At 70.9% G+C, this 57,671-nt stretch carries 43 protein-coding genes and 2 pseudogenes (1 of these 45 running past the window's edge); 18 read left to right on the forward strand and 27 right to left on the reverse strand.

Features of this window, described 5'->3' with window-relative positions; all coding sequences use genetic code 11:
* The 8 genes and pseudogenes from MB828_RS13735 to MB828_RS13770 all read left to right on the forward strand — a co-directional run.
* Positions 1-1,481: pseudogene (locus MB828_RS13735) on the forward strand (nitrate- and nitrite sensing domain-containing protein); the annotation flags it as partial.
* Positions 1,482-1,490: 9 nt separating this feature from the next.
* Positions 1,491-1,904, forward strand: a complete 414-nt coding sequence (locus tag MB828_RS13740) for a roadblock/LC7 domain-containing protein (protein WP_003973453.1) — start codon at positions 1,491-1,493, stop codon at positions 1,902-1,904.
* A gap of 110 nt (positions 1,905-2,014) precedes the next feature.
* Positions 2,015-2,413 (forward strand): DUF742 domain-containing protein, encoded by a 399-nt coding sequence (locus tag MB828_RS13745; RefSeq protein ID WP_019058642.1) that lies wholly within the window; start codon positions 2,015-2,017, stop codon positions 2,411-2,413.
* Positions 2,394-2,969, forward strand: a complete 576-nt coding sequence (locus MB828_RS13750; RefSeq protein ID WP_055520027.1) for a GTP-binding protein — start codon at positions 2,394-2,396, stop codon at positions 2,967-2,969. Before MB828_RS13745 ends, MB828_RS13750 begins: the two co-directional genes overlap by 20 nt.
* 392 nt (positions 2,970-3,361) lie before the next feature.
* The gene (locus MB828_RS13755; protein ID WP_301648389.1) at positions 3,362-6,631 is read left to right on the forward strand and encodes a sensor histidine kinase; all 3,270 of its coding nucleotides are present in this window, start codon (positions 3,362-3,364) and stop codon (positions 6,629-6,631) included.
* Between the two features lie 10 nt (positions 6,632-6,641).
* Positions 6,642-7,055 carry a roadblock/LC7 domain-containing protein gene (locus MB828_RS13760; protein WP_005479603.1) on the forward strand — a complete coding sequence of 138 codons (414 nt, stop codon included), beginning with the start codon at positions 6,642-6,644 and terminating at the stop codon, positions 7,053-7,055.
* A 96-nt stretch (positions 7,056-7,151) separates the two neighbouring features.
* Positions 7,152-7,721, forward strand: coding sequence for a DUF742 domain-containing protein (locus MB828_RS13765; protein ID WP_133027259.1), 570 nt, complete (start codon positions 7,152-7,154; stop codon positions 7,719-7,721).
* Positions 7,702-8,283, forward strand: coding sequence for a GTP-binding protein (locus tag MB828_RS13770; protein WP_046729246.1), 582 nt, complete (start codon positions 7,702-7,704; stop codon positions 8,281-8,283). Before MB828_RS13765 ends, MB828_RS13770 begins: the two co-directional genes overlap by 20 nt.
* Before the next feature lie 330 nt (positions 8,284-8,613).
* On the opposite strand, the gene MB828_RS13775 is transcribed toward MB828_RS13770, so the two are convergent.
* Together MB828_RS13775 and MB828_RS13780 are read right to left on the reverse strand one after the other, a co-directional pair.
* Positions 8,614-8,814: an acyl-CoA carboxylase subunit epsilon gene (locus MB828_RS13775; RefSeq protein WP_046729245.1), complete on the reverse strand. Its 201-nt coding sequence runs from the start codon at positions 8,812-8,814 to the stop codon at positions 8,614-8,616.
* A 35-nt stretch (positions 8,815-8,849) separates the two neighbouring features.
* Positions 8,850-10,445 carry an acyl-CoA carboxylase subunit beta gene (locus MB828_RS13780; protein ID WP_046729244.1) on the reverse strand — a complete coding sequence of 532 codons (1,596 nt, stop codon included), beginning with the start codon at positions 10,443-10,445 and terminating at the stop codon, positions 8,850-8,852.
* Between the two features lie 444 nt (positions 10,446-10,889).
* On the opposite strand from MB828_RS13780, the gene MB828_RS13785 reads away from it, so the two are divergent.
* The gene (locus MB828_RS13785) at positions 10,890-11,486 is read left to right on the forward strand and encodes a YceI family protein (protein WP_133027258.1); all 597 of its coding nucleotides are present in this window, start codon (positions 10,890-10,892) and stop codon (positions 11,484-11,486) included.
* Positions 11,487-11,651: 165 nt separating this feature from the next.
* On the opposite strand, the gene MB828_RS13790 is transcribed toward MB828_RS13785, so the two are convergent.
* On the reverse strand, positions 11,652-12,335 hold the full coding sequence (locus MB828_RS13790; RefSeq protein WP_301648390.1) for a DUF899 family protein: 684 nt from the start codon (positions 12,333-12,335) through the stop codon (positions 11,652-11,654).
* A 166-nt stretch (positions 12,336-12,501) separates the two neighbouring features.
* Between MB828_RS13790 and MB828_RS13795 the strand changes: the two genes are divergently transcribed.
* Both MB828_RS13795 and MB828_RS13800 read left to right on the forward strand, forming a co-directional pair.
* Positions 12,502-13,098, forward strand: a complete 597-nt coding sequence (locus tag MB828_RS13795; protein ID WP_301648391.1) for a YdeI/OmpD-associated family protein — start codon at positions 12,502-12,504, stop codon at positions 13,096-13,098.
* A 22-nt stretch (positions 13,099-13,120) separates the two neighbouring features.
* Positions 13,121-13,237: a DUF397 domain-containing protein gene (locus MB828_RS13800; protein WP_301648392.1), complete on the forward strand. Its 117-nt coding sequence runs from the start codon at positions 13,121-13,123 to the stop codon at positions 13,235-13,237.
* Between the two features lie 294 nt (positions 13,238-13,531).
* Here MB828_RS13800 and MB828_RS13810 read toward each other — a convergent pair whose 3' ends face one another.
* On the reverse strand, positions 13,532-14,605 hold the full coding sequence (locus tag MB828_RS13810) for an FUSC family protein (protein ID WP_301648394.1): 1,074 nt from the start codon (positions 14,603-14,605) through the stop codon (positions 13,532-13,534).
* A 61-nt stretch (positions 14,606-14,666) separates the two neighbouring features.
* Between MB828_RS13810 and MB828_RS13815 the strand changes: the two genes are divergently transcribed.
* Positions 14,667-15,113, forward strand: a complete 447-nt coding sequence (locus MB828_RS13815; protein WP_301648395.1) for a MarR family winged helix-turn-helix transcriptional regulator — start codon at positions 14,667-14,669, stop codon at positions 15,111-15,113.
* A 1-nt stretch (position 15,114) separates the two neighbouring features.
* On the opposite strand, the gene MB828_RS13820 is transcribed toward MB828_RS13815, so the two are convergent.
* Positions 15,115-16,521, reverse strand: a complete 1,407-nt coding sequence (locus MB828_RS13820; protein ID WP_301648396.1) for a hypothetical protein — start codon at positions 16,519-16,521, stop codon at positions 15,115-15,117.
* Between the two features lie 39 nt (positions 16,522-16,560).
* Complete coding sequence (locus MB828_RS13825; protein WP_301648397.1) at positions 16,561-19,572, reverse strand: glycoside hydrolase family 3 protein; 3,012 nt, start codon at positions 19,570-19,572, stop codon at positions 16,561-16,563.
* A 127-nt stretch (positions 19,573-19,699) separates the two neighbouring features.
* Between MB828_RS13825 and MB828_RS13830 the strand changes: the two genes are divergently transcribed.
* Positions 19,700-21,595, forward strand: coding sequence for a lectin (locus tag MB828_RS13830; RefSeq protein ID WP_430381377.1), 1,896 nt, complete (start codon positions 19,700-19,702; stop codon positions 21,593-21,595).
* Between the two features lie 15 nt (positions 21,596-21,610).
* The gene (locus tag MB828_RS13835) at positions 21,611-22,102 is read left to right on the forward strand and encodes a hypothetical protein (protein ID WP_301648399.1); all 492 of its coding nucleotides are present in this window, start codon (positions 21,611-21,613) and stop codon (positions 22,100-22,102) included.
* A gap of 10 nt (positions 22,103-22,112) precedes the next feature.
* Here the strand turns inward: MB828_RS13835 and cimA are convergent, their stop codons facing one another.
* The 10 genes from cimA to MB828_RS13885 all read right to left on the reverse strand — a co-directional run bounded on the left by cimA (position 22,113) and on the right by MB828_RS13885 (position 37,699).
* Positions 22,113-23,723, reverse strand: coding sequence for a citramalate synthase (cimA, locus tag MB828_RS13840; RefSeq protein WP_301648400.1), 1,611 nt, complete (start codon positions 23,721-23,723; stop codon positions 22,113-22,115).
* A gap of 298 nt (positions 23,724-24,021) precedes the next feature.
* On the reverse strand, positions 24,022-24,624 hold the full coding sequence (locus tag MB828_RS13845) for a TetR/AcrR family transcriptional regulator (protein ID WP_133027250.1): 603 nt from the start codon (positions 24,622-24,624) through the stop codon (positions 24,022-24,024).
* 14 nt (positions 24,625-24,638) lie between these two features.
* Positions 24,639-25,676, reverse strand: coding sequence for an agmatine deiminase family protein (locus MB828_RS13850; RefSeq protein ID WP_301648401.1), 1,038 nt, complete (start codon positions 25,674-25,676; stop codon positions 24,639-24,641).
* 24 nt (positions 25,677-25,700) lie between these two features.
* Entirely contained in the window at positions 25,701-27,413 is a 1,713-nt protein-coding gene (locus MB828_RS13855; RefSeq protein ID WP_301648402.1) for an urease subunit alpha, read from the reverse strand.
* Positions 27,410-28,108: an urease subunit gamma gene (gene ureA / locus MB828_RS13860; RefSeq protein ID WP_301648403.1), complete on the reverse strand. Its 699-nt coding sequence runs from the start codon at positions 28,106-28,108 to the stop codon at positions 27,410-27,412. The genes MB828_RS13855 and ureA overlap by 4 nt, the downstream gene beginning before the upstream one ends.
* A 172-nt stretch (positions 28,109-28,280) precedes the next feature.
* On the reverse strand, positions 28,281-29,582 hold the full coding sequence (locus MB828_RS13865) for a KamA family radical SAM protein (protein WP_301648404.1): 1,302 nt from the start codon (positions 29,580-29,582) through the stop codon (positions 28,281-28,283).
* Positions 29,583-29,598: 16 nt separating this feature from the next.
* Entirely contained in the window at positions 29,599-30,672 is a 1,074-nt protein-coding gene (locus MB828_RS13870; RefSeq protein WP_301648405.1) for a hypothetical protein, read from the reverse strand.
* A 67-nt stretch (positions 30,673-30,739) separates the two neighbouring features.
* Complete coding sequence (locus tag MB828_RS13875; protein ID WP_301648406.1) at positions 30,740-35,014, reverse strand: discoidin domain-containing protein; 4,275 nt, start codon at positions 35,012-35,014, stop codon at positions 30,740-30,742.
* 314 nt (positions 35,015-35,328) lie between these two features.
* Positions 35,329-36,417 carry a branched-chain amino acid aminotransferase gene (locus MB828_RS13880; protein ID WP_301648407.1) on the reverse strand — a complete coding sequence of 363 codons (1,089 nt, stop codon included), beginning with the start codon at positions 36,415-36,417 and terminating at the stop codon, positions 35,329-35,331.
* 238 nt (positions 36,418-36,655) lie between these two features.
* Entirely contained in the window at positions 36,656-37,699 is a 1,044-nt protein-coding gene (locus tag MB828_RS13885) for a 3-isopropylmalate dehydrogenase (protein ID WP_301648408.1), read from the reverse strand.
* Positions 37,700-37,832: 133 nt separating this feature from the next.
* Between MB828_RS13885 and MB828_RS13890 the strand changes: the two genes are divergently transcribed.
* Positions 37,833-39,380: a purple acid phosphatase family protein gene (locus MB828_RS13890; protein WP_301648409.1), complete on the forward strand. Its 1,548-nt coding sequence runs from the start codon at positions 37,833-37,835 to the stop codon at positions 39,378-39,380.
* Positions 39,381-39,458: 78 nt separating this feature from the next.
* On the opposite strand, the gene MB828_RS13895 is transcribed toward MB828_RS13890, so the two are convergent.
* Positions 39,459-39,590, reverse strand: a complete 132-nt coding sequence (locus MB828_RS13895; protein ID WP_089098576.1) for a hypothetical protein — start codon at positions 39,588-39,590, stop codon at positions 39,459-39,461.
* Between the two features lie 285 nt (positions 39,591-39,875).
* Entirely contained in the window at positions 39,876-40,571 is a 696-nt protein-coding gene (locus tag MB828_RS13900) for an SDR family NAD(P)-dependent oxidoreductase (RefSeq protein WP_301648410.1), read from the reverse strand.
* Between the two features lie 86 nt (positions 40,572-40,657).
* Between MB828_RS13900 and MB828_RS13905 the strand changes: the two genes are divergently transcribed.
* Positions 40,658-41,569, forward strand: a complete 912-nt coding sequence (locus MB828_RS13905; RefSeq protein WP_301648411.1) for a helix-turn-helix transcriptional regulator — start codon at positions 40,658-40,660, stop codon at positions 41,567-41,569.
* An 8-nt stretch (positions 41,570-41,577) separates the two neighbouring features.
* Here the strand turns inward: MB828_RS13905 and pruA are convergent, their stop codons facing one another.
* Positions 41,578-43,209 carry an L-glutamate gamma-semialdehyde dehydrogenase gene (pruA, locus tag MB828_RS13910; RefSeq protein ID WP_301648412.1) on the reverse strand — a complete coding sequence of 544 codons (1,632 nt, stop codon included), beginning with the start codon at positions 43,207-43,209 and terminating at the stop codon, positions 41,578-41,580.
* Between the two features lie 58 nt (positions 43,210-43,267).
* Positions 43,268-44,194 carry a proline dehydrogenase family protein gene (locus tag MB828_RS13915; RefSeq protein WP_301648413.1) on the reverse strand — a complete coding sequence of 309 codons (927 nt, stop codon included), beginning with the start codon at positions 44,192-44,194 and terminating at the stop codon, positions 43,268-43,270.
* 181 nt (positions 44,195-44,375) lie between these two features.
* Here MB828_RS13915 and MB828_RS13920 point away from each other — a divergent pair, with 181 nt between their 5' ends.
* Positions 44,376-45,635 (forward strand): PucR family transcriptional regulator, encoded by a 1,260-nt coding sequence (locus MB828_RS13920; RefSeq protein ID WP_301648414.1) that lies wholly within the window; start codon positions 44,376-44,378, stop codon positions 45,633-45,635.
* A gap of 25 nt (positions 45,636-45,660) precedes the next feature.
* Here the strand turns inward: MB828_RS13920 and MB828_RS13925 are convergent, their stop codons facing one another.
* Positions 45,661-46,239: a TetR/AcrR family transcriptional regulator gene (locus MB828_RS13925; RefSeq protein WP_133027235.1), complete on the reverse strand. Its 579-nt coding sequence runs from the start codon at positions 46,237-46,239 to the stop codon at positions 45,661-45,663.
* Between the two features lie 97 nt (positions 46,240-46,336).
* On the opposite strand from MB828_RS13925, the gene MB828_RS13930 reads away from it, so the two are divergent.
* Positions 46,337-47,839 carry an MFS transporter gene (locus tag MB828_RS13930; RefSeq protein ID WP_301648415.1) on the forward strand — a complete coding sequence of 501 codons (1,503 nt, stop codon included), beginning with the start codon at positions 46,337-46,339 and terminating at the stop codon, positions 47,837-47,839.
* A gap of 109 nt (positions 47,840-47,948) precedes the next feature.
* Here the strand turns inward: MB828_RS13930 and serA are convergent, their stop codons facing one another.
* The 6 genes and pseudogenes from serA to MB828_RS13960 form a co-directional block, all read right to left on the reverse strand.
* Positions 47,949-49,538: a phosphoglycerate dehydrogenase gene (gene serA, locus MB828_RS13935; protein ID WP_133027233.1), complete on the reverse strand. Its 1,590-nt coding sequence runs from the start codon at positions 49,536-49,538 to the stop codon at positions 47,949-47,951.
* A gap of 230 nt (positions 49,539-49,768) precedes the next feature.
* Positions 49,769-50,767 carry a ketol-acid reductoisomerase gene (ilvC, locus tag MB828_RS13940; RefSeq protein WP_046726930.1) on the reverse strand — a complete coding sequence of 333 codons (999 nt, stop codon included), beginning with the start codon at positions 50,765-50,767 and terminating at the stop codon, positions 49,769-49,771.
* Between the two features lie 120 nt (positions 50,768-50,887).
* Positions 50,888-51,412 (reverse strand): acetolactate synthase small subunit, encoded by a 525-nt coding sequence (gene ilvN, locus MB828_RS13945; RefSeq protein WP_046726929.1) that lies wholly within the window; start codon positions 51,410-51,412, stop codon positions 50,888-50,890.
* Between the two features lie 21 nt (positions 51,413-51,433).
* The gene (locus tag MB828_RS13950) at positions 51,434-53,284 is read right to left on the reverse strand and encodes an acetolactate synthase large subunit (RefSeq protein WP_133027232.1); all 1,851 of its coding nucleotides are present in this window, start codon (positions 53,282-53,284) and stop codon (positions 51,434-51,436) included.
* A gap of 254 nt (positions 53,285-53,538) precedes the next feature.
* Positions 53,539-56,540, reverse strand: a pseudogene (locus MB828_RS13955) (putative bifunctional diguanylate cyclase/phosphodiesterase).
* Positions 56,541-56,960: 420 nt separating this feature from the next.
* Positions 56,961-57,671, reverse strand: partial view of a 2-hydroxyacid dehydrogenase gene (locus tag MB828_RS13960; RefSeq protein ID WP_301648416.1) — the 3' portion only. Its footprint extends 240 nt past the window's final position; only the last 711 of its 951 coding nucleotides appear in the window; the start codon falls outside the window, past its right edge — the gene reads right to left on this strand; the stop codon is at positions 56,961-56,963.

Raw genomic sequence — 57,671 nt, forward strand, 5'->3', positions numbered from 1 at the left:
CGCCGCGCGGCCAGGTCGGCGCGGGCCAGGGTCCCCGGGCCGCGCTGCCCGGCGCGGGCCCGAACGGCGGTCGTCCCGGTGCGCCGGGCGGCCCGCGCGGCCCCCAGGGTCCGCAGCAGGGCGGCCGGCAGAACGGCGGGGCCTTCGGCGGCCAGGACGCGTTCGGCAACCAGCAGGAATCCTTCGGTGGCCAGGACGCCTTCGGCAACCGCGGCCCGGTTCCGCCGCAGCGCACCGCGAACCCCTCCGACCAGGGCCGTCAGCCGCAGCTGCCGCCGCGCGGCGGTCCGCGGGCCGAACTGCCCGGCGGCAACCCGCAGGCGGGCCGGCCCAGCTGGAGCGACGACAACGCCCAGCCGCCGGTCTCCCGTGCCTCGCTGGACGCCCCGCGCGGCCACGACGAGCAGGACCAGGGCCACACCGCGCCGATGCCCCGCGTCGACGACCGGCACGACCTCGGCGCCACCTCGCAGATGCCGGCCATCCCGCAGGGCCCGTCGGCGACCGGTGAGTTCCCGCGCCCGGACTTCAACGTCCCGGGCGGCAACCAGAACACCGGCTCGTACCCCCGCCCCGGGCTGAACGGCCAGCAGGACACCGGTTCCTTCCCGCGTCCGAACGTGAACGGCCAGCAGGACCAAGGGCAGCAGTTCGTCCGCTCCGACGTCTTCGGCACCCCGTCCGCGCAGCCCGGCGGTCCCCAGAACACCGGCCAGTTCGCCGCTCCGCAGGCCTACGACAACGGCTCCACGGGCCAGTTCGCCACCCCGTCCTTCGACGGCGGCGCCACCGGCCAGCACTCGCTGCCCGGCCGCCAGAACGGCTACCCGGGCAACGGCCAGAACGGCAACGGCCAGCACGGCACGGGGCAGTTCGAGCGTCCGGGGACCAACGGCCGCGGTGCGGACTTCGGCGCCGCACAGCGCCCGCCGATGCCGCCCGCGCCGCCGGCCCGCCAGGAGCCGGAGGCGCTGCCGCCGGCCAGCGGCCCCGGTGACGGTCGTACCCCGCTGTACGACACGCTGGAGACCAACTGGTTCCACGGCGGCCAGCAGGACCAGCACCCGCAGAGCAACGGCTCGCACAACGGCACGCCGGCAGGCAACGGCTCCGCGCCGCTCCCGCCCGCGCCCGTACAGCCGCCGGCCCCCGCGGCCGCGGCCCCCCAGCGTTCCGCGACCAGCTCCTGGCGCCCTTCGCCCAACGACGATCTCGTCCGTCAGGCGGAGCGCGTACGGCAGCCGGCCGCGGGCGGTGTCACCACCTCCGGGCTGCCGCGGCGAGTGCCCCGGGCGAACCTCGTACCGGGTACCGCACAGCAGCAGCAACAGCACCAAGCAGGTCCGCAGGTCTCGCGTTCGCCTGATGACGTCCGCGGCCGGCTGACCAATCTCCGTCGGGGTATCGCGCAGGGCAGGCAGGCCGCACCCGGCCAGCAGACCGGCAGCTTCCCGAACCCCACTCACCAGCAGGAGCGTTAGTTGAGTCCGATGAGCCAGGCGGCACAGAACCTGAACTGGTTGATCACCAACTTCGTGGACAACACCCCCGGTGTGTCCCACACCGTCGTCGTGTCCGCCGACGGTCTCCTTCTGGCGATGTCCGAAGGCTTCCCCCGCGACCGTGCCGACCAGCTCGCGGCCGTCGCGTCCGGGCTCACCTCGCTGACCGCCGGGGCCTCCCGGATCTTCGAGGGCGGCAACGTGGCGCAGACGGTCGTCGAGATGGAACGCGGCTTCCTGTTCCTGATGTCCGTCTCCGACGGCTCGTCCCTCGCGGTCCTGGCCCACCCGGAGTGCGACATCGGCCTCGTCGGCTACGAGATGGCACTGCTGGTCGACCGCGCGGGCGCGGTGCTCACGCCCGACCTGCGCGCCGAACTGCAAGGCAGTCTGCTCCACTGACAGCCTGGATCCAACCCACCTCACCAAATCACCGTCCGGCCGCCACAATCCCCCCACCGGCCACGTCCGACGGCACGACTGACCGACTTGCTGTCCCGCCCGGAGGAACGATGACCCCGCCCACCGCCTCTCATGATCCGTACGCGGAGCCGTACGGGGACGAGGGCGACCAGCCGCTGGTACGTCCTTACGCGATGACCGGCGGCCGGACCCGGCCGCGCTACCAGCTCGCCATCGAGGCGCTGATCAGCACGACGGCCGACCCGGCAGCGCTCATGGGGCTGCTCCCGGAGCACCAGCGCATCTGCCACCTGTGCCGTGAGGTGAAGTCGGTGGCCGAGGTGTCGGCTCTGCTCGCCATGCCGCTGGGTGTGGCCCGGATCCTGGTGGCCGACCTCGCCGAGGCCGGCCTGGTCGCCATCCACCAGCCGGGCGGCGACGAGAACAACGGCGGCGCTCCGGACGTGACGCTGCTCGAAAGGGTGCTCAGTGGACTTCGCAAGCTCTGACGGAGGCCGGGCCACCACCTCCGCGAAGATCGTGGTGGCGGGCGGCTTCGGCGTCGGCAAGACCACGTTCGTGGGAGCGGTCTCCGAGATCAACCCGCTGCGCACGGAGGCCGTGATGACGTCCGCCTCGGCGGGCATCGACGACCTGACCCACACCGGGGACAAGACCACCACCACGGTGGCCATGGACTTCGGCCGTATCACGCTCGACCAGGACCTGATCCTGTACCTGTTCGGCACGCCCGGCCAGGACCGGTTCTGGTTCATGTGGGACGACCTGGTGCGGGGCGCCATCGGCGCCGTCGTGCTCGTGGACACCCGCCGGCTCGCGGACTGCTTCCCGGCGGTGGACTACTTCGAGAACAGCGGTCTGCCGTTCGTCATCGCGCTCAACGGCTTCGACGGGCACCAGCCCTACACGCCCGAAGAGGTGCGCGAGGCGCTGCAGATCGGGCCGGACGCGCCGATCATCACGACCGACGCCCGGCACCGGTCGGACGCGAAGAGCGCGCTCATCACGCTGGTCGAGCACGCCCTCATGGCACGGCTGCGGTAGCGGCCGGGTCGTACTCAAATCCGTCGTCATGTACGGCAGTTGTCGTAACAAAACCGGAGCCGGCTGTGGCCTTTGACACGGTCGGCTCCGGTGTTCATAACGTTTCGGCAGAGGAATCCGGTGGTATCGCCACGCGTCGTTGTCACGCGGTACCGCTGCGCTCACAACGGCCCCGCCTTTTGGCGGGGCTCGCTCTTTATGACCGTTTTATCTGGGGCTTACATCAGCGTACTCCGGCGGTTTCCACTGTTTGGAAGAGCGCCGGGCCCCGTGCTGGAATGCCTGAACTGCCCAATAGTCAAAGACGTACTGAGTAGTGGTCTGTGACACACCGGGCTCTGAGAGACTGCGGCACGACGACAGGTGCCCGCCGCCGAGAGGTTGTTGGTCGAGTGAGGCGAAGCAAGAACGGTCCCGAGCCGTCGGCACGGGGCAACTTCACCCCGCCGCCGCGCGCTGCGGCGCCCACCCCTGTGCCAGCCGCGGAACCACCGGCCGCGCCCGCGAAGAGCGGCGGCCGTTTCTCCCCGCGGAACTGGCGTGTGCCGACCAGGCTGAACGCGATCCTGCTCATACCCGTGGCGGTCGGCCTGGTCATGGGCGGCTTCCAGGTGAAGAGCTCCATCGACACCTGGCAGGAGGCCCGGGACGCGGAGAACACCGCGCGCCTGGTCCGCGCCGCCCTCAGCTATGCCGACGCCCTCTACAACGAGCGTGACGTCAGCGCGGCACCGATCCTGCTGAACAAGAACAAGCAGGTCGTCACCCAGGCTCGGGCGCAGACCGACAAGGCCGCGGACGCTTTCGACGCCGCCGCGCAGAACATGCCGAGCAAGCCGGGCCTGGAGCGCCGGCTGAAGCTGTTCCGCGAGGCCGAGCCGAAACTCACCAACCTCCGCACCCTGGGGTACACCACCAAGCTCACCGGTGTGCAGACCGAAGAGGGCTACGTCGAGGTCGCCCACCCCCTGATGGAGTTCGCCAACGAACTCGGTCTGGGCACCGGAAACATCACCTCCTACGGCCGTACCGTCTACGCCATCTCGCTCACCAAGGCGGCGCTGTCGCTGGAGCGGTCGATCGGCATGCAGCTGCTGCTCAAGCCGGGACCGGACGCCGGCAACCTGGCCTCCCAGCGGGTCGCCCTCTCCTCGTACGCCTACCTGGAGGGCATCGCCGTCGAGGAGTACGTCGGCGGTGGCACCGAGGCGGACGCGCAGAAGCTGACCGACCTCACCAAGAAGATCAAGTCCGACGGCGCGGCCCTGGTCCAGCAGGCCAAGGCCAAGGACCCGAACTACGTGGCCCCGCCCTCCGGCGACACCGCGATGGTCACGGCGCTGGCGACGCTGAAGGACACCGACACGTCCACCCGTCAGGCGCTGGCCGCCAAGGGCGTCACCGCCGACAACTGGTGGACGGTCAACACCCTCAAGTACAGCGCCTACCGCACCATCGAGTCGGACATGGCCGACAAGGCGGTGGAGGAGGCCTCCGGCATCGCCGACGACGCCAAGACCTCGGCGTTCATCACCGGTGCCGCGGTCGTGGTCGCCCTGCTCGCCGCGTTCATCCTGGCCGGCATGGTGGCCCGCCAGATGTCCCGCTCGATGCGCCAGCTGCGCAACGCCGCCTTCGGCATCGCCGAGCAGCGGCTGCCGATGCTGGTCGACCAGCTCTCCCGGACCGACCCCGGCCGGGTCGACACCCGGGTGGCGCCGATCCCTATCACCTCGACCGACGAGATCGGCGAAGTCGCCCGCGCCTTCGACCAGGTCCACCGCGAGGCCGTCCGGCTCGCCGCCGAGCAGGCCCTGCTGCGGGGCAACATCAACGCGATCTTCACCAACCTGTCGCGCCGCAACCAGTCGCTGATCGAGGGCCAGCTGACCCTGATCACCGACCTGGAGAACAACGAGGCCGACCCGGACCAGCTGGAGAACCTCTTCCGGCTGGACCACCTCGCGACCCGTATGCGCCGCAACGGCGAGAACCTCCTGGTCCTCGCCGGCGAGGAGCCCGGCCGCCGCTGGGACCAGCCGGTCCCGCTGGTCGACGTGCTGCGCGCCGCCTCCTCCGAGGTGGAGCAGTACGAGCGCATCGAGCTGTCCGGCGTCCCGGAGGCCGAGATCCACGGCCGTGCCGTGACCGACCTCGTGCACCTGCTCGCCGAGCTCCTGGAGAACGCGACGACGTTCTCCTCCCCGCAGACCAAGGTCCGCGTCACCGCGACCCGTCTTCCCGACGGCCGCGTCATGATCGAGATCCACGACAAGGGCATCGGCCTCACCGCCGAGGACTTCGCGGACATCAACCACAAGCTGGCCAACCCGCCGACCGTGGACGCCGCGATCTCCCAGCGCATGGGTCTGTTCGTGGTCGGCCGGCTGTCCGACCGGCACGGCATCCGGGTCCAGCTGCGGCCCTCCGGCGAACAGGCGGGCACCACCTCGCTGGTCATGCTGCCGGACGCGATCACGCACGGCGGTGGCGGCGAACAGCAGCTGGACCGCGATGAGTTCACGGTCTCGCAGATCATCCCGGAGCAGCAGTTCCGGGGGGAGAGCTTCCAGCAGCCGCAGCTCCAGCCGATGCGCACCGCGGCCGAGCTCGGCTTCGACGACAGCCGCTACGTGGACGTCCCCGACGACATCCGCGACCTGGACCCGGTCGGCCGCTCCCTGATGCGTGAGGAGCGCCGTGCGGCCCTGGAGGCCCAGGCGCAGCCCCCGCAGGGCGCACAGCTCCCGGGAGCCCCCCAGGAGACCGCTGAGATCCCGGCGTACACCGACGAGTTCGACAGCGGCCGACACGGTCGACAGGATTACGACAACGGCGGTACGGGCTTCCAGGAGCAGCCCACGGGCTACGACGCGCAGCCGTCGTACCAGGAGCAGCCGCAGGGCACGTACGACGAGCAGTTCTACGCGCCGAACGGCCTGCCGCAGCGGGACCAGTTCTCCACCGAGACGTTCCCGGCCGGCGGCGGCTACCCCGAGCCCACGTATCCGGAGCCGGTCCAGGAGGAGCCCGCGGCCGCGCAGGCCGCCGCCCCCGAGGCCTTCCCGGCCTTCGGTGAGCAGCCCTACCAGGACGACTGGCCGCAGCAGGACAGTTACCAGAACGGCTACCCGGCCCAGTACGCTCCCGAAACGGAGTCGGCGCAGGCCGGTGACGTGGAGTCGCGGAACCGCGTAGGCTTCGACCGTCCGGGCACGGCCCCCACCGCCGGTCACCAGCTGACCGACGCCGGGCTGCCCCGCCGGGGCCCCCTCGGCGGCGGTTCCGCCGGCGGCAGCTCGAACGGCACGGGCCCCGCACGGCACGCTCCGGCACCGGCGGCCCCGGCCGCGGAGCCGAGCACCGACAACAGCTGGCGTTCCCAGAACGACGAACGCTGGCAGCAGGCCTCGCAACTGCGCAAGCCCAAGGCGGGCGGGGTCACCTCCTCCGGCCTGCCGCGGCGGGTACCCAAGGCCAACCTGGTCGAGGGAGCCGCCGAGAGCACCCCCCAAGGAGGCCCACAGGTCTCCCGTGCCCCGGAGGACATCCGGGGCAGGCTGAGCAACCTGCGTCGCGGCGTCGAGCGCGGACGCAACGCAGGCAGTGAAACGAACGGCCAGGGCTTCGGTCCTGACAGCACCTACAACCAGGAGCGTTAGTGTGAGCCCGATGAGCCAGGCGGCACAGAACCTGAACTGGTTGATCACCAACTTCGTGGACAACACCCCGGGGGTGTCCCACACCGTGGTGGTCTCCGCCGACGGACTCCTTCTGGCGATGTCCGAAGGCTTCCCCCGCGACCGTGCCGACCAGCTCGCGGCCGTCGCCTCCGGTCTGACGTCCCTGACGGCAGGCGCCTCCCGGATCTTCGAGGGCGGCAGCGTGAATCAGACGGTTGTGGAGATGGAGCGGGGATTCCTCTTCATCATGTCCGTTTCCGATGGTTCCTCGCTGGCCGTCCTGGCCCACCCGGAGGCCGACATCGGCCTGATTGGGTACGAGATGGCCCTTTTGGTGGACCGCGCGGGCACGGTACTTACCCCGGATCTGCGTGCGGAACTCCAGGGAAGCCTTCTCAACTAATAGTCAGACGGTGCGTTTTGGCGTCCCGGGGCCGTAAGGTTTCGGGACGCGGCTCCACAAGGTTGGGTGCCCGGCACGGTCGGAGGAGGAGAGAAAGTGGCAACACCCCCAGGCGGTTCTAATAACGGCAACTGGTCGTACGGGCCTGCGCAGGGCCAGGGCGACGGTTCCGGGAACCGGTACAACTTCCCCTCCACGCCCAGCCACCGGCAGCCGTACGCGCCGCAGGGCCCCGGCCCCTCGCCGTACGACCAGCCGCCGGCGCCGCGCATCCAGCCGGTGCAGCCGCAGCGCCGCCCCGATTCGGCCCCGGCCTCGGGGTCGAACAACCCCTTGGTGCGTCCGTACGCCATGACCGGTGGCCGGACCCGCCCGCGGTACCAGCTCGCCATCGAGGCGCTGGTGCACACCACCGCGCAGCCGCACCAGATGCAGGGCCAGCTGCCCGAGCATCAGCGGATCTGCAACCTCTGCCGGGAGATCAAGTCGGTGGCCGAAGTCTCGGCCCTGCTGACGATCCCACTCGGCGTGGCCAGGATCCTCGTCGCCGACTTGGCGGAGGCGGGCCTGGTCGCCATCCATCAGCCCGGCGGCGACGAGAACGCCGGCGGCCAGCCAGACGTGACACTGCTCGAAAGGGTGCTCAGTGGACTTCGCAAGCTCTAGCGGCGGTCCTTCCCGCTCCACCACCTCCGCGAAGATCGTGGTGGCGGGCGGCTTCGGCGTGGGCAAGACCACGTTCGTCGGTGCCGTCTCGGAGATCAACCCGCTGCGCACAGAGGCCGTGATGACGTCCGCGTCTGCCGGCATCGACGACCTCACCCACACCGGGGACAAGACGACCACCACGGTCGCCATGGACTTCGGCCGTATCACCCTGGACCAGGACCTGATCCTGTACCTGTTCGGCACGCCCGGCCAGGACCGCTTCTGGTTCATGTGGGACGACCTGGTACGCGGCGCCATCGGCGCGATCGTGCTGGTCGACACCCGCCGTCTCGCCGACTGCTTCCCGGCGGTCGACTACTTCGAGAACTCGGGCCTGCCGTTCGTCATCGCCCTCAACGGCTTCGACGGCAACCAGCCCTACAACCCCGAAGAGGTCCGCGAGGCGCTGCAGATCGGCCCGGACACGCCGATCATCACGACGGACGCGAGGCATCGTGCCGATGCGAAGAGCGCTCTGATCACCCTCGTGGAGCACGCGCTGATGGCTCGGCTGCGGTAGTTCCGGCAACCGGACTGCCACGACCGGTCGTTCGCCGACCGCGGGCGGATCGTGGCTTGTCGCGCAGTTCCTCCCCCAGCCTTCGGCCGGGGGTACCCCCAGCGCCCCTTCGGGGGCGCATACCTGGGCCCCTTCCTGTGAAGGGGCCCGAGCTTTTTGCCGCGGCCGCAGCGCAGGCAACTCTCTTTCCCGCCGCGACGGCGCTGAGCCACGACGGCGGCGTCCGGCGGTGCCGAACCGGCCCGGCGGTCCTTGGCACACACAGGAGAAGGGCCCCTCTTCAGGCAAGAGGGGCCCTTCTCCTACGTACTGTCGGTCAGGCGGCGCAGCCTAGCCGTGCCAGCTGTGCGGGGCGCGGAAGCCGTTCTCGCGCTCCAGGCGGCGCCAGCCGGCCTTGGCGCGGCCTCGGTGGGTCTGCTCGGTGTCGGCGGTCGGCCGGGCGGCCGCGCGGGCCAGGAGAACCGCCGTGATGGCGGCGACTTCCTCCGGGTCGGCGTTGCCCTTCTCGACGCGGATGTCAGGCACGTTCATGGGTGTCAGTCTCCGTGAGAGAGGTTTCCGCAGGATTACTGCGGGGGGTTGCCGTGCTTACGGGACGGCAGGTCGGCGTGCTTGGTGTGCAGCATCGCGAGCGACCTGGCGAGCACCTCGCGCGTCTCGGCCGGGTCGATGACGTCGTCGACCAGGCCGCGCTCGGCCGCGTAGTAGGGGTGCATGAGCTCGGCCTTGTACTCCTTGACCATCTTCTGCCGCATGGCCTCGGGGTCCTCGGCGGAGGCGATCTGCCGGCGGAAGATCACGTTGGCCGCACCCTCGGCGCCCATGACCGCGATCTCGTTCGTCGGCCAGGCGTACGTCAGGTCGGCACCGATCGACTGGGAGTCCATGACGATGTAGGCACCTCCGTACGCCTTGCGCAGGATCAGGGAGATCCGGGGGACGGTCGCGTTGCAGTAGGCGTAGAGCAGTTTGGCGCCGTGCCGGATGATCCCGCCGTGCTCCTGGTCGACGCCGGGGAGGAAGCCCGGTACGTCCAGGAAGGTGACGATCGGAACATTGAAAGCGTCACACATCTGGACAAAGCGCGCAGCTTTTTCGCTCGCCTCGATGTCCAGGACGCCCGCGAGGACCTGCGGCTGGTTGGCGACGATGCCGACGACCTGGCCGTCGATGCGGGCGAGCGCGCAGATGATGTTCCGCGCCCAGCGCTCGTGGACCTCCAGGTACTCGCCGTCGTCAACGATCTCCTCGATGACCTTGGCCATGTCGTACGGCCGGTTGCCGTCGGCCGGCACCAGGTCCAGGAGGACGTCGCTGCGGCGGTCGAGGGGGTCCGTGGACTCGACGCGCGGCGGGTTCTCACGGTTGTTCTGCGGGAGGAGCGACAGGAGGTAGCGGACCTCCGCGATGCAGGTCTCCTCGTCGTCGTAGGCGAAGTGGCAGACGCCGGAGGTCTCCGCGTGGACGTCGGCGCCGCCGAGCCCGTTCTGGGTGATCTCCTCGCCGGTGACGGCCTTGACGACGTCCGGTCCCGTGATGAACATCTGCGAGGTCTCGCGGACCATGAAGACGAAGTCGGTGAGGGCGGGGCTGTAGGCCGCGCCGCCCGCGCACGGGCCGAGCATCACGGAGATCTGCGGGATGACCCCGGAGGCCTTGGTGTTGCGCTGGAAGATGCCGCCGTACCCGGCGAGGGCCGAGACGCCCTCCTGGATACGGGCGCCGGCGCCGTCGTTCAGCGACACCAGCGGAGCACCGGCCGCGATGGCCATGTCCATGATCTTGTGGATCTTGGTGGCGTGGGCCTCGCCCAGCGCGCCGCCGAAGATCCGGAAGTCATGGGCGTAGACGAAGACCGTACGGCCGTCGACCGTGCCCCAGCCGGTGATGACACCGTCGGTGTAGGGCTTCTTGGCCTCCAGGCCGAACCCGACCGCGCGGTGCCGGCGCAGCTGCTCGACCTCCTGGAAGGAACCCGGGTCCAGGAGCAGCTCGATGCGCTCCCGGGCCGTCAGCTTGCCCTTGGCGTGCTGCGCCTCGGTCGCCTTCTCGCTGGGTCCGGCCACGGCCACCGCACGGATCTCGTGCAGCTCGGCGACCCGCCCGCGCGCGTCCGTCGGTTCGCCGGTGGGCTCGCCCGTCGTCTCTTCCAAAACGGTCATGTAGTGACCTTACGAAGGACACCAAGGAATCCGAGACGTCGACTCCGTACAGTCTCCGGCGCGTTTTCCTGGAAGCACTGAACAGAACCAGAACGGCATGCAGCCGTTCCGACTGCTCAGAGGGCCTCACCGTTGTAGGGGTGACACAAAGAGGTCGGCCGAGAGACGCCTCACATTCGCAGGCGGTCCATACCCTCCCCGGAGTGACGGACCACTCCGACAGACCCTAACCGCACTCGCGCCACCCCGTCCCGTCGTGGTGCCGCGCGCCCCATGGAGCACTACGCTGCGTAATGAGCGCGACACTTCGGCGGATGATGTTGAAGGTTGAACGGAATAGGTCTACGGTGGGCTCCGTTGAGTTCGTTGAATGTTCAACATCAACGCCCCGCGTCTTCGGCATCACCGCTTCGGAGCCGCGACCGTCCCCTTAAGGAGCACCCCATGGGCATCTTCGGCCGCAAGAACGACGACACCACCACGGCCGGCACCGGCGCCGACCTGGCCGCGCTGACCGGCGACTACACCATCGACCCGGCGCACAGCACGCTCGGCTTCGTGGCGCGCCACGCGATGGTCACCAACGTCAAGGGCAGCTTCCAGGAGTTCGAGGGCACCCTGCACCTCGACGGTTCGGACCCCGCGAAGTCCACCGCCTCCCTGGACATCCAGATGGCCAGCATCACCACGGGCAGCCCCGACCGTGACGGCCACCTGAAGTCGGCCGACTTCTTCAAGACCGACGAGTTCCCGACGATGACCTTCCGGTCCACCAAGGCGGAGGCCCTGGGCGACGAGGACTACCGCATCACCGGTGACCTCACGATCCTCGGTGTCACCAAGCCGGTCACCATCGACCTGGAGTTCAACGGCGCCGCCAAGGACCCGTTCGGCAACGAGCGTGTCGGTTTCGAGGGCAAGGCCGAGATCAAGCGCTCCGACTGGGGCGTGACCTGGAACGCGGCGCTGGAGACCGGTGGCGTCCTCGTCTCCGACAAGATCAAGCTGAACTTCGACATCTCGGCGATCAAGAGCGCGTGACCCGAGGGCGCGGAACCGCCGGAAGCGCCCGCGGCTTCCGCGCGCGCCCGCCCTCCGCTCGCCACCGCCCGTAGCGCCCGCCCTCCGCTGTCCCGCACGGAGGCCGGGCGCTCGGCCAATGCGGTCATGGCGACACCGTAGGGCGGGCACAGGCCGGAAACCGTCCTAGTAGTCGGTGGTCGGGTACCAGTCCCCGCGCCCTCGCGGTGTCAGGTCGAGCAGGTGCCAGACGGGCGTCAGCAGATCGATGCCGCGCTCCCGGATGTCGTCGGCCATGCGCGGGTGGGCGGAGTAGGCGTGCCGGACCGTGCCGTCGTCCTCGCGGGTGAAGACGGAGACCGTGGAGTCCTGCTCGCCCTCCTCGTCCTCGCTGCCCAGGTCGTACTTGAACGTACTGTCGCCGCAGCTGAGCAGCCGGAGCCGGTGCCAGCCGCGCTCGCGGGCGTACCGCCGGAGGGCGGACGGGTCGGCGGCCGCGGCGATGACGAAGTCCGCGGTGCGGGCCACGTGGTGGGCGATGCCGTTGTAGCCGTCGATCCACATCGTGCACATCGGACAGGGGCTGGTCTGGAGCTTGCCGTACATGAAGTGGTAGACGATCAGCGGGCGTCCGGGAGCGGTGAACAACGCGCCGAGGGGGACCTCCCGCACCGGCGCGTCACCGGCGTCGAGGTCGTCGGGGCCCGCGAGAAACACGTAGTCGTCGACGGCCGGCCCCGGCGGCAGCGCCCTGCGCCGGGCCGCGACCTCCTCGCGGTGCCGCATGAGCTCGATCTCGGCCAGCCGCAGCGCCTCACGGGCCCCGGCATACTCCGCGGACTCCCCGACCAGCCTCGTCTGCCGCACCATCGCGTCCTCCTGGGTGGGGTGGGACCCTCCCGGCCCTTTGAAGTCTAGGAGGGTCACCTGGCTCACTCACCTCGGTGGAGCCGCCAGGCCGACCGGCACGGCCTCTCCCCGGTCGCCCGCGGTCAGTCCGGGCAGCCACGTCGTATCCCGTATCGCGATCGGCCCGGTGTGGTTGGCTGCTGAGGTGACTCAGGACCTGGAGATCGTCGCGTTCGCGTCCGCCGAGGCGTTCGAGGCATGGCTCGGTGAGAACCACGCCGTCTCGCCCGGCATCTGGCTCAAGCTCCGCAAGAAGGGGCCCGGAACCGTCGTCGCGCTGGACTACGCCCAGGCGCTCGACGTGGCACTCTGCTACGGCTGGATCGACGGCCAGAAGGCCAAGGTCGACGAGCAGTGGTGGGCCCAGCGGTTCACGCCGCGCACGCCGCGCAGCAAGTGGTCCAAGATCAACCGGGACAAGGTGGCCGCTCTGATCGAGCAGGGCCGGATGCGGCCGCCGGGGCAGGCCGAGATCGACCGCGCCAAGGCGGACGGCCGATGGGAGGCGGCCTACGACGGTGCGAGGACCGCCACGGTGCCGGACGACCTCGCGGCGGCCCTGACCGCCGCCCCGGGCGCGGCGGCGTTCTTCGAGACACTGGACCGGCAGAACCGCTACGCGATCCTGTACCGGATCCAGGACGCCAAGAAGGCCGAGACCCGGGCACGCCGGATCGAGAAGTTCGTGGCGATGCTGGCGAAGGGCGAGAAGCCGCACCCGTAGCCAGGGCGGCGACTGCGTCGAGGTGGCCGCCGGACTCGCCTGCGTCCACATCCGTGACTCGAAGAACCCCGGTGGCCCGATACTCACCGTCTCCCCCTCCAGTTGGAGTGAGTTCCTTGACCGCGTCCCCCGCGACTGAGCAGATCGACTGGGTCCTCATCACCTCGTACGAGAACGTGCCGGGGCGCCCTCGCCCCTTCGTCGCCCTCTGCGCTTGACTACGTGAACGCGGCGTCGACTGGATGCCGTTCGCGGAAGCGGAACTCCGGTGGGACCTCGCGTGCCGGCGTGAGGCCGACGGGCACTGGCGCGGATGGATCAGCCTGTCGGTCGACGCCCGTGCGCTGTGGCGGCTCGGTCTGCACCCGGATCAGCCGTCGTCCGCCGTCGACGGCCCTTCCCCGCCCGCCTGGTGGCATGCCGCCGGGCTGCGTCACGCCTCCGCGTGTTGCTGAGTCCGCGCCGGGCTGCGCGCGCCGGGTGCGGTGCGTTTCCGGACCGGCAGCAGCCACCAGGCCGAGGCCACCGACAGGACGGCTCCCACCGCGATGCCCTCCAGGCGGACCGGCAGCAGGTGCTGTGCGTTCTGGCCGAAGTAGCCGAGGAGCAGGGAGAGGACGCAGGTCATGCCGGCGGCCCAGTAGGCGTAGTTGAGGGGGCGCAGCCAGAGGGCGACCGCGAGGACCGTGAACATCAGGGCCACGGCCGTGTGGCCCGTGATGCCGGCGGCCGCCACGCCCGCCGCCAGGAGGGTGCCGACGCAGGCGCCGGCCAACCGCTCGATTCCCTTGCGCAGTACGTCAGTTCGGCCGCGGTTCCCGCTCGCGGCGACGTACGCGGTCAGTACGACCCAGGGCCAGTGGTCGTCGAAGAGCAGGTCGCCGAGGGCGAAGGCGACGGCGATTCCGGCCGCCATCTGCAGGGCCATACGGGTGCTGGGGCGGGGGTGGAGGCGGGAGCGGCGCGCGGGCGGAGCGGGGGCCGGGTCGGGACGCCAGGGGCCGAAGCGGTCCGCCAGCCCCTGCACCAGCCACACCGTGCCGCACGCCAGCGCCCCGATCAGCGCCGACCAGCCCCAGGTCACCAGCCCGTCCTGGGCCTCGGGCGGCAGCGCCGGGCCGGGCACGACGAGCAGGGCGACCAGGGGCAGGGCGATCAGTGTGCCGGCCTTGGTGGCGGCGGGACCGTAGCGGCGGATCCAGATGGCCAGGGCCATGCCGGCCGTGTAGACGGCGGCGCCGATCGCGTAGTGGGAGGCGATCAGACGGCCGACGAAGATCGACGCGCCCGCCGTCACCGGCAGCAGTGCCAGCGCGGTGAGCCGGCGCCTGGTGTCCGCGGTGCGCTGGCTGCCGGCGAGGGTCAGGGTCAGGGCGCAGGCGAGGACGAGCACGTCGGTGTGCAGCCCCACTGCGCCCTCCAACAGCAGGGCCGCGGACCAGCTCAGCAGGAGCGCGGTCATCGTCAGCACCGCTTCGTACGCATTGCGTATCAGTTTGGCGGTCACGGTGAGCATAATATGAGGTAGTGAGCATCTGAGTCATCAGCGTTCGCTTACTATATGCCGTATGGATCATGCTCTTCCCGACGTCGACCGCGCTCTCTCCGACGCCGCCCGCATCCGCCGCGCACTGGTCCGGCTGAGCCGGCGGCTCCGGCGGGAACGCGGGGACGGGAGTCTCAGCTCCAACCAGCTCGTCGTCCTCGGCCATCTGCACCGGCACGGCCGTGCCACACCCGGCGAGATCTCGGCGGCCGAACGGCAGCGGCCGCAGTCGCTCACCCGGGTCTTCGCCGAGCTGGAGGCGGAGGGGCTCGTCCGGCGGGAGGCGGGGACCGTCGACCGGCGGCAGTCCGTGCTGAGCCTCACCGAGGACGGGCGGCGGGCGCTGGAGGCCGACATGGCCCAGCGGGACGCCTGGCTCGCCGAGGCGTTGCGGTCGCTCGGCGAGACCGAGCGGGGGGTGCTGCTGCTCGCCGCCTCGGTGATGGAGCGGCTGGGGGACGCCCCGTAGGTCAGAAACCGCCGCCGAAGTCCCCGCTGTCCCCGCCCCCGCCGCCGAAGTCGCCGCCCCCGCCGCCGAAGTCGCCGCCTCCCCCGCCGAAGTCGCCGAAGTCCCCGGGGTCGAAGTCCGCGCCCGAGACGTCGCCGCCCTGGTAGCCGCCGGTGTCGAAGCCGCCGAAGTCGCCGTAGCCGGTGCCGTAGTCGGCAGCGTAGGCGGGCGCGGACATCCAGCCGCCCAGGGCCGTGCCGATGAGGAGGCCGGGGAGGATGCCGCCGCCGAAGTAGCCGCCCGCCCAGGGACCGTAGGCCGGGCCCGCGTCCCAGTACGGGCGGCGGCCGCGGTCGGTGTCGACCTCGCGGATCACCGGGTCCCGGCCGTCGGCCAGCCGGGTGGCGTCGGCCGCGCAGACCGGCACCTCACGGGGCGCGCCGCCGGGCGGGGTCCAGGCGGCGTCCGTGACCGAGGGGCCGTGCCGGGGGTCGAAGAAGCACGGCGGACGGCGTTCCGGGAGCGGGCTTCCGGTGCGGCGGGCGGCCAGCAGGGCGAGCGAGAACCGTCCGTCCTCCAGCGCCTCGGTGACCGCGCGGACGTCCTCGGGGCCCCGGGCGTCGGCCATGGCGGACTTCGCCCGGTCGTAGGCGTTCAGGGCGCGTTCGTAGTCGGCGCGCATCGCGTCGTCGGCGCCGGACTCGGCCGGATGGAAGTCGAGCCGGTCCAGTTCCTCGCCGAACGCGGTGATGTCCTCGTCCACGACCACCCGGAGCCGGTCCAGTGCGGCCCGCCGCTCCTCCTCGTGGCGTCGGCGGTTGCGCCGGACCAGGGCGTACGCGCCGGCTCCGCCGGCCACCACCACCGCTCCGAGCGCGATCAGTGCCGTACTGGAGATCCCGGAGCCGTCCGTGGCGCCGCCGCCCCAGGACGAGGGTGCCCTGCCGCCCATGTTGGCCAGCGCGCGGTCGGTGAAGTCGGTCAGCTGGGCCCCGGTGGTCTCGCCCTGGACGCTGGTGACCAGGTTCTGCACGGCCGTGCGGGGCAGGACGGCGGCGTCGGCGCGGGCGTCGAAGCGGTCGCCGAGCCGCACGGCGTACAGGCCGGTGATCCCGGTGGCGGTGCGCAGGTCGGTGAAGAGGTTCCGGGTGGGGTAGCCGGCCGGCAGGACGGCGATGAACAGCGGTCTGTCCGCGTCCTTGATCCGACGGGCCAGGGTGTCGGCCTCGGCCGTGGACAGCTGGGCGGCGGCCGCCGGGTCGACGTACACCGGGCTCCTGCGCAGGGCGTCGGCGATCGTCGAGACGCCGGTGGCCGCCGTGGCCTGCGGGGCGCCCACGGTCACCGCGAGCAGCGCCAGCACGGCCAGCAGCAGCGCCGGGAGGCTTCGGGTCCGTCGCACGGCCATCATGCTTCGCACGGCCTTCATGCTTCGAAATTACCCGAAGCCTCCCTTCGCGGACATTTCCTATGCGGCCCGGTACGCCTCCGTCAGCTTCTCCACCGCCGCCGCGTACTTCCCGGTCAGCAGCAGGTGGTCGGCGTCGGCGAAGGGCTTGGAGACCGCCGCCGTGATCGACTGGCCCACCTTCGCCTGGACCAGCAGCCGGGCCTCGCCGACCAGCTTGCGGCCCGCCGTGGCGGCGCCCGCCCGCTCCGCGGTCCGCGCGGCCCTGCCGAGCTTCCGCAGGGTCGCCTCGCCACCCTTGGGGGCCTTCGTCAGGGTGGTCAGACCCCAGCCGTACGGGTACTGCGGGTCGTACGCCGCGTCACCCACGTTGATCGGCAACTGCGCCTCGGACTTCGGCCAGGTGACCGGGAGCTGCCCGGTGAAGGCGCGCCTGCCGTAGAGCACGTCGGCCACGCCGTCGCCCTCGGTGCCCGGCAGCCAGGACGCCACCAGGGCGTCGATCCCGCCGAGCCGGTCGCCGATCAGCTGCGGCCGCCCGGAGACGATCAGCACCGCGCACTTCATGGCCGCGCACACCTTGTCCACGGCGGCCTGGTCGGCCGCGGACAGGGCCAGGTCGTTGCCGTTGCCGACGTCGCCGACGCCCTCGGCGTACGGGGTCTCCCCGACGACGACCACACCCACGTCGTAGCCGGAGGTGGGCGCCGAGGCGTCCTTGGAGTAGGTGACGTCTCCCCCGGCGTTCCGCATGCCCTGGAGGATCGTCGTGCCGGTGGTGTGGGTGCCGGACTGGCCCTGCCAGGTGATGGTCCAGCCGCCGGTCTGGTTGCCGAGGTCGTCGGCGTTGGACCCGGCGACGTACACCTTCTGCGACTTCCGCAGGGGCAGCACGTTCCCGGAGTTCTTCAGCAGCACCTGCGACTCGGCGGCCGCCTGGCGGGCCACCGCCCGGTGCGCGGTGGAGCCGATCCTCGAGGCGCCGGAGGTGTCGGCGTAGGGGTGCTCGAAGAGGCCGAGTTCGAACTTCTGGGTGAGGATGCGGGAGACGGCGTCGTCGACGCGCTTCTCGCTGACGCGGCCGGCCTTCACCTCGGCGGTCAGGGTGGCGGTGAAGTCCTGGTAGCTGTAGGGGACCATCATCATGTCGACGCCCGCGTTCACGGCCGTACGGACGTGTGCCGGGTAGTCGCCGGGCAGCTGGTCGATGGCGTTCCAGTCACTGATCACGAAGCCCTTGAAGCCCATCCGGTCCTTCAGCACCCCGTTGATCATGTCGGCACGGGCGTGCATCTTCACCGGGCCCTGGCCGTCGCCGACGATGTCCAGCGAGGAGTACGACGGCATGACCGTGCCGACGCCCCGGTCCACGGCCGTCTGGAACGGCGCCAGGTGGATCGCCTCCAGCTGCTGCCGGGTGACCGTGGTGACGCCCTGGTCGACGGTGTACGAGCCGGTCGTGGAGGAGCCGTACGCGGTGCCGCCGTCGCCGACGAAGTGCTTGGCGGTGGCGAGCACCTTGTCGTCGTCCTTCAGGTCACGTCCGTCCGCGCGCCCCTGGAGGCCCTGGATCACCGTCTCCATGGACTTCACCAGTGCCGGGTCCTCGCCGAAGGACTCGTAGGAGCGGCCCCAGCGTTCGTCGCGGCTGACGCAGAGGCAGGGCGCGAAGTCCCAGGGGATGCCGGTGGCCCGGACCTCGGCCGCCGTCACCGCACCTGTCCTCTCGGCGAGTTGAGGGTCGCGGGTGGCGCCGATGCCGATGTTGTGGGGCATGATCGTGGCACCGGCCAGGTTGTTGTGGCCGTGCACGGCGTCGACGCCGTAGATCAGCGGGATCTGGAACCGGGTGGCCTGCGCCCGCAGTTGGAAGCCGTCGATCATCTTCGCCCAGGCGGCGGCCGTGTTGGGCGTGGGGGTCGAGCCGCCGCCGGAGAGGAGCGAGCCGAGGTCGTAGGCCGCGATGTCACCGCCGTTGCCGACGGCGCCGCGCTCGGCCTGGGTCATCTGCCCGGCCTTCTCCGCCAGGGACATCCGGGAGAGGAGATCCGCGACCCGCTTCTTCACGGGCAGCTTGCTGTTCAGGTACGGCAGTCCGTGCGCGTCGATGACGACCTGCGGGGTCTCCGCCGGGGCCTTGGCGCCGCTGACCGTGAGCTTCAGCGGGACGGTCTCCGCGGACTCGGCCGACCGGTCCTTCAGCGTCGGGACCTTGATGGTCCGCGTGGCGCCGGAGGCGGTGCCCGCCGGGAAGGTGAGGGTGCCGGAGACGGGCTTGTAGTCCTGGCCGGACTCGGCGGTGCCGCCGGCCGTCTCGTAGGTGACCGTCACCGGGTCGTCGATCGGGGCCGAGCCGGTGGTGGCGACGGTGACCTTCACGCTCGCCGTGCCGCCCTCCTTCACCGGGTAGACGGCCGCGTCCGTGGTGACCGACGCGCGCAGCGCCTGGTCGGCCTTGCCGTACAGCTCCACGTCGTCCATGGCGAACTGACCCTTGACCCCGACGGGGAGGGTGACCGCGTAGCCCCACATCTGGGTGAGGCCGAGGACGTGGTCGATGCCGCCGACCGGCTGGTAGTCGGTGCGGTAGACGAAGTCGGTGAACGGGATCTCGATCTGCTTCCAGCCRGAGAAGTCGTCGGTGAAGGACGTCGTCCACAGCTCCGAGGCCTCGCCGTTGGCCCCGCCGTCCTTGATCTCGAACGCGGTCTTCTTGCCGTTGTCCTGGCCGTCCCACCAGAAGCGGATGCCCTTGTGGGCGGACCAGTCGTGAGCGGGCTCGGTGGCGGCGAAGTCGTGGGAGAAGCCGCCGTAGCCGCTGATGTCATAGGTCCCGGCGAGCACCTTGGCGCCCTCGGGGGCGTCGGCGCGGTCGGCGAACCGCAGGGCGGGCGGGTCGTCGCTGTCGCCGCCCCAGGTGAAGATGCCGTCGGCGGGCTGGGAGGCGAAGGGGACCTCGCCCTCGAAGCGGTCGACGGGGGTGGGCGCGGGGTCGTCGGCGGCGCTGGCGGCGGACAGGGGGATCAGGGCTGCGAGTAGGGCGGTGGAGACGAGCAGGGCGGCTCTTGGCATGGACCTTCCCTCGGCTCTCTGGTTCACTCGGGGCTCCCACAGTTCACTCATGGCTTAGATCACGACGTGAGTTAACTAACGGCTCGCACACCCGTCAAGACGTCCCGTCAGGAAGGGCGATGTGTCGATGAGAAGCACCCCCCACGTGCCGACGAGAAGCACCCCCCGCACCCTCCGGCTGCTCCTCGCCGGGCTGCTCACCGCGGCCGGGTTCAGTGCCGTCGTACCGCCGGCGCACGCGGCCGGCGAGCAGGTCACCGCGTACCTCACCACCACCGACGACTCCGCGGGACGCCATGTCACGCGCGGCCTCCAGGCCCAGACGCCGTTCGCCTTCTCCTCCGGGACCGGCGGCGGCGGCGAGAACATCACCGTCGACGAGAACACCCGCTACCAGACCTTCACCGGCGGCGGCGCCTCGTTCACGGACACCGCGGCCTGGCTGATGAACAGCAGCGGGGCGCTGTCCCAGGCCACCCGGGACGCGACCATGAAGAAGCTGTTCTCCCCCACGGACGGCATCGGACTGTCGTTCCTGCGCAATCCGATGGGCGCCTCGGACCTGGCCCGGTACGGGTACACGTACGACGACGTACCCGCCGGGCAGACCGACCCGAACCTGAACAGCTTCTCCATCTCGCACGACCTCGCCGACGTCGTGCCGCTGACCAAGCAGGCGCTCCAGCTGAACCCCTCCCTGACTGTCATGGCCTCGCCATGGACGGCACCGGCGTGGATGAAGGACAGCGGCTCGCTCAACGGGGGCTGGCTGAAGTCCGAGGACTACGCGGCCTACGCCGCCTACTTCGTGAAGTACCTCCAGGCGTACAAGAACCAGGGCGTCAACGTCTCCTACGTGACCCCGCAGAACGAGCCGACCTGCTGTTCCGGCTATCCGTCGATGAGCTGGAACGCCTCGGGGCTCCAGTACTTCCTCAAGAACGACCTGCTGCCGCAGCTCCAGTCGGCCGGCCTGTCCACCAAGGTCCTGGCGCACGACTGGAACTGGGACGTCTACGACTCCTACGCGGCCGCGTCCGTGGACGACGCGACCATCCGCAACCACCCCAACTTCGGCGGGATCGCCTGGCACGGCTACAGCGACATCAGCGGGGTCTCCAAGCAGACCACCGTCCACAACCAGTACCCGAACCTGGACGCGTTCGGCACCGAGCACTCCGGCGGCACCTGGGTCGCCAACCAGCAGCGCGAGGACATGAACAACATCATCGACTACACCCGCAACTGGGCGAAGTCGGTGACCAAGTGGTCGCTGGCCGTGGACCAGAACATGGGCCCGCACAACGGCGGTTGCGGCACCTGCACCGGCCTGATCACCGTGCACAACGGGGACGGCGCGAGCGGGACCGTCGACTACACCGTCGAGTACTACACGATGGGCCAGCTGACGAAGTTCGTCCGGCCCGGCGCGCAGCGGATCGCCTCCACGGCGTCCACCGCCGTGCCGAACGTGGCCTGGCGCAACCCGGACGGCTCGAAGGCCCTGATCGCCTACAACGACGCGTCCTCCGCCAAGACCGTCACCATCAACTGGGGCTCCCAGCACGCCACCTACTCGCTCCCCGGCAAGACGTCGGCGACCTTCACCTGGTCCGGCACCCAGTCGGGCGGCGGCAGCCAGACCGGCGCCTTCGTGGGGCTGGCGGGCAAGTGCCTGGACGTGGCGGGCGGTTCGGCCGCGAACGGCACCGCCGTCCAGCTCTACGACTGCAACGGCTCCACCGCCCAGCAGTGGACCGTGCAGTCCGACGGCTCGGTCCGGGCGCTCGGCAAGTGCCTCGACGTGACCTCGGCCTCGACGGCGGACGGGGCGAAGGTGCAGTTGTACGACTGCAACGGAACCGGTGCGCAACAGTGGTCGTACAACTCCTCGACCGGTGATGTCGTGAACACGGCGGCGAACAAGTGCCTCGACGTCACGGACAACTCGTCGGCGAACGGCGCGCGGGCGCAGATCTGGTCGTGCACGGGGGCCGCCAACCAGAAGTGGCATCTGCAGTAGTGCCGTAGGAGCACCATGAGGGGTACGACGGGGGCGGCGGCCGTGCTGGTCACGGCCGCCGCGGTGCTGCTGACCGGGTGCGAGTCCGTGGCGGCGCCGCTGGCCGCAGTACGGGTGGGCCTGGACGGCAGGCCGCACGCGCTGGTCCGGCCGTGCGGCGACGACCGGGTGCAGGGTCTTTCCCTCAGCGGCACCCGGGCCCGGGACGGCTCCGGGCGCAACCTGTCCGGCTGGCGGGTCGAGAAGACCCTGCGGCCCGGCAGGGCGAGCTTCCCGCTCTTCGATCCGCCCGCCGACTGGCACGCCCGGCACACCGGGACCCAGCACGCGGTGGCCGGGTACACCTATCAACTCGGCTTCATGAAAGGCGAGTCCGACTACGAGTACACCACCACGCTGACGTTCCGGACGGCCGACCTGGCGAAGCTGGGGGCCGGTCAGGTCTGGGCCGACGGCCGGGTGATGGGCCTCGGCGAGTTCGAGAGACTCGCCGAGGACTCGTGCTGAACCGGACGGCCTACTCGGCGGGCTCGACGCCGGCCCGCAGCAGGCCGTAGGTGTAGGCGTCCTCCAGGGCCTGCCAGGACGCGGCGATCACGTTCTCCGCGACGCCGACCGTGGACCATTCGCCGCTGCCGTCGGAGGTGGAGATCAGGACCCGGGTGATGGACTCGGTGCCGTGCTTGCCCTCCAGGATGCGGACCTTGTAGTCGACCAGGTCGAGCTTGGCGAGCTGCGGGTAGATCTTCTCCAGGGCCACCCGCAGGGCCCGGTCGAGGGCGTTGACCGGGCCGTTGCCCTCCGCCGTGGCGACGATGCGCTCGCTCTTGGCCCAGAGCTTGACCGTGGCCTCGTTGGCGTGGGTGCCGTCGGGGCGGTCCTCGACGATGGCACGCCAGGACTCGACGCGGAAGTAGGAGCGGGGTTTGCCCTCGACCTCGGCGCGCAGCAGGAGTTCGAAGGAGGCGTCGGCCGCCTCGTAGGTGTAGCCCTTGAGCTCGCGTTCCTTGACGCGCTCCACCACCCGGCCGACCAGTTCCCGGTCGCCGCCGAGGTCGACGCCCAGTTCCTTGCCCTTGAGCTCGATGGAGGCGCGGCCCGCCATGTCGGAGACCAGCATGCGCATGGTGTTGCCGACGAGGGCGGGGTCGGTGTGCTGATAGAGGTCGGGGTCGACCTTGATGGCGGAGGCGTGCAGGCCGGCCTTGTGGGCGAAGGCGGAGACCCCGACGTACGGCTGGTGGGTGGAGGGCGTGAGGTTGACGACCTCGGCGATGGCGTGCGAGATGCGGGTCATCTCGCGCAGCCGCCCGTCGGGCAGCACCTTCTTGCCGTACTTCAGCTCCAGGGCGGCGACCACCGGGAACAGGTTGGCGTTGCCGACCCGCTCGCCGTAGCCGTTCGCGGTGCACTGGACGTGGGTGGCGCCCGCGTCGACGGCGGCGAGGGTGTTGGCGACCGCGCAGCCGGTGTCGTCCTGGGCGTGGATGCCGAGCCGGGCGCCGGTGTCCGCGAGGACGGTGGACACGACGGCGTTGACCTGGGCGGGCAGCATGCCGCCGTTGGTGTCACAGAGGATGACGACGTCGGCGCCCGCGTCCGAGGCGGCCCGTACGACGGCCTTCGCGTACTCGGGGTTGGCGCGGTAGCCGTCGAAGAAGTGCTCGCAGTCGACGAAGACCCGGCGGCCCTGGTCCTTGAGGAAGGAGACGGTGTCGCGGACCATCTCCAGGTTCTCGTCGAGGGTGGTGCGCAGGGCCAGTTCGACATGCCGGTCGTGGGACTTGGCGACCAGCGTGATCACCGGGGCGCCGGATTCCAGCAGGGCCTTGACCTGGGGGTCCTCCGCCGCCTTGGCGCCGGCCCGGCGGGTGGCGCCGAAGGCGACCAGCTGGGCGTGCCGGAAGTCGATCTCCTGCTGGGCGCGGGCGAAGAACTCGGTGTCCCGGGGATTGGCGCCCGGCCAGCCGCCCTCGATGAAGCCCACGCCGAAGTCGTCCAGGTGCCGGGCGATGGCCAGCTTGTCCGCGACGGTGAGGTTGATGCCCTCGCGCTGCGCGCCGTCGCGCAGCGTGGTGTCGAAGACGTGGAACGAGTCGTCCAGCTCGTTGGTTTCCGTCTCGGTCATGGTCTCAAGGCTCCTGATGTCGAATCTCGGTCGTACCGGAATGACCGGCTCCACCGTGCCTCCATGGTCCCTCGCGCCTGTCTCCCGGCTGAAGGTGGGCCGGAAAACGAAAAAACCCCTCGCGGGTGCGAGAGGTCTGCGCGCGGGTCGAGGACGACGATGGCCACCCGTACCTGGTCGTACGTGGTGGTCACTGCGGACCGGCGCGCCTGCTGCCAATAATCATGGCGAACGAGAGCACGGAGGCAGTCTGGCACAGCCCCGCCCCCGGCTCACCCACCGTCTCAGGATGCGGTCGTCACACCGGGTGTCGCACGAGATCGGCTTCCAGGAACTCGCGGACATGACCGAGAACCTGCGCCCGGTCGGTGCCGCGCAGGCCGATCGCCACATGGATGGAGAAGCCGTCGAGCAGGGCGCGCAGGCGGGCGGCGCAGCGGTCCGGGTCGACCGGGCGGAACTCGCCCCTGGAGACGCCCTCCGCGAGCAGCGCGACCAGGTCGCGGTGCCAGGCACCCTCGATGGCGGCCTGCCGGTCGCGGGCGGCCTCCCCGGCGTTCTGCGAGCGGTTCCAGACCTCCAGCCAGAGCGTCCAGTGCGGGTCGTGGTGCCCGTCGGGCACGTACAGGTCGACGTACGCGTCCAGGCGCTCGCGGGCGGTGCCGCGGCCGGTGAGCAGCCGGCCGCGCTCGGCGCCCAGCCGGCCCTCGCTCCACTCCAGGGTCTGGAGCAGGAGTTCGTCCTTGGAGTGGAAGTAGTAGAGCAGGTGGCCGCTGCTCATGCCGACCTCGCGGCCGAGGGCGGCCATGGTGAGCTTCTCCAGGCCGCGGTCGGCGATCATGGTCATGGCGGCGGCGAGCACGTCCTCGCGGGGCGGGGCGTTCCTGCGCGCACCGGCCATGTTCCGCTCCGCTCCTAGATCCTCGGCTGCTGCTGGGTGATGCAGTGGATACCGCCACCGCCTGCGAAGATCGTACGGGCGTCCACCAGGGTCACGGTCCGTTCGGGGAAGAGACGGCGGAAGATCCCGGCGGCGGTCTCGTCGCGCGGGTCGTCGAAGCCGCAGAGCACGACCCCGCCGTTGCAGAGGTAGTGGTTGATGTAGGAGTAGTCGGCCCAGTGCCCGTCGGCCTCCAGGACGGTCGGCGCGGGCACCTCGACGACCTCCAGGGCGCGGCCGCGGGCGTCGGTCCCGGACCGGAGCAGACCGATGACCTCCCGGGTGACCTCGTGGTCGGGGTGGGCCGGGTCCGGCTGGTGGTGCGCGACCACGACGCCGGGACGGGCGAAGGCGGCGACGATGTCGACGTGCCCGAGGGTGCCGAAGCCGTGCGGGGGATAGTCGCCGGTGAGGCCGCGGGGCAGCCAGATCGCCTTGCGGGTGCCGAGCATGCCGTGGATCTCGGCCTCGACCTCCTCGCGGGTCCAGTCCGGGTTGCGCTCGGGGCCGAGCTGCACGGTCTCCGTCAGCAGGACGGTCCCCTCGCCGTCGACGTGGATCGCGCCGCCCTCGTTCACCAGCTTCGAGGCGTACGTCTTCGCGCCCGCGAGGTCCGCGACATGGGCGGCGATCTTCGCGTCGTGCTCCCAGCGCGCCCAGTGCTGGGCGCCCCAGCCGTTGAACGTCCAGTCCACCGCGGCGAGTTGCCGCCCGTCGGTGAGGAAGGTGGGGCCGATGTCCCGCATCCAGGCGTCGTCGAGGTCACGCTCGACGGTGTCGACGCCCGGCCCGAGCAGTGCCTGCGCCTCGGCCGACTGACCGGGGCCGCAGACGACGGTCACCGGCTCGAAGCGGAGCACGGCCCGGGCCACCGAGGCCCAGGCCATCCTGGACAGCCGCAGGTCGTCCGGGTCGTCGAAGGTGGGGTTGGGGCCCGGCCACGCCATCCAGGTGCGCTCGTGCGGGGCCCACTCGGCGGGCATCCGGAAGCCGTCGGAGGCTGCCTTGTTCATGGGGGTCCTCACAGAAGGTGACTTTTACAGGAAGTAGAGCCGGCTGAGGGAGACGGAGTCGGCGGGCTGCGAGCGGATCGGCTCGCCGTCGAGGGTGACCAGACCGGTGCGCTGGTCAACGTCGACCGCTCCGGTACGGGAGTTGAGCCGCAGGTCGGCCGGGCCGATGCCACGGGTGCCGCGGACGGCGACCCGGCGGCGGCGGGTGGGCATGGTGTCGTGGCCCTGGTCGAGTGCCGCCTGGGCGACGAACGCCACCGAGATGTCGGCGGGGGTCGCCCCGTGGGCCCCGAACTGCGGTCCCAGGACGAGGGGTTCGCAGGTGTCGGTGGCCGCGTTCGGGTCGCCGGTCACGCCGTACGCCGGGAAGCCGGACTTGAGCACGAGCTGCGGCTTGGCGCCGAAGTACTCAGGCGACCAGAGCACGATGTCGGCGAGCTTGCCGACCTCGATCGAGCCGACCTCGTGTGCGAGGCCGTGCGCGATGGCCGGGTTGATGGTCAGCTTGGCCATGTAGCGCAGCACGCGCTCGTTGTCGTGCCCGTCGTCCGGGGCGCCCAGCTCGGCCTTCATCTTCCCGGCCATGGCGAAGGTGCGGCGGACGGTCTCGCCGGCCCGGCCCATGCCCTGGGCGTCCGACGAGGTGATGCCGATCGCGCCCAAGTCGTGCAGGACGTCCTCGGCGCCCATGGTGCCGGCCCGGATCCGGTCCCGGGCCATGGCGGCGTCGCCGGGCAGGTCGGTCTTCAGGTCGTGGACGGAGACGATCATCCCGTAGTGCTCGGCGACCGCGTCCCGGCCGAAGGGCAGGGTGGGGTTGGTGGAGGAGCCGATGACGTTGGGGACACCGGCCATTTTCAGGACGTTCGGCACGTGTCCGCCGCCGCAGCCCTCGATGTGGAAGGCGTGGATGGTGCGGCCCTCGAGGACCCGGAGGGTGTCCTCCACGGACAGGCACTCGTTGAGGCCGTCGCTGTGCAGGGCGACCTGGACGTCGTGTTCCTCGGCGACCCGCAGGGCGGTGTCCAGCGCCCGGGTGTGGGCGCCCATGTCCTCGTGCACCTTGAAGCCGGAGGCACCGCCCTCCGCCAGCGCCTCCACCAGCGGTGCCCGGTGCGAGGACGACCCCCGGCCCAGGAAACCGATGTTGACCGGCCAGGCGTCGAAGGCGCCGAACGCGTGCTTCAGCGCCCAGGGCGAGTTGACGCCCACCCCCCACACCGGGCCGAACTCCTGCCCGATGACCGTGGTCACGCCGGAGGCGAGGGAGGCCTCCATGATGCGCGGCGACAGCAGGTGGACGTGGGTGTCGACGGCGCCGGCGGTGGCGATCAGCCCCTCGCCGGACACGATCGACGTCCCGGTGCCCACCACGACCTCCACCCCGTCGAGGGTGTCGGGGTTGCCGGCCCGGCCGATGGAGCAGATCCGCCCCTCGCGGATGCCGATGGACACCTTGCGGATGCCGAGCACGGCGTCGATCACGACCACGTTGCTGATGACGACGTCGCAGGTCTCGCGGACGGCGGCGGCCTTCAGATGCAGTCCGTCGCGGGCGGTCTTGCCGAACCCGGCGAGGAACTCGTCGCCGTAGCGCTGGGAGTCGTCCTCGACGCGGATCACGAGCCCCGAGTCGCCGAGCCGGACCCGGTCGCCGGCGCGGGGGCCGTGGGTGGCGGCGTACTCGTGCGGGGTGAGGCGGCGGGCCTCGGCGGGGTGGCCTCCGGGGCGGCTCATCGGCCGGCCTCCCCGCGGGGCACGCCCAGGTAGCCGCAGGCGGCGGCGCGGCGCAGGGCCTCCTCGCGGGCGCCGGGCGCGTCCAGCGGCCCGTCGACCAGCCCGGCGAAGCCGATGGCGACCCGGGCGCCGCCGATCGGCAGGAGACCGACCTCCTGCGACTCCCCCGGCCCGAACCGCACGGAGGAGCCGGCGGGGACGGCGAGGCGCAGTCCGTAGGCGGCGGCGCGGTCGAAGTCGAGACGCGGGTTGGCCTCGAAGAAGTGGAAGTGGGAGGTGACGGAGACCGGGACGGTGGCGGTGTTGGTCACGGTGAGCCGGACCGCCGCCTCCGGGTCGGCGTGCTCGGGGCCGGGCAGCAGGGCGCCGGGGGCGTCCTCCCCCAGTCCCCCGCCGCCGATCGGGTCGGTGACGATCGCGAGCCGCGACCCGTCGTCGAAGACCGCCTCGACATGCACCTCGGTGACCACGTCGGCGACGCCGGGCAGCACGTCGGCCGGGCCGAGGACGGCGCGGGCCGCCTCGACGGCCTCGGCGAGCCGCCTGCCGTCGCGGGCGGCCTCGCAGACGGTGTCCGCGATCAGCGCGGTGGCCTCCGGCACGTTGAGCCTGAGGCCCCGCGCGCGGCGGGCACGGGCCAGCTCGGCGGCTCCGAAGAGCAGCAGCCGGTCGCGTTCGGTGGGGGTCAGCCGCATCTCGTTCCCTTCACTTGGAACGTCACTCTAATCAACGAATTCCATGAAGGAAAGGGTTCACGCCCACCGCGTCATGACTCACATAGAATGCCGTTCTAAGCGCAGTGCAATCCGGCCCTGACCGGCGGCCTCGTCTACCTGGCGCTCACGGCCGGCCGGCCCACGGTGCCGGTCACCCCGGCTCCAGTCCCGGCAGGAACCGGGTCGAGCCGAACGCCGGTTTGAGGTCGGTGAACCAGGTCGCCTGCTCGTCGTACGCGGCGAAGAAGGGGCGGCCCACCAGGGACGGGTCGCGGGCCTGGATCAGATGCAGCGCGAAGACCTTCTCGCCGGCGATCTCGGCGACCCCGTCCACGCAGACCTTGCCGGGCATCGCCGACATCACCGGGCCGCGGACCGTGCGGGCGAGGCCGGAGACCCGGGCGTAGGCGTCGCGGAAGACGGCGTGGCCGCGCGCCAGCGGGACCCCGAACCAGCCCTGCGGGCCGGTGTCCCGCTCCACGAACTGGTAGTACGGCACCGCGCCCAGCGTGGTCGTGCGCTCCCACAGCTCGGCCCAGGCGTCCGCGCTGTCGTTGATCCCGGCGACCAGCGGGCCCTGGCAGCGGATCACGGCCCCGGTGTCCCGGACCCGGCGCATCGCCTCGGCCACCACCGGCGGACGCAGCTCCTGCGGGTGCGTGAAGTGGGCCATCAGCGCCAGGTGCCGGCCGCTCGCCACCACCTGTTCGAAGAGGCGCAGCAGGTCGTCGGCGTCGCGGTCGGTGGTGAAACGGTACGGCCAGAAGGCAAGGGACTTGGTGCCGAGCCGGACCGAGCGGATCGTGCCGATCTCCAGCAGGGGTTCGACATAGCGGCGCAGCACCTCGGTGCTCATCACCAGCGGGTCACCGCCCGTGATCAGCACGCTGGACACCTCGGGGTGGGCGCGCAGATAGCCGGTCGTGGCGGCGATGTCGTCGGTGGCGATCCGCAGGTCCGTCTCGCCGACGAACTGCGGCCAGCGGAAGCAGTACGTGCAGTAGGCGTGGCAGGTCTGCCCCTGGCGCGGGAAGACCAGCACCGTCTCCGGGTACTTGTGCTGGAGCCCGGTGAGGCGGCGGCCCTCGTGCACGGGGACGTTGGCGTCGAGCTGCCCCGAGGGGTGCGGGTTGAGCCGCATCCGGATCTCGTGGGCGGCGCGCTGGATCTCCGCCCGGGGCGCGTCCGCGCCCAGCAGGTCGGCCATCCGGCGGACGTCGGGCGCGGGCAGCATCCCGGCCTGCGGGAAGGTCAGCCGGAAGACGGGGTCCTCGGGCACGGCCGACCAGTCGATCAGTTCGTCGACGACATACGCGTTCGTACGGAACGGCAGGACCGCGGAGACCGCCCGGAGCGCGAGCCGCTGATCGTCCGTCAGGGGGATGCGCCGCAGCAGACCGTCTAGGTCACGGGGCGTGAAGGCGCGGAACCGGGGGTGGTGCGCTGAGCTCATCGTGTGCTGGGGCCCTCTATTCCGTGACCAGGACCGAAGTGGGCCGCAACTCCACGAAGGCGGCCGCCCGCGCATCGTACTTCTCCCCGAAGTCGTGGATGAGCCGCCGATGCAGTTCGCTCTCGTCGTCCACGACCACGACCTCGTGCGCCCCGGTCCCGCTCAGCGCGGCGCTGTACGCGCTGAGCTGGTCGAGCCGGCGGCGGGCCAGGTAGGTGACGAGGTCGGGCGCGGCGACGTACAGGGCGTCCTCGACGAAGACGAAGCGGCAGGTGAACTCCCGCCGTCCGTCCGTGGCGTCGACCAGGGTGACGGGGAGGTGGGTGAACCGTTCCATCGGCTTGCCCTGCTGCCACAGTTCGTCGAAGCGCTGCTCCACGAAGGTGCCGAGCGGGGAGCGGACCGCGACCTCCAGCTGCACCCCCTCGCCGGAGAGCCGGCCGACGGTGAGGAAGGAAACCAGGCAGCGCTCGTCCCAGCGGTAGAGGGTGACGCCGGGTGAGGTCGAGCAGAGCCGTACCTCCAGCAGCGCCCGGGAGGCGGTGTCGAGGCGGCGGGCGAACTCGTCCAGGGTGCGCAGGTTGCGCATGATGTCACGGCGGATGTCGGCGCTCTGCTCGCCGAGTTCCCGGCCGCGCAGGATGACCGCGAGGGAGTCGGGGTCGAGCAGCAGGATCTGGACGCGGGCACCGGTCGCGGTGGCGGACCTGACGCCGCGGAAGAGCCGTTCGGAGAACTGTGGTCCGAACAGGTTGGAGAAGGTGTCGAGGACCTTCACGTTGGACGTCGAGCCGTGCACCTGGGCGGCGAACCACTCGTAGTCCAGGCGGGTGTGCTCGCGGACCCGGCCCTCCTGGGCCCGGGATATCAGCGGGCCGATGACGAACACCGTGACGACCACGCCGACCAGGTCCGTACCGAGGTTGAGGGCGAGGTTCTGCCCGTAGCTGTCCATGGTCGAGGCCCGCCACAGCAGCAGGCCGGCGACCGCGGCGAGCAGCGCGAGCACGGTGAGGCTCTGCGGCCGGCGCGGGGTGCGCAGCGTGCGCATCAGCCAGCGCAGCCGTGGCATCGGCGATCGTCCGCTCACGCGTCTCCCCTCCCCCGTGGAATCAGGAGATACCCGTACGGGAGAGGGGATACGCGTGGTGGTGCGACTACTCGATGTTTATCTTGAACGTGCTGGTGGTGTTCCTGATGTCCTGGGCGTTGCCGCTCATCCGCAGGTTGCGGAAGGTGGCCTCACCGACGGCGGGGCCCTGGCCGGGTTCCGGCAGCTCGTTGGCCCAGATGCCGAATCCGGACTTGGCGTCGAAGGCGTCCCCGCTCTTCCTGGAGCCGGTGATGGAGATGTCGGTGAAGATCGTGTCCTTCACCGGGAACTGGGGCTGTCCTCCTACGTAGTTGGTCTGGAACATGACGCCTCCGTAGGTGGAGTCGTCGATGTCGACGTCGTTGACGCGGACCCCCTGGAAGACCTTGGAGGCGGAGAAGGCCCAGATCGCGGGGAACACCTGGGAGCCCCAGAAGTGGCCGCCCGTCCGGTCCAGCGAGACGTTCTCGATCGTCGTGGGACCGGTGCCGAAGCCGTTCATCGGGTAGCCGAAGTCCAGCGAGGAGATCGTGATGCCGGAGTAGACGAGGGTGTCGGCGACCCGGATGTTACGGAAGGTGTTGTCGTAGCCGCCGTAGACGGCGATGCCTGCCGCCCGCCAGGTGAGGGTGGAGGTCAGGTTCTCGTAGAGGTTGTTCTTCTCGTCGGCGCCGCCCGCGTCGATGGCCGAGAAGAGGGCGAAGCTGTCGTCGCCCGTGGCACGGGCGTCGTTGTTGACCACGTGGTTGTCCGTGGAGCCGTTCGTCATGTTGACGCCGTCGGCGAACGTGTCCCGGATGCGGGAGTTCGAGATGGTCATGTTGTCGGTGTTGGCGCCCCAGTACAGGCACACCATGTGCTCGGCCCAGATGTCGTCGATGGTGATGTTCGAGACGTTGGAGAAGTCGAACACCTTGCCGGGGCCGTCGATCCGGGACGTGTAGTTGCCGAAGTAGGCGAACCCGGCGAACGTCGAGCCGTTGGCCGTGGCCTCGGCCCGGAAGCCGATGTCGGTGTTCTCCTGCGAGGCGGGGGCGTGGAAGCGGGTGAACCAGGGCCCGGCTCCGACGACCTTGACCGCCTTGCCGTAGACCTGGAACTTGCTCGACGTCTCGTAGTCGCCGGTGGGCAGGTAGACGCCGACCAGCTTGCCGGTGGTGTCCATGCGGACCTTGTCGAGGGCGTTCTGGACGTCCTGCTGGGTGAAGCCGGCCGGGACGGTGTAGGCGGCCGGGTCGGGGTTGGGGTCCGCGGTCGCCTGTTCGGTGTTGACGAAGTCGATGGCGTAGTAGGCGGCGGTGTTCGCCGCGTCCTTCTGGAGGCGGATCTTCGAGCCGGCCGGGACGGTCCTGCCGAGCAGCAGGTTCGCCTCGTCGTAGATGTGGCGCGGGGCACCGGCACCGGGCGAGTCGCCGGGTGAGGTCTCGTTGCCGTACAGCCAGGCGTACTTCGAGGTGAGGTCGATCGTCTTGAGGAACTGGCCGTCCACGTAGACGTCGAGGGTGGCGTCGGTGCCGTCGGGGATCGCGAAGCGGGTGACCAGGGTGTTGGTCGCCGCGCGGGTGGTCCACTCGACGTACTGGCCGGTGGCGTCGAGGGTGACCGCCTTGCGGCCGCTCGCCTCACCCGCGGGGTCGCCGATGGTGCGGTTGGGGCCGACGACCTTGGCGCCGCCGCCGACCGTGCCGTCCTCGGCCTCGTACATGTCGTACGGCATGTCGGCGCCGCGGCCCACGAACAGGGGCTGGGTGCTGGTGTTGTTGGTGCGTTTGACCGGCAGTTCGTTGGCGTCGTCGGCGATGACCGTCCTGACCGTGTACTTGCCGTTGACCGCCGTCCAGGAGCCGAGGGCGACCGGTGCGGTCGTCTGCCCGGCGGCGATGGTGCCGGTGTAGGAGCCGGTGAGGGTCCTGACGGTGGCGCCGTTCGCGTCCTGGACCGTGAGCGTGACGCCGTGGCTGCCGGACGCCGAGGCCACCGTCCCCTGGTTCTTGAGGGCGACGGTGAACTGCACCGGGTCACCGGCCGAGGCGCTGGAGGGCGTCCAGGCCACCGGTGCGGCGACCAGGTCGGAGCTGGAGACGGGCTTGACGACCAGGGCGTCGGAGCGGGTGAAGGTGTTGTTCCCCTCGTTCTGCTCGACGACCTTGTTCGACGGGTCCACCTGGGCGCCGACCGGGTAGCTGCCCGCGTCGCGGGTGCCGATGCTCGCGGTGACCGTCGTCGACTGGCCGGCCGCGAGGGCCGGGACGTCGGCCGTGGCGGCCTTGGTGCCGCCCAGCGTGAAGTTCAGGCCGGTGGCCTTGGCGGCCTTGCTGCCGCTGTTGACGACGGTCGCGGAGAGGCTGACGGCGTCCGACTCGACGGGCGCGGCGGGCGAGTTGGTGATGCCGGTGACCTTGAGGTCCGGGTTGGCGGCCGGGGTGCCGATCACCTGGACCTCGCCGACCTGGGCACCGGGCGCGCCGGTGTTGGAGGTGAACCTCAGCTGGATGTCGGCGGCGGCGCCGGAGACCGGGATGGTCACCGTGTTGCCGGTGGCCGGGTTGAACGTGTAGTCCTTCGCCGCGACGAGGCTCGTGAACGCGGTGGCGTCCTGGTCGCGTCCGAGCACCTGGATGTTCTGGGTGCGGGTGGACCAGGCGGGGTCCGGGTTGAGCTTGACGACGACCTGGCCGAGGTCCGCGTCGGCGCCCAGCCTGGTGGTGAGGGTGGCCGGGTAGGCGCCGCCCGCGCTCTCCCAGTAGGTGCCGATCTGTCCGTCGTTCGCGTTCGCGGCGACATAGGTGAACGTGTAGGAGGAGGCCTCTACGGGCTTGCCCTGGGCGAGGTCGGATCCGGTGCCGGAGCCGGGCCGGGTGACGCTGTTGCTCGCCACCGACACGTTCCCCGCGGCGTCCTTCGCCTTCACGTAGTAGGTGACAGTGGCCGTCGCCGACGGGGTGTCGGTGTACGTCGTCACGTCGCCCGCCACGGTCCTGACGAGCTGGTCGTTCGCGTAGACGTCGTAGCCGGTGACCTTGACGTTGTCGCTGGACGCCTGCCAGGTGAGCTTCACGTCGCTGCCGGACTGCGTGTAGGCGAGGCTGCCGGGCGCCGTGGGGGCCTGGGTGTCGCCGCCCGAGCCCTTGCGGGTGACGCTGTTGCTGTCGGCGGAGACGTTGCCCGCGGCGTCCCTGGCCCGCACGACGTACGTGATGTCGCTGCCGGCCGGCTGGGTGTCGGTGTAGGTCAGGACGTTCCCGGCGACGCTCGCCCGCAACTGGCCGTTGGCGTAGACGTCGTACCCGGTCACGCCCGTGTCGTCGGTGGCCGCGTTCCAGGTCAGCCTGATCTGCCCGGTGGCCGGCTCGGTGTAGCCGAGGCCGGACGGCGCGGTGGGTGCCTGGGTGTCGCCGGTGGCCGGGCCGTAGACCTCCAGCTCGGACGCCTGTCCGGCGGGCCAGCCGCTGTTGGCGGTGAACAGCACCCGCACGTACCGCGTGGTGGTCGTGTCGAAGGCGATGGTCGTCGACTGGTCGTTCGAGCTGTCGAAGGTGTACGCCTTCGACGCCGTGATGTCGGTGAAGTTCTGGTTGTCGGCCGAGCCCTGCACCTTGAAGGTCTGGCTGCGGCTCGGCCAGCCGGCGGGCAGCCGCAGTGTCACCTGGTTGACCTTGACCGAGGAGCCGAGGTCGACCTGGAGCCACTGCGGGAAGGCGTTGTTGGTGCTCTCCCAGTAGGTGGCCCGGTTGCCGTCGCCGGCGTTGGCCGCGCCGTAGACGTCGGCGTGCCCGCTCTCGCTGAAGGTCCTGCCGAGCGCGAGGTTCGGGGTCGAGGCGGCGCTCGTGAGGACCTGCATCTCGGCCAGTTGCGCGGTGCCGGCGACCGAGTTGGCGCTGAAGTCGGCCCGTACGTACCGGGCGAGGGTCGCGGGGAAGGAGACCTTCACCGTGTTGTCGTCGGCCGGGCCGAAGACGTACCGCGCGGACGGCCGGAGGGTGGTGAAGCTCTTGCCGTCGGCGCTGCCCTGGAGGGCCAGCGTCTGCGTGCGGGTCTCCCAGTGCTCGGGCAGGCGCAGCACGACCTCGCGGACGCGCGCGGTCCGTCCGAGGTCGGTCTGGACCCACTGGGCCGACTTCTTCCCGGCCTGCCAGTAGGTGTCGGTGTCGCCGTCGGTGACGTGGGCGGCCGCGTGGCCGCCACGGACGCTGCCCGCCGTGGTCGCGGCGGTCGCGGCGGCGTCGGGGCCGCCGGCCGCGTGCGCGCCGACGGCGGGCAGGCCCAGGAACATGACGGCGGAGGCGAGTACGGCGGTGGCCGCGCGCCGTCTCCAGGATCTCGGTACGTGTCGAGTCATGCGGGGTCACTTCCTGCGGAGGCTCGCGCGCCGGCGGGCGGCGAGGGCGGCTCGTTCCTGACGGAGTGGCGCTCGTCGCAATATTGCGTTGTTTCATCGAAATATTGCAGAGCGATAGGTGACCGTCTACCGCCGCGCATCCCACAAATTTCACCAGAAGCGTTCACTGCTCGGCACAGAGAGCGGAACACATCGCAAGGAAACGCAAGTCGCGCAATTTTTTGCGTTGTCGCGCGCCGAATTCCGACAGCAGAACGCCCCTCTGACCCGTGTGGGTCGAGGGGCGTCCGGTGCGCTTCGGCGGGTGCCGCCGGTCAGCCGAGCTGGTGCATCCAGCCGTGCTTGTCCTCCGTCTTGCCGCGCTGGATGTCGAGGAGCGCCTCGCGGAGCCGGAGGGTGACCTCGCCGGGCTCGCCGCCCGACTGCTGCCACTCGGCGCCGGCCCGCTTGACCGTGCCGACCGGGGTGATCACGGCGGCCGTGCCGCAGGCGAAGACCTCGGTGAGGGTGCCGTTCTCCGAGTCGCGCTGCCACTGCTCGATGGAGACCCGGGCCTCCTCGGACTCGTAGCCGAGGTCACGGGCGACGGTCAGGAGGCTGTCGCGGGTGACGCCCTCCAGGATGGAGCCGGACAGGGTCGGGGTGACGATCTTGTCGCCGTACACGAAGTACAGGTTCATGCCGCCGAGTTCCTCGACCCACTTGTGCTCGACCGCGTCGAGGTAGCAGACCTGGTCGCAGCCCTGGGCCGCGGCCTCGGCCTGGGCGAGCAGGGAGGCCGCGTAGTTGCCGCCGGTCTTGGCGTCACCCATGCCGCCCGGGACGGCGCGGACCCGGTCCTCGGAGGCCCAGATGGAGACCGGCTTGACGCCACCGGGGAAGTAGGCGCCGGCCGGGGAGGCGATGACCAGGAACAGGTACTCGTTGGCCGGCTTGACGCCCAGGCCGACCTCGGTGGCGATCATGAAGGGCCGCAGGTAGAGGGACTCCTCACCGCCGTGCGCCGGCACCCAGTCCCGGTCCTGCCGGACCAGCGCGTCACAGGCCTCGATGAAGGTCTCCACCGGCAGCTCGGGCATCGCGAGCCGGCGGGCCGACCGCTGGAAGCGCTTGGCGTTCTGGTCGGGACGGAAGGTGGCCACCGAGCCGTCGGGGCGGCGGTAGGCCTTCAGGCCCTCGAAGATCTCCTGCGCGTAGTGCAGGACGTTGGTCGCCGGGTCGAGGGGGATCGGCGCGTACGGAACGAGCTGACCGTCGTGCCAGCCGCGGCCCTCGGTCCACTTGATCGTCACCATGTGGTCGGTGAAGTGGCGGCCGAATCCGGGGCTGGCCAGGATCGCCTCGCGCTCGGCGGCGCCGGTCGGGTGCGCGGACGGCTTGAGCTCGATCGTGGGCGTCGTCATGAGTGGTAGTCCTTCACCGGTTGTAGTAGTGGCCGCGCTCACACCCCTGTCGTAGGACGTCCGAGCATTCCCTCATACCGCGGCTTCGCGTTCGATTATCGCGCGGGGGGCCTGAGCGGAAGGAATCGGGGTGAAAGCGGACCCGGGGTTGATGGTGGCACCCGGTGGCAGGCATGGGGAAGCCGCCGGGTGCGTGTGCGACCCGGCGGCTTCGAAGTCGTGCTTCGAGTGGCTCGGGTCAGCCGGCTACTCGTACGGCCAGTGCGTCGCCGATCTCCGAGGTGGAGCGGGCTGGCTTGCCCTGGCGCTCGGTGAGGTCGGCGGTGACGGCCTCCTCGACACGCGCGGCCTCGGCCTCGTAGCCCAGGTGGCGCAGCAGCAGGGCGACGGACAGGACGGTGGCGGTGGGGTCGGCCTTGCCCTGGCCCGCGATGTCGGGCGCCGAACCGTGGACCGGCTCGAACATCGAGGGGAACTCGCGGGAGGGGTTGATGTTGCCGCTCGCCGCGACGCCGATGCCGCCGGAGACGGCCGCGGCGAGGTCGGTGATGATGTCGCCGAAGAGGTTGTCGGTGACGATGACGTCGAAGCGGCCGGGGTCGGTGACCAGGTAGATGGTCGCCGCGTCGACGTGGATGTAGTCCGTGGTGACCTCGGGGAACTCCGCGGCCACCTGGTTGAAGATGTTCGTCCACAGGTGCCCGGCGAAGGTCAGCACGTTGTTCTTGTGGACCAGCGTGAGCTTCTTGCGGGGACGGGCCTGGGCGCGGGCGAAGGCGTCCCGGACGACCCGCTCGACACCGTAGGCCGTGTTGACGGACACCTCGGTGGCGACCTCGTGCTCGGTGCCCTTGCGGATGGTGCCGCCGTTGCCGGTGTACGGGCCCTCGGTGCCCTCGCGGACCACGACGAAGTCGATCTCCGGCTCGCCGGCCAGCGGGGTGGCGACACCGGGGAGGAGCTTCGACGGACGCAGGTTGACGTGGTGGTCGAAGGCGAAGCGGAGCTTCAGCAGGAAGCCGCGCTCCAGGACACCGGACGGGACGCTCGGGTCGCCGATCGCGCCCAGCAGGATGACGTCGTGCTTCTTCAGCGCGTCGAGGTCGGCGTCGGTGAGGGTCTCACCGGTGGCGTGGTAGCGCCGGGCGCCGAAGTCGTACTCCTTGGTCTCCAGCTTCACATCCTGCGGGAGGACGGCGGAGAGGACCTTGAGGCCTTCGGCCACGACTTCCTGCCCGATGCCGTCACCGGGGATCACTGCGAGATTGATGCTGCGAGACATGCCCGGCACCCTACTCCTCGTCCCATGGGATGACATGCAGCGTCCGCCATACGGACAGGCGGGAGTGTCCCGTCGACCGGCGTTCACCCGTGTGTGCGGCTGGCGTTGGCCTGCGCTGGGCAAGGTCCAGGGCATGGACATCCCCGACTTCGGCATCCCGCCGCGGCTGGCCGCCCGGATGAGCATGGCCGAGCAGTACGAGTACCTGCGCACCCGGCTGGTGAGCCGCCGCACCCTGGTGACGGCGGGCGCGGTGGCGGGCGGCGCGCTGGTGACCGGCTGCGCGGCGCGGTCGGCGAGCCCGGCGCCGGCCACCTCGGCGGCCCGGGGCGCGGCGGTTCCGCCGTTCGGCCGCCATCTCGCCTTCGGCGCCGATCCGAAGCGGCAGATGCGGATCTCCTGGCAGGTGCCCGCCGCCGTCCGCAAGCCGTTCGTCCGGATCGGCACCCGCCCGGACGACCTCGGCAGGCGGGTCGACGCGGAGGTACGGCATCTGCACACGCCCGGCGTGCAGGGTGTGCGCCCGGTGGTCGAGCAGTACTACCTGCACGCGGCGGTGGACGGCCTGGCCCCCGGCACCACCTACTACTACGGCGTCGGCCACGAGGGATGGGACCCGGCCGCCCCCGGCCACCGCTTTGCCGTCGCGCCCTTCCGCACCGCGCCCGCGAGCCCGGAGCGGTTCGTGTTCACGGCCTTCGGCGACCAGGGCGTCGGCCGGGCCGCCCTGGCCGGCGACAACGCGCTGCTGAAGCAGGAACCCGCCTTCCACCTCCACGCGGGGGACATCTGCTACGCCGACGGCAACGGCGCCGGGAAGACCTCGGACGGCTACGACGCCCGCGAGTGGGACCGGTTCCTGAAGCAGAACGACCCGGTGGCGCGGTCGGTGCCGTGGATGGTGACGACCGGCAACCACGACATGGAGGCCTGGTACTCCCCCGAAGGCTACGGCGGCCAGTACGCCCGCTTCGCGCTCCCGGACAACGGCTTCGACCCGCACGGGGCGCCGGGCGTGTACGCGTTCACCTACGGCAACGTCGGCTTCGTGGCGCTGGACGCCAACGACGTGTCGTACGAGATACCCGCCAACCTCGGCTACAGCGGCGGCCGGCAGACGAGGTGGCTGGAGCGGAAACTGAAGGAGCTGCGGGCGGCGAAGGAGGTGGACTTCGTGGTCGTCTTCTTCCACCACTGCGCCTACTCGACGTCCTCGCACGCCTCCGACGGCGGGATCCGGGCGGCCTGGCTGCCGCTGTTCGCCGAGCACCAGGTGGACCTGGTGATCAACGGGCACAACCACGTCTACGAGCGCACCGACGCGGTGCGGGACGGCGGGGTGGGCCGCGCGGTCCCGGTGGGCGGCTCGACCGACCCGACGCGGGACGGGATCGTCCACGTCACGGCGGGCGGCGGCGGACGGAATCTGTACTCGTTCCCGTCCGGGGTGAAGGACAGCTACGAGGGGCACGTCACCCGGCACGACGAGGTGCGGAGCTTCCACTGGGCCGAGGGGCAGCACAACGTGGCGGAGACGGTGGACTGGTCACGGGTGCGGTACACCGGCTTCTCCTTCCTCAGGGTCGAGGCGGAGACGGGTGCGGCCGCGCGGCTGAAGGTGTCGGCGCTGGACCAGGGCGGGACCCGGATCGACCACTTCGAGGTGCGGCGGGGCGGCTGACCCAGGAGTACGGCGCGGCCGTCCCGGCCGCGCCGTACCCCGTGCGGGTGCGGCTCCCGTACTGGGGCGCGCCGCTGCTCAGTGGCCGGTCTCGCCGCCGTTGTCACGGCGGTCGAGGGCGCGCTGGAGGGCGGCGGCGGCGTTCTTGCGCTCGGACTCGCTGGTGCGGGACACGTGGCGGACCCGGCGGCGGACGGTCGTCTCGGCCATGGGAATCGACTCCTTCGAGATACAGGGAGTACGGCATACGGCAGATGGGGGTTACGAGACGCCGGAAGGGGCGGGGAGCGGGGGCCGCAGGGGTTGCCTGCTCGGGGCCCGGCTCACGACCGCCATTCGCTTGATCGAGCGAGACGTTCGGCTCCTACAAAAGTAAGGGAGCGGCCCGCTTCTGTCTGCACAATTACTCGGACTTCCTACTATCTGAGACGGCGGGGTCGGGGTGGGGTCGGCCATACGGCTCTGAGCTGGTCTTTCGCTGGACCGGCGCGGCGGCTACCAGGGGACGGGGCCGTGCCGGTCGATGAAGCGGCCGGTCCCCGCGCCGGACGGCTCGGTGGCGAGCCGGACGATCGCGTCGGTGCCCTCGGTGACGGTCTGCGGGCCGCTGTGGGCGTTGAGGTCGGTCGCCGTGTAGCCGGGGTCGACGGCGTTGACCCGGATGTCCTTGAAGGCCTTGGCGTACTGGGTGGTGAGCATGACGAGGGCCGCCTTGGAGGAGTTGTACAGCGGTGCCACGACGGTGGACTCGACGCGGTCCGGGTCGTGGGTGACGGCGACCGAACCCAGTCCGCTGCTGACATTGACCACGACCGGCTCCGCCGACCTGCGCAGCAGCGGCAGGAAGGCGGTGGTGGTGCGGATGACGCCGAAGAGGTTGACGTCGAAGACGGCGAGGGCGTCCGCTGCGGTGAGCTCGCCCGGGTCGGCATGCGGTCCCGCGACACCGGCGTTGTTGACCAGGACGTCGATCCTGCCCTCGTGGGCGGCGACGTCGGCGGCCGCGGCGGCCACGGAGGCGTCGTCGGTGACGTCGATCCGGACGAACCGCGCGCCGAGCGCCTCGGCTGCGGCAGCGCCCTGCTCGGGGTCACGGGCGCCGACGAGCACGGTGTGGCCCAGCGCGACGAGACGGCGGGCGGTCTCGCGGCCGAGACCCTTGTTGGCTCCGGTGATGAAGGTGATGGTCATGGGTCGATCGTGCGCCCGGCGCCGGCACGCTGCCAGGGACGCCTCGACCGTAGGAACGGCGGTACCAGGATCACCCAGGAGGCAGGATGGCTGACATGATGGGGAAAACGACGACCGATCTGGGTGCCACCATCCGCGCCTGGCGGGAGCGGCTGTCACCGTCGGACCTGGGGCTGCCGGTCGGCCGGGCCCGGCGCGCGACCGGACTGCGCCGCGAGGAACTCGCCGAACGCGCCGGGGTGTCCGTCGACTACGTGGTCCGCCTGGAGCAGGGCCGGGCCACGGCGCCGTCCGGACAGGTGGTCGCCGCCCTCGCCCGTGCTCTGCGGCTGACCCGCGTCGAGCGCGAGCACCTCTACCGCATGGCCGGGCTGGTGCCCCCCGACGACGGCCCGATCCCCGACCGTCTCCCGCCGGGCGTGCACCGTGTGCTGAACCGGCTCGGTGATGTCGCGGTCGCCGTGTTCACCGCGCACTGGCAGCTGCTGTGCTGGAACCCCGCCTGGGCCGCGCTGCTCGGCGACCCGTCGGACATTCCGGAGGAACTGCGCAACTTCGCCCGTGAGCGGTTCCCGGTGGGCGAGGAGACCGCCCGGCTCTCCGCGTGGCCGGTGCGCACGGCGAACGGCGACGACTCCGACCTGGCGATCGTGTCCGACCTGCGGCGGGCCACCGGCCGCTTCCCGCACGACGCCCGGCTGTCCGAGCTGATCGGCGAACTGGCCGCGGGCAACGAGCGGTTCGCCCGGCTCTGGGCGAACGGCACGGTGGCCACCCACCGCGAGGACCGCAAGACGGTCGAGCATCCGGAGGTCGGGCCGGTGGAGGTGGACTGCGACGTCCTCACGGACGGCGACTCGCAACTGAAGATCGTGGTCCTGTCGGCGGCGCCGGGCAGCGCGGACCAGGCCGGGCTCCGGGCCCTGTTCCGGCCATGGGAACGGGGCGGGGAGCCTGCTCGTGGGTCAGGCTCCCCGCCCCGTGCCGGGAGAGGGTGACGCGAGGGTCAGCCCATGTGCGGGTACGTGTAGTCGGTCGGGGCGACCAGGGTCTCCTTGATGGCCCGGGTCAGGGTCCAGCGCAGCAGGTTCTGCGGGGCGCCGGCCTTGTCGTTGGTGCCCGAGGCCCGGCCGCCGCCGAAGGGCTGCTGGCCGACCACGGCGCCGGTCGACTTGTCGTTGATGTAGAAGTTGCCGGCCGCGTAGCGGAGCTTCTCCATCGTGTACGCGGCGGCGGCGCGGTCGTTGGAGATGACCGAGCCGGTGAGCGCGTAGTCGGACACCGACTCCATCTGGGTCAGCATCTCGTCGTACTGGTCGTCCTCGTAGACGTGCACGGCGAGGAACGGGCCGAAGTACTCGGTGCGGAAGACCTCGTTCTCCGGGTCCGAGCACACGACGACGGTCGGGCGGACGAAGTAGCCCACCGAGTCGTCGTAGGCGCCGCCCGCGACGATCTCGCAGGCCGGGTCGGAGGCCGCGCGGTCGATGGCCGCCTTGTTCTTGGCGAACGCGCGGTCGTCGATCACGGCGCCGACGAAGTTCGACAGGTCGGTGACGTCACCCATGGTGAGGGAGTCGACCTCGGCCGCGAACTGCTCACGGAAGCCGGAGTTCCAGATGGACGCCGGGATGTAGGCGCGGGAGGTGGCGGAGCACTTCTGGCCCTGGTACTCGAAGGCACCCCGGGTCAGCGCGGTCTTGAGGACGGCACGGTCGGCGCTCGGGTGGGCGACGAGGAAGTCCTTGCCGCCGGTCTCGCCCACCAGACGCGGGTAGGTGCGGTACTTCTCGATGTTGCTGCCGACCGTCTTCCACAGGTGCTGGAAGGTCCGGGTGGAGCCGGTGAAGTGGATGCCGGCCAGGTCCCGGTGGACCAGGGCGACCTCGGAGACCTCGATGCCGTCACCGGTGACGAGGTTGATGACGCCCTTGGGGAGTCCGGCCTCCTCCAGCAGCTGCATCAGCAGGACGGCGGCGTGGGTCTGGGTCGGGGACGGCTTCCAGACGACGACGTTGCCCATCAGGGCGGGCGCGGTCGGCAGGTTGCCCGCGATGGCGCTGAAGTTGAACGGCGTGATCGCGTAGACGAAGCCCTCCAGCGGGCGGTGGTCCATGCGGTTCCAGACGCCCGGAGAGTTGGCCGGGGGCTGCTCGGCCAGGATCTGGCGGGCGTAGTGGACGTTGAACCGCCAGAAGTCGATCAGCTCGCAGGGCGTGTCGATCTCGGCCTGCTGGGCGGTCTTGGACTGGCCGAGCATGGTGGAGGCGGCGATGGTCTCGCGCCAGGGGCCGGAGAGCAGTTCGGCGGCGCGCAGGATGATGGCCGCGCGGTCGTCGAAGGACATCGCGCGCCAGGCGGGCGCGGCGGCGAGGGCCGCGTCGACGGCGTCCTGGGCGTCCTGCCGGGTGGCGTGGCGCCCGGTGCCGATGACGGCCTTGTGGTTGTGCGGCTGCACGACCTGGAAGGGCTCGCCGCCGCCGAGCCGCTTCTCGCCGCCGATGGTCATCGGCAGCTCGATCGGGTTCTCGGCGAGCTCCTTGAGCTTCGCCTCCAGGCGGGCGCGCTCGGCCGAGCCGGGGGCATAGCCGTGCACCGGCTCGTTGACGGGGGCGGGGACCTGGGTCACAGCGTCCATGGGATCCGTAACTCCTTGTACGTGAGCGGGTGGTGAGGCTTGTCGAGCGGGGGGGGGCTCAGCCCTTGGTGACCATCGAGCGGAGGAAGAAACGCAGGTTCGCCGGCTTCTCCGCGAGCCTGCGCATGAAGTAGCCGTACCAGTCGGTGCCGTAGGCGGTGTAGACACGCATGCGGTGGCCCTCGGCGGCGAGCCGGAGGTGCTCGTCGCTGCGGATGCCGAAGAGCATCTGGAACTCGTACTCGTCGGGCTTGCGTCCGGCGCGCCGGGCGAGTTCCTGGGCTATGGAGATGAGGCGCGGGTCGTGGGAGCCCACCATCGGGTACCCCTCGCCCTCCATCAGGGTCCTGAGGATCCGGACGTACGCCTTGTCGATCTCGCTCTTCTGCTGGTAGGCGACCTCGGCGGGCTCCTTGTAGGCGCCCTTGACCAGGCGGACGCGACTGCCGGCGGCGGCGAGCCGGCGGGCGTCGGCCTCGGTGCGGAAGAGGTAGGCCTGGATCACGCAGCCGGTCCCCGGGAAGTCCTTCCGCAGCTCCTCGTGGATGGCGAACATCGAGTCGAGGGTGGTGTGGTCCTCGGCGTCGAGGGTGACGGTGGTGCCGATGGCGGCGGCGGCCTCGACGACCGGCCGGACGTTGGCGAGGGCCAGCTCGTGGCCGCCCGGCAGCGCCTGTCCGAACATGGACAGCTTGACGGACATCTCGACGCGCTCGCCGAGCCCGAGGTCCCTCAGGTGCCCGACGAGGGCCAGGTAGGCGTCCCGGGCGGCGGCGGCCTGCTCGGGGGTGGTGATGTCCTCGCCGACGACGTCCATCGTCAGCTCCAGGCCCCGCCCGGTGAGCTCGGCGATGACCGGGACGATGTCGTCGACCGTCTCACCGGGGATGAAGCGGTCGACGACCTGCTTCGTCACCGGGGCCGCCGAGATCAGGCGTCGCATCCGGTCGCTGCGCGACGCGGCGAGAATCACGGGACCCAGCACGGGGCACCTCCACAACACATGCCAGAAATGCCGCGATCCGACGGTTCGGACCCGGCAAGGAGAACCACCGTGAAAGTTAGGGACCTCTTTGATCCTCGGCCATCGACAGCTGTCACGCATCCGTGCCACGGATCTCAGACAGATGTATGAAGGGGGCCGTGAATTGCGGGAGAATGCCCGGGTGACGTCGGAATTCAAGGGTGACTACCAGGAGCTGGTCGACGAGATCTCGGAGCTGCTGGGCGTCCCGGCGACCCTGGAGAACCGCGACTTCGAGCTGATCGCCTTCGGGGCGTACGACAGTGAGGGCGACCTCGATCCGTCCGCGCTGGACCCGGTGCGCACCCGCTCGATCCTGACCCGGCGCTCCACGGCCGCGGTCCGTACCTGGTTCGAGGGCTTCGGCATCACCCGGGCGACCGGCCCGGTCCGGATCCCGCCGACCCCGGAGGCCGGGGTGTACCGGGGAAGGATCTGCCTGCCGGTACGCCATCGGGGTGTCGTCCTCGGCTACGTCTGGCTGCTGGACGGAGATCCCGGCCCGACGGACGCCCAGCTGGCCGCTGCCATGGGGGTGGCCGGGCGGATCGGCGCGCTGCTCGCCGACGAGGCGCAGGCGGGGGCCGGGCTGAGCCGGGAGCTGCGCGCGGTGCTGGTCACGGAGCACGGCTGGCAGCGGGACATGGCGGTGGCCGAGCTGCGTACGGCCCTGGGGGTGCGCGGCGACGGCCCGCACACGCTGCTCTGTGTCGCACCCTGGCCGTCCGCCGACCCGGACGACGCCCCGTCCCCGCGCACGGTCCCGCACGCCACCGCGCTGTGCACGCTGCCGTGGGGGGCGGCGGGGCACAGCCTGGCGGTGCTGGTCCGGCTGCGCAGCACCGACGCGTCCACCCCCGCCCTGACGGCCGCGGCCCGGCTGCTCAAGGAGGCCGAGGAGGCCCGGGAGGCCCGGTCGGCGGCGGCACGCGGGGCGGGGGCGCGGACCGCGGCGGCGGTCGCGGCGGGGTTCGCGGGCGCGGCGGCGCCGGTCCCGGCCGCGGGGGTGGGCAAGGCCAGAACGGGGCTCACCGAGCTGGGCGCGGTCTGGCAGGAGGCGGCGGCGGCCACCCGGGCCGCGCTCGCGGAACCCCGGTTCGGGCCGGTGGCGGAGTGGGCGCGGATCGGCCCGTACCGGCTGCTGACCGCGCTGGCGCCGGAGGCGTCCCACGACCCGGCCGTGGCACCGCTGCTCACCCCGGCCCACCGCGAACTGGCCCGTACCGCCGAGGTCTACCTGGACTGCGCGGGCCAGGCGGGCCGCACGGCGGCGGCTCTCGGCGTCCACCGGCAGACCCTGTACTACCGCCTGTCCCGCGTCGAACAGCTCACCGGCCTCGACCTGGACGAGGGCGAGGACCGGCTGCTGCTGCACATGGCCCTGAAGGCGGCCCGGCTGTAGCCGGCCGGCCCCGGTCCGGGACCCGTCATCGGGTCCGGGTGACGGCCTCGACGATCTGGCGCAGCCCCTCGGTGAGGGCGTCACCGTCCGGGGCGGTCTTCGGGTCGAAGGTCCACTGGGAGATCAGGCCGGACATCAGGGTCATGTAGAAGCGGCCGAGGGTGTCGGCGGTCTCGTCGGAGACCTCCTCCTCCGGAACGCCCATCATCAGCGAGGTCAGCCCCCGGCCGCCCTCGCGCTGGGCACGCGCCAACTGGTCGCGCACCTCCGGCATCTGATCGCCCATCGCGACGATCTCCACGCTGAGCCGCCACATCGTGCCGGGCTCGCGCATGCTGGCGACGATGTTCGACCAGACCTCCCGGAAGCGCTCCAACGAGCCGGGCGCGCCGGTGAGTCCGGAGCCGTCACCCTCGAAGGACATCTCCTCCACCAGGGCGATGTAGGCCTGCGCGAGCAGCGCGTCCTTGGAGCCGTAGTGGTAGCCGATCGAGGCGAGGTTGGTCCCCGACTCCCGGACGATGTCGCGCGCGGTCGTCCGCGCGAACCCCTTCTCCAGCAGGCAGCGCTTGGCGCCGTCCAGCAGATCCTCACGGTGTCCCATGCCCACCACCCTACCCCGGATCCATACAACCGTCCTAGACGGATGAATTATACAAGCGTTCTAGACAAGCGTTTAATACGCCCGTACATTCGTCGGCATGACGAACCTGAAGAGCACGACCACCCCAGCCCTGGCGGGCCGCCGTGAATGGACCGCGCTCGGCGTGCTGATGCTGCCGCTGCTCCTGGTCTCGATGGACGTCTCGGTCCTCTACTTCGCCCTCCCCGCGATCGGCGCCGACCTCAGGCCGAGCGGCACCCAGCAGCTGTGGATCCTGGACATCTACGGCTTCGTCCTGGCCGGCCTGCTGATGACGATGGGCGCGCTGGGCGACCGCATAGGCCGCCGGCGCCTGCTGCTGATCGGCGCCACGGCCTTCGGCGGCGCCTCGCTGCTCGCCGCGTACGCGGACAGCGCCGGCACCCTGATCGCCGCCCGCGCGGTCCTCGGCATCGGCGGCGCCACCCTGATGCCGTCCACGATGGCCCTGCTGCGCACGATGTTCACCGACCCCGGACAGCGCGCGAAGGCGATCGGCCTGTGGTCCGGCGTGATGACGGGCGGGATCGCGCTCGGCTCGGTGATGAGCGGCATCCTCGTCGAGCACTTCTGGTGGGGCTCGGTCTTCCTGGTCAACCTCCCGGCGATGGCCCTGCTCCTGCTCCTCGGACCGGTCCTGCTCCCGGAGTCCAGGAACCCCTCCCCCGGCCGCTTCGACTGGCTGAGCGTCCCGCTCTCGATGGCCGCCGTGCTCCCCGTGATCTACGGCGTCAAGGAGATCCCCTCCGAGGGCTGGCACCCGCTGTACGTCGTCTCGGTCACCGTCGGCCTGCTCTTCGCGGCCCTCTTCGTGCACCGCCAGCGCACCACCGGCTCCCCGCTGATCCCGCCCGCCCTGCTCAGGGGCCGCGGCTTCACCCCGGCGCTGGTCCTGAACCTGGTCGCCTCGCTCGCCATGATGGGCTCGGCGATCTTCACCACGCAGTACCTTCAGTCGGTCCTCGGGATGAGCCCGCTCGCGGCCGCGCTGTGGAGCCTGCTGCCCTCGGTGTTCATCGGGGCCGCCGGACCGCTCACCGCGCAGCTGGTGCAGCGGGGCGCCGACCGGGGTTACGTCGTCGCGGGCGGCTTCGCGGCCATGTCGGCCGGGTTCGTGCTGCTCGCCCTCGTCGGCACCGACTCGCTGTGGCTGGTGCTGACCGCGGCCGGGGTGCTCGCCTGCGGGATGGTGGCCATCATGTCCCAGCTGACCGACCTCGCGATGAGCGCAGCCCCGGTGGACCGGGCCGGCACCGCCTCCGCCCTGCTGGAAACCAGCGCGGAGTTCGGCGGTGCGCTCGGCATGGCCGTGCTCGGCTCGATCGGTACGGCGGTCTACCGCCACGACATGCCGGTCACGGCTCCGGCACAGGCCCGGGAGACGCTGGGCGGCGCGCTGGCCACGGCGGGCCGGCTGCCGGGGCCCACGGGAGAAGCCCTGATCCGGACGGCCCGGGAGGCATTCACCAGCGGGATGCAGGGGGCGGCGATCGCGGGGGCGGTGCTGCTGGTGCTGGCGACGGCGGGGGCGGGGGTGACATTGCGGAGGATCGGCAGGTAGCCGGACATCACAAACGCCGGACGGGCTGATCTACTCAGCCCGTCCGGCGTTTGAGGACATGACGCGAGCCTTCCAGCCCACCGAGTCAGGTGGGCGGGTGGGCAAAAAGTCAGACGAGGTTCACCGAACGGGCCGACGTAGCCCCGATCTCCGCCTCGACCTCGGCCAGCACCGCGGGGGCCACCGTGTCGTCGACGGTCAGGACGGCGAGCGCCTCACCGCCGACGGCCGCACGGGCCACCTGCATACCGGCGATGTTGATGCCCGCCTCGCCGAGGATGCGGCCGACGGTGCCGACCACGCCCGGCCGGTCCTCGTAGCGCAGCACCAGCAGGTGCTCGGCGATCGCGAGGTCCACGTCGTAGTCCCCGACCGCGACGATCTTCTGGAGGTTCTTCGGGCCGGACAGCGTGCCGGAGACCGAGACCTCCTCGCCGCTGCCGAGGGTGCCGCGCACGGTCACGACGTTGCGGTGGTCGGCCGACTCCGAGCTCGTGGTGAGGCGGACCTCGACACCGCGCTCCTGGGCGAACAGCGGCGCGTTGACGTAGGAGACGGTCTCGTCGACGACGTCCTCGAAGACGCCCTTGAGCGCGGACAGCTCCAGCACCTTCACGTCGTGCTGGGTGATCTCGCCGTACACCTCGACGTCCAGGCGGACGGCGACCTCACCGGCGAGCGCGGTGAAGATGCGGCCGAGCCGCTCGGCCAGCGGCAGGCCGGGCTTGACGTCCTCGGCGATGACACCGCCCTGCACGTTGACCGCGTCCGGGACCAGTTCGCCGGCGAGGGCCAGGCGGACCGACCTGGCGACCGCGATACCGGCCTTCTCCTGGGCCTCGTCGGTGGAGGCGCCGAGGTGCGGGGTGCAGACCACCTGGTCCAGCTCGAAGAGCGGGGAGTCGGTGCACGGCTCCTTCGCGTACACGTCGAGGCCGGCGCCGGCGACCCGGCCCTCCTTGAGCGCCGCGTACAGCGCCTCCTCGTCGACGATGCCGCCACGGGCCGCGTTGACGATCCGCACCGACGGCTTGACCTTGCGCAGCGCCTCGTCGCCGATCAGACCGACGGTCTCGGGGGTCTTCGGGAGGTGCACGGTGATGAAGTCGGCGACCTCGAGCAGCTCGTCCAGGGAAAGCACCTTGACGCCCATCTGGGCGGCGCGGGCGGGCTGGATGTAGGGGTCGTAGGCGACGACCTTCATGCCGAACGCCGACATCCGCTGCGCGACCAGGGCGCCGATGCGGCCGAGGCCGACGACACCGAGGGTCTTCTCGGCAAGCTCGACGCCGGTGTACTTGCTGCGCTTCCACTCGCCGTTCTTCAGCGCGGAGTTCGCCTGCGGGATGTGCCGCGCGGTGGAGATCAGCAGACCGCAGGCCAGCTCGGCGGCGGTCACGATGTTGGAGGTCGGGGCGTTCACGACCATCACGCCTGCCTTGGTGGCGGCGGAGACGTCGACGTTGTCCAGGCCGACGCCGGCTCGTGCGACGACCTTCAGCTTCTTCGCCGCGGCGATGGCCTCGGCGTCGACCTTGGTGGCGGAGCGGATCAGGATCGCGTCCACGTCGGCGATGGCGGGGAGCAGTTCGGCTCGGTCTGCTCCGTTGGTGTGCCGGATCTCGAAGTCCGGGCCCAGCGCGTCGACGGTGGCGGGCGACAGCTCTTCAGCGATGAGTACGACAGGTTTCGAGCTCACGTGAGTCCTCACAGGTCCAATGCGGACGGCCGTCCCGACGGCCGCAGGCGGTGGAGGTTGGCTTGCCGCGTGGAGACGCACGACGCTGTGGGCCTGACGCGTATGTAGTACGGCAGTGTAGTGGCGTGGCGGGGTTCGTCCTGCGCCTCTGCGGAAGGATCACCCGTCCGAGATTCGACGGGGTGGACAACGGGGCCGGAGCACAGCGCTCCGGCCCCGTCGGCTGAGGCTTACGCCTCCTCGTTCACCCAGCTCATCAGCTTGCGCAGCTGCTTGCCGGTGGTCTCCAGCAGGTGCTCGGAGTCCGCCGTCTTGTACTCGTTGTACTTCTTCAGACCGCCGTGGTACTCGGCCATCCAGTTGTTGGCGAAGGTGCCGTCCTGGATCTCCGCGAGGACCTTCTTCATCTCGGCCTTGGTGGCGTCGGTGATGATCCGCGGGCCGGTGACGTAGTCGCCCCACTCGGCGGTCTCGGAGACCGACCAGCGCATCTTCTCCAGGCCGCCCTCGTACATGAGGTCCACGATCAGCTTCAGCTCGTGCAGGCACTCGAAGTAGGCGATCTCCGGCTGGTAGCCGGCCTCGACCAGGGTCTCGAAACCGGCCTTGACCAGGGCGGAGGTGCCACCGCAGAGGACGGCCTGCTCACCGAACAGGTCGGTCTCGGTCTCCTCGGTGAAGGTCGTCTTGATGACGCCGGCGCGGGTGCCGCCGATGCCCTTGGCGTACGACAGGGCCAGCGCGAAGCCGTTGCCGGTGGCGTCCTGCTCGACGGCCACGATGCAGGGCACGCCGCGGCCCTCCTCGTACTGACGACGGACCAGGTGGCCCGGGCCCTTCGGGGCGACCATGCAGACGTCGACGCCGGCCGGGGGCTTGATGAAGCCGAAGCGGATGTTCAGGCCGTGGCCGAAGAACAGGGCGTCGCCGTCGTTCAGGTTGGGGGCGATCGACTCCTCGTAGACCTGGGCCTGGATCGGGTCCGGGACGAGGATCATGATCACGTCGGCCTCGGCGGCGGCCTCGGACGGGGTCACCACGCGCAGGCCCTGCTCCTCGGCCTTCGCCTTGGACTTGGAGCCCTCGTGCAGACCGACACGGACGTCGACACCGGAGTCGCGCAGCGACAGCGCGTGGGCGTGGCCCTGGCTGCCGTAGCCGATGACCGCGACCTTGCGGCCCTGGATGATGGACAGGTCGGCGTCGGCGTCGTAGAACAGCTCGGCCACTTTGGGTTCTCTCCTTGGTGTGCAGATGGTGCGTCCCACCGTATGACGGCGGGCGGAAGGGAAGTCTCGGGGTCTCGGCATACGGGCGGCCGACGGCCGTCGGGCCGCCCGTTTCCAGCCTTACGCAGAACGGTCGAGGGCGCGCAGCGAGCGGTCGGTGATCGAGCGGGCGCCCCGGCCGATCGCGATGGTGCCGGACTGGACCAGTTCCTTGATGCCGAACGGCTCCAGCATCTTGAGCATCGCGGTCAGCTTCTCGCTGCTGCCGGTGGCCTCGATGGTGACGGCCTCCGGGGAGACGTCGACGGTCTTGGCGCGGAACAGCTGGACGATCTCCACGATCTGGGAGCGCGTCTCGTTGTCGGCGCGCACCTTCACCAGAACGAGTTCCCGCTGAACGGCGGAACCCGGCTCCAGTTCGACGATCTTGAGCACCTCGACCAGCTTGTTGAGCTGCTTGGTGACCTGCTCCAGCGGCAGGGCTTCGACGCTCACCACGATCGTGATGCGGGAGATGTCGGCGTGCTCGGTGACTCCGACGGCGAGCGAGTCGATGTTGAAGCCGCGGCGGGAGAAGAGGGCCGCGATCCGGGCCAGGATGCCCGGCTTGTTCTCCACCAGGACGGAGAGCGTGTGCTTGGACATTTTTCTTTGCGTCTCTCTCGCTCAGTCGTCTTCGTTGTCGCCGAAGTCGGGGCGGACGTCCCGGGCGGCCAGGATCTCGTCGTTGGAGGTGCCGGCGGCGACCATCGGCCACACCATGGCGTCCTCGTGGACGATGAAGTCCACCACGACCGGGCGGTCGTTGATGGAGTTCGCCTCCTCGATGACCTTGTCCAGGTCGTCCGGGGACTCGCAGCGGATGGCGTGGCAGCCCATCGCCTCCGACAGCTTGACGAAGTCGGGGACCCGGGTGCCGCGGGCGTCCGGGTTGACGTCGTCGGGCCCGGAGTGCAGCACGGTGTTGGAGTACCGCTGGTTGTAGAACAGCGTCTGCCACTGGCGGACCATCCCGAGGGCGCCGTTGTTGATGATGGCGACCTTGATCGGGATGTTGTTCAGGGCGCAGGTGGTGAGCTCCTGGTTGGTCATCTGGAAGCAGCCGTCGCCGTCCACCGCCCAGACCGTGTTGCCGGGCGCGCCGGCCTTGGCGCCCATCGCGGCCGGGACCGCGTAGCCCATGGTTCCGGCGCCGCCGGAGTTCAGCCAGGTGGCGGGCTTCTCGTACTTGATGAAGTGCGCGGCCCACATCTGGTGCTGGCCGACGCCCGCCGCGAAGATCGTCCCCTCCGGCGCGAGCTGCCCGATCCGCTCGATGACCTGCTGCGGGGAGAGCGAGCCGTTGTCCGGCTGGTCGTAGCCCAGCGGGTAGGTGTCGCGCCAGCGGGAGAGGTCCTTCCACCAGGCGGTGTAGTCACCCTGGTGGCCCTCGCTGTGCTCCTTCTGCACGGCCTGGATCAGGTCGGCGATGACCTCGCGGGCGTCACCGACGATCGGCACGTCGGCGGCGCGGTTCTTGCCGATCTCCGCGGGGTCGATGTCGGCGTGGACGATCTTGGCGTACGGGGCGAAGCTGTCCAGCTTGCCGGTGACGCGGTCGTCGAAGCGGGCTCCGAGGGCGACGATCAGGTCGGCCTTCTGCAGCGCGGTGACGGCGGTGACCGCACCGTGCATGCCCGGCATTCCCACGTGCAGCGGGTGGCTGTCGGGGAACGCGCCGAGCGCCATCAGGGTGGTGGTGACGGGCGCTCCGGTGAGTTCGGCGAGGACCTTCAGCTCGGCGGTGGCGCCGGCCTTGATGACACCGCCGCCGACGTAGAGGACGGGCCGCTTCGCGGAAGTGATCAGCTTGGCGGCCTCGCGGATCTGCTTGGCGTGCGGCTTGGTCACCGGACGGTAGCCGGGCAGGTCCATGACCGGCGGCCAGGAGAAGGTGGTCTTCGCCTGGAGGGCGTCCTTGGCGATGTCGACGAGGACCGGGCCGGGACGGCCGGTGGAGGCGATGTGGAACGCCTGCGCGATCGTCCGCGGGATGTCCTCGGCCTTGGTGACCAGGAAGTTGTGCTTGGTGATCGGCATGGTGATGCCGACGATGTCCGCCTCCTGGAAGGCGTCCGTGCCGATCGAGGAGGACGCGACCTGCCCGGTGATCGCCACGAGCGGCACCGAGTCCATGTGCGCGTCCGCGATCGGCGTCACCAGGTTGGTGGCGCCCGGGCCGCTGGTCGCCATGCAGACGCCGACCTTGCCGGTGGCCTGCGCGTAGCCGGTGGCGGCGTGACCGGCGCCCTGCTCGTGCCGGCACAGGACGTGGCGCACCCGGGTGGAGTCCATCAGCGGGTCGTAGGCGGGCAGGATCGCACCGCCGGGGATGCCGAACACCGTGTCCGCGCCGACCTCCTCGAGGGAACGGATGAGGGACTTCGCACCCGTGACGTGCTCGACGGGGGCGGTCTGCTGTCCTCCGGAACGGGGCCGCGGCTGCGGATGGTGGGCCGCGGCGCTCTGCTCGGTCATCGGCATTCTCTTCTCGATGCTGAGGGTTTTTGCGAGGTTCGTACGGATTTCTGCTGCCGTACGCATGCTGTACGAGTGGTGCTGGTGCAACAAAAAACCCCTCGTGCCAAAAGGCAAGCGAGGGGAGCGCGCCGGTGTGGTCGCTGGGGTTTCCGGAGCCATCTCCGGTGGGTCCCAGCTCAGCCGACGCGCTGTCCAAGTACGAGAATTCGGGTGCGCATGGAACTGACCCTCCCTCTGACGCGCACCACGTGTCAAGTGGGTGGGACGGGCGTCTCATTATGTGAGCGGAGGGCACTTCCGCCGCCGAGCACCGCGGGCACACCTCCTGTGTACACCCCGGAGCGGCCTCCCGCGAAGGCCGGCTCGGCCGGTGCGTGCGGAACCGGATAGTGGCCGGATCCCAGCGCCCGGCGCAGGCGGTACTCGTCCACCGGGCCGGAGAAGGCCATGCCCATGCCGTGGGTGCAGCCCATCGCGCGCAGCGCCGTGACCTGTTCGGGCAGGTCCACGCCTTCCGCCACGGACTGGAGGCCCAGGTCCCCGGCGATCCGCAGCAGGCCGCTGGTGATCTTGTGCAGCCGGGCCGACTCGACGATCCCCTCGACCAGACCGCGGTCGAGTTTGAGTACGTCGACGGGGAGCTTCCGAAGGGCCGTGATCGCCGCGTAACCGCTGCCGAAGCCGTCCAGCGCGATCCGGACACCGTGCCGGCTGAGGGCGGTCAGCCGCCGCTCCAGCTCGTCCAGCGGGATTCTGGGGTCGGTGTCGGACAGTTCGAGGACCAGCGCTCCGGAGGGCAGCCCGTGCCGGGTGAGCAGGGACTCCACGGAGCCGAGCGGTGAGGACCGGTCGAGCAGCCGCCGGGCGCTCAGGCGCACGGCGACCGGCACCACCAGACCGCTCGCGGCCCGCTCGGCGGCCTGCTCGACCGCCTCCTGGAAGATCCACCGGTCCAGCTCGGCGGTCTTGTCGCTGTCCTCGGCCACGCGCAGGAACTCGGCCGGCGTGAACAGCACCCCCTGCGAGGAGCGCCAGCGGGCCTGTGCGGAGACCGATTCGATCCGGCCGTTCTCCAGGCACACCACGGGCTGGTGCAGCAGCGCGAACTCGCCGTCGTGCAGTGCGGCCCGCAGCCGGGTGGCCAGCTCCGCCTTGCGTACGACGTCCTGCTGCATCTGTGGCTTGTACAGCTCGACGCGGCCCTTCCCCGCCGACTTGGCGCGGTACATCGCCAGGTCGGCGTTGCGCAGCAACTCGCCCGCGCCGAGGCCCGGTTCGGCGAAGGCGACCCCGATGGACGCGTTGACACGGACATCGTTGCCGTCGATGAGGTACGGCTGGGAGAGGGTCACCCTGAGGCGGTCGGCGAGCTCCAGGATGTGCCGCTCCCGGGCACTGCGGTCACGGGTGCCGTCTCCGACGATCAGCGCCGCGAACTCGTCGCCGCCCAGCCGGGAGGCGGTGTCGCCGTGGCGGACCGCGGCCTGGAGCCGGCGCGCGGCCTGGACGAGCAGTTCGTCCCCGGCCTGGTGTCCGATCGTGTCGTTGACGGCCTTGAACCCGTCCAGGTCGATGAAGAGCACCGCCGTGTTCCTGAGGGCGGGGCCCCGGTCGGAGGAGCGCCGGCCGGACAGGGCCTGCTGCACGCGCCGGGTGAACAGGGCGCGGTTGGGCAGGTCGGTGAGCGGGTCGTGCTCGGCGTTGTGCTGGAGCTGCGCCTGGAGCCGCACCCGCTCGGTGACGTCCCGGCTGTTGAAGATGAGGCCGCCGTGGTGGCGGTTGACGGTGGACTCGACGTTGAGCCAGCCGCCCCGCCCGAGCGGAACCGGCACTCGATGCGGGTGGTGGGTTCCTCCTGGGGCCGGGCGGCGAGGAAGCGGCGCACCTCGTGCACCACACAGCCCAGGTCCTCCGGGTGGATCAGGTTGGCCAGTTCCGAACCCACCAGGTCGTCGGCGGGCCGTCCGTAGACGCCGGCGGCGGCCGGGGAGACGTACCGCAGGATGCCGTTGGGCGCGGCGATCATGATGACGTCGCTGGAGCCCTGCACCAGGGAGCGGAAGTGGTTCTCCTGCTGCGCCAGTTCCTGGGTGAGGGTGATGTTGTCGAGCAGCATGATGCCCTGGCGCACGACGAGCGCGAGGACCACGCAGCCGGCGGTGATCAGGACCACGTGGTCGGGGCTGCGGCCGTCGAGGACGTTGTAGAGGATGCCCAGGGTGCAGACGGCGGCGGCCAGGTACGGGGTGAGCGCCGCCAGGGACCCGGTGATCGGCCGGCCGGCCGGGTACCGGCTGTGCTCGCCTCCGGGGGTGGGCGCCGACGGCTGCTTGGGCGCCGGGACCCGGCCGCCGGGCACGTGCTCGTGGACCACGCGCGTGTGCCCCTCGGGCTCCTGGCCGCCCGGCGTGCGGGGCGGGGCCCAGGGCGCGTAGGCCAGGAGCAGCGAACCGGCGAACCAGCCCGCGTCCAGCAGCTGACCGGAGCGGTAACTGCTGTGCAGCAGGGGCGAGGTGAACAGGGCGTCGCACATCACGGTGAGGGCGAGCGCGCCGATCGCGGTGTTCACCGCGGTGCGGTTGCCCGGCGAGCGCCGGAAGTGCAGCGCGAGCACCATGCTGACCAGGGCGATGTCCAGCAGCGGGTACGCCAGCGAGAGCGCGGTGTGCGCGACACTGGGCCCGTCGAACCGGGCGGCCTGGGCGAGCGCGAGGCTCCACGACAGGGTGAGCAGCGAGCCGCCGATCAGCCAGGCGTCCAGGCCCAGGCAGATCCAGCCCGCCTTCGTCACCGGCCGCTTGGCCAGCACCAGCAGGCCGACGATGGCGGGCGGCGCGAAGCACAGGAAGAACAGGTCGGCGTAGCTGGGGCTGGGCACCGGCCGCTGGAGCACGACCTCGTACCACCCCCAGACCGCGTTGCCCAGGGCCGCCATCGCCGAGGAGAGGGCGAACAGCAGCCAGGCAGGTCGAAAGCGGACCCGCGGCGAGCGGGCGTAGAGGAAGCAGGACACGGCGGCGGCGCCGGCCGCCGCTGTCAGACCGAAGTCGCCCATGAACAGGGCGATCTGGTTCGAGCCCCAGTCGAACGCGGAACCGACGGCGTATCCCGCGCAGACCAGGGCCAGGACGAGTTGGCGGACCACGCCGGTCCCGCCGCCGGTGACCGGCGGCCGGGGGTGCGGCTTCCCCGCCGGAGGCTGTGCCCGCAGCGCTCCGGGGAGGGTGGTCGTCACAGGCGTCGGCGCGGTCACGGGGCCCTCCAGGCCCGCGTCGCTCCCGCGTCCCTCGGGCCGCGGTGCACCGGGTGAGGGTGCCGCCGGTGTCCGTTGTGGCCGCGGTGGTGGTGATGGCTGGTGTGGTGGTGATGGCTGGTGTGGTGGCCGCGTCTGCGCGCAGCTGTGCGCCAGGGTCGCCGCCGGCGGCTCCGCCGCGTCGGATCGTTCGTCCATAGGCCGTGCATCGCCCGTCGCCCCCCTCACAAATCTGAAATGTCCGTCCCCGGCGCCGAACGGCTCACGGCGCAGCCCCTGTCGGGACGATACACCAGTCTCGTCACTCAGGGACATAGCTTCTCTACGCTCCGTGACGACCAGCGGCTATGCGCGCACGCACCGCGCCCGGAAGGTCGCGGACCGTACCGGAAGCGGATTACAGGCGCGTTGCCGTGAAGGTCAGTTGTCGGCGGATCCCGTCGTAAGGATCACGTTCCGCAGCGGCTCCCGGTTCACGAAGCGGTTCAACTGCTCGGTGACGAGGCGCTTCGCGCGCGGCAGGAACGCCGAGGTGGGGCCGCCGACATGAGGGCTGATCAGCACGCCCGGCGCCTGCCACAAGGGGTGTCCGGCCGGCAGCGGCTCGGGATCGGTGACGTCCAGGGCCGCGGTGAGCCGGCCGCTCTCCACCTCGGCGAGCAGCGCCTTGGTGTCCACGACGGGCCCGCGCGCGACGTTCACGAGCAGTGCGCCGTCCTTCATCCGCGCGAGGAACGCCTCGTTGACCAGGCCGCGCGTGGTGTCCGTGAGGGGCGTGGAAAGGATGACGACGTCGGCTTCCGGAAGCAGATTCGGCAGTTCGGTGAGCGGATGCACAGGACCGCGCGCCGAGGCGCGCCCGGAGCGCGCAACGCGCGCCACCCGCGCCACCTCGAAGGGCACGAGCCGGTCCTCGATGGCCTCGCCGATGGCGCCGTAGCCGACGATGAGGACGTTCCGGTCGGCGAGGGCGGGGTGGAAGCCGCCCTCCCAGCGCTCCTGCTGCTGGGCCCGGACGAACCCCGGGATGCCGCGCAGGGACGCCAGCGTCAGGGCGAGCGCGAGTTCGGCGGTGCTCGCCTCGTGCACCCCGCGCGCGTTGCACAGCGGCACACCGGGGACGATGAGGTC

Origin of the sequence: Streptomyces arenae, assembly GCF_022343545.1 — a bacterium.
GTDB classification, from domain to species: Bacteria; Actinomycetota; Actinomycetes; order Streptomycetales; family Streptomycetaceae; genus Streptomyces; species Streptomyces humi.

Bases quoted from the DNA above. Each gene is read 5' to 3' on its own strand.
- MB828_RS13740 (WP_003973453.1), top strand. From the start codon at position 1,491: ATGAGCCAGGCGGCACAGAACCTGAACTGGTTGATCACCAACTTCGTG.
- MB828_RS13745 (WP_019058642.1), top strand. From the start codon at position 2,015: ATGACCCCGCCCACCGCCTCTCATGATCCGTACGCGGAGCCGTACGGG.
- MB828_RS13760 (WP_005479603.1), top strand. From the start codon at position 6,642: ATGAGCCAGGCGGCACAGAACCTGAACTGGTTGATCACCAACTTCGTG.
- MB828_RS13775 (WP_046729245.1), bottom strand. From the start codon at position 8,814: ATGAACGTGCCTGACATCCGCGTCGAGAAGGGCAACGCCGACCCGGAG.
- MB828_RS13780 (WP_046729244.1), bottom strand. From the start codon at position 10,445: ATGACCGTTTTGGAAGAGACGACGGGCGAGCCCACCGGCGAACCGACG.
- MB828_RS13785 (WP_133027258.1), top strand. From the start codon at position 10,890: ATGGGCATCTTCGGCCGCAAGAACGACGACACCACCACGGCCGGCACC.
- MB828_RS13790 (WP_301648390.1), bottom strand. From the start codon at position 12,335: ATGGTGCGGCAGACGAGGCTGGTCGGGGAGTCCGCGGAGTATGCCGGG.
- MB828_RS13815 (WP_301648395.1), top strand. From the start codon at position 14,667: ATGGATCATGCTCTTCCCGACGTCGACCGCGCTCTCTCCGACGCCGCC.
- MB828_RS13820 (WP_301648396.1), bottom strand. From the start codon at position 16,521: ATGAAGGCCGTGCGAAGCATGATGGCCGTGCGACGGACCCGAAGCCTC.
- MB828_RS13830 (WP_430381377.1), top strand. From the start codon at position 19,700: ATGAGAAGCACCCCCCACGTGCCGACGAGAAGCACCCCCCGCACCCTC.
- MB828_RS13835 (WP_301648399.1), top strand. From the start codon at position 21,611: ATGAGGGGTACGACGGGGGCGGCGGCCGTGCTGGTCACGGCCGCCGCG.
- cimA (WP_301648400.1), bottom strand. From the start codon at position 23,723: ATGACCGAGACGGAAACCAACGAGCTGGACGACTCGTTCCACGTCTTC.
- MB828_RS13845 (WP_133027250.1), bottom strand. From the start codon at position 24,624: ATGGCCGGTGCGCGCAGGAACGCCCCGCCCCGCGAGGACGTGCTCGCC.
- MB828_RS13850 (WP_301648401.1), bottom strand. From the start codon at position 25,676: ATGAACAAGGCAGCCTCCGACGGCTTCCGGATGCCCGCCGAGTGGGCC.
- MB828_RS13855 (WP_301648402.1), bottom strand. From the start codon at position 27,413: ATGAGCCGCCCCGGAGGCCACCCCGCCGAGGCCCGCCGCCTCACCCCG.
- ureA (WP_301648403.1), bottom strand. From the start codon at position 28,108: ATGCGGCTGACCCCCACCGAACGCGACCGGCTGCTGCTCTTCGGAGCC.
- MB828_RS13865 (WP_301648404.1), bottom strand. From the start codon at position 29,582: ATGAGCTCAGCGCACCACCCCCGGTTCCGCGCCTTCACGCCCCGTGAC.
- MB828_RS13875 (WP_301648406.1), bottom strand. From the start codon at position 35,014: ATGACTCGACACGTACCGAGATCCTGGAGACGGCGCGCGGCCACCGCC.
- MB828_RS13880 (WP_301648407.1), bottom strand. From the start codon at position 36,417: ATGACGACGCCCACGATCGAGCTCAAGCCGTCCGCGCACCCGACCGGC.
- MB828_RS13885 (WP_301648408.1), bottom strand. From the start codon at position 37,699: ATGTCTCGCAGCATCAATCTCGCAGTGATCCCCGGTGACGGCATCGGG.
- MB828_RS13890 (WP_301648409.1), top strand. From the start codon at position 37,833: ATGGACATCCCCGACTTCGGCATCCCGCCGCGGCTGGCCGCCCGGATG.
- MB828_RS13895 (WP_089098576.1), bottom strand. From the start codon at position 39,590: ATGGCCGAGACGACCGTCCGCCGCCGGGTCCGCCACGTGTCCCGCACC.
- MB828_RS13900 (WP_301648410.1), bottom strand. From the start codon at position 40,571: ATGACCATCACCTTCATCACCGGAGCCAACAAGGGTCTCGGCCGCGAG.
- MB828_RS13905 (WP_301648411.1), top strand. From the start codon at position 40,658: ATGGCTGACATGATGGGGAAAACGACGACCGATCTGGGTGCCACCATC.
- pruA (WP_301648412.1), bottom strand. From the start codon at position 43,209: ATGGACGCTGTGACCCAGGTCCCCGCCCCCGTCAACGAGCCGGTGCAC.
- MB828_RS13925 (WP_133027235.1), bottom strand. From the start codon at position 46,239: ATGGGACACCGTGAGGATCTGCTGGACGGCGCCAAGCGCTGCCTGCTG.
- MB828_RS13930 (WP_301648415.1), top strand. From the start codon at position 46,337: ATGACGAACCTGAAGAGCACGACCACCCCAGCCCTGGCGGGCCGCCGT.
- ilvN (WP_046726929.1), bottom strand. From the start codon at position 51,412: ATGTCCAAGCACACGCTCTCCGTCCTGGTGGAGAACAAGCCGGGCATC.
- MB828_RS13950 (WP_133027232.1), bottom strand. From the start codon at position 53,284: ATGACCGAGCAGAGCGCCGCGGCCCACCATCCGCAGCCGCGGCCCCGT.